Annotated in this window: 56 protein-coding genes and 4 pseudogenes (2 of these 60 cut by a window edge); 38 read left to right on the forward strand and 22 right to left on the reverse strand. The window is 37.3% G+C overall.

Features of this window, described 5'->3' with window-relative positions; all coding sequences use genetic code 11:
• The 7 genes from G6O73_RS10900 to hemH form a co-directional block, all read left to right on the forward strand.
• Positions 1-277: the 3' end of an APC family permease gene (locus G6O73_RS10900; protein WP_057885131.1), read on the forward strand. The gene continues 1,310 nt to the left of window position 1, outside the view; 277 of the gene's 1,587 nt are visible here — the last part of the coding sequence; the start codon falls outside the window, past its left edge; it ends in the stop codon at positions 275-277.
• A 183-nt stretch (positions 278-460) separates the two neighbouring features.
• The gene (locus tag G6O73_RS10905; RefSeq protein WP_057885132.1) at positions 461-2,263 is read left to right on the forward strand and encodes an LPXTG cell wall anchor domain-containing protein; all 1,803 of its coding nucleotides are present in this window, start codon (positions 461-463) and stop codon (positions 2,261-2,263) included.
• Positions 2,247-3,089: an NEAT domain-containing protein gene (locus G6O73_RS10910; RefSeq protein ID WP_057885133.1), complete on the forward strand. Its 843-nt coding sequence runs from the start codon at positions 2,247-2,249 to the stop codon at positions 3,087-3,089. The genes G6O73_RS10905 and G6O73_RS10910 overlap by 17 nt, the downstream gene beginning before the upstream one ends.
• Before the next feature lie 34 nt (positions 3,090-3,123).
• A complete protein-coding gene (locus G6O73_RS10915; RefSeq protein ID WP_268871643.1) occupies positions 3,124-3,948 on the forward strand; it encodes an ABC transporter substrate-binding protein in 825 nt (274 codons plus the stop codon).
• Positions 3,941-4,855 carry an iron chelate uptake ABC transporter family permease subunit gene (locus tag G6O73_RS10920; RefSeq protein WP_057885135.1) on the forward strand — a complete coding sequence of 305 codons (915 nt, stop codon included), beginning with the start codon at positions 3,941-3,943 and terminating at the stop codon, positions 4,853-4,855. Before G6O73_RS10915 ends, G6O73_RS10920 begins: the two co-directional genes overlap by 8 nt.
• On the forward strand, positions 4,845-5,555 hold the full coding sequence (locus tag G6O73_RS10925; RefSeq protein ID WP_057885136.1) for an ABC transporter ATP-binding protein: 711 nt from the start codon (positions 4,845-4,847) through the stop codon (positions 5,553-5,555). Before G6O73_RS10920 ends, G6O73_RS10925 begins: the two co-directional genes overlap by 11 nt.
• Entirely contained in the window at positions 5,530-6,480 is a 951-nt protein-coding gene (hemH, locus tag G6O73_RS10930) for a ferrochelatase (RefSeq protein WP_057885137.1), read from the forward strand. The genes G6O73_RS10925 and hemH overlap by 26 nt, the downstream gene beginning before the upstream one ends.
• 2 nt (positions 6,481-6,482) lie before the next feature.
• Here hemH and G6O73_RS10935 read toward each other — a convergent pair whose 3' ends face one another.
• Positions 6,483-6,956, reverse strand: coding sequence for a GNAT family N-acetyltransferase (locus tag G6O73_RS10935; protein ID WP_057885138.1), 474 nt, complete (start codon positions 6,954-6,956; stop codon positions 6,483-6,485).
• 105 nt (positions 6,957-7,061) lie between these two features.
• On the opposite strand from G6O73_RS10935, the gene G6O73_RS10940 reads away from it, so the two are divergent.
• The 4 genes from G6O73_RS10940 to G6O73_RS10955 all read left to right on the forward strand — a co-directional run bounded on the left by G6O73_RS10940 (position 7,062) and on the right by G6O73_RS10955 (position 10,981).
• A complete protein-coding gene (locus G6O73_RS10940) occupies positions 7,062-7,919 on the forward strand; it encodes a bifunctional hydroxymethylpyrimidine kinase/phosphomethylpyrimidine kinase (RefSeq protein ID WP_057885139.1) in 858 nt (285 codons plus the stop codon).
• Positions 7,920-7,981: 62 nt separating this feature from the next.
• Entirely contained in the window at positions 7,982-8,488 is a 507-nt protein-coding gene (locus G6O73_RS10945; protein WP_057885140.1) for an ECF transporter S component, read from the forward strand.
• 17 nt (positions 8,489-8,505) lie between these two features.
• Positions 8,506-9,420: an NAD(P)-dependent oxidoreductase gene (locus tag G6O73_RS10950; RefSeq protein WP_057885141.1), complete on the forward strand. Its 915-nt coding sequence runs from the start codon at positions 8,506-8,508 to the stop codon at positions 9,418-9,420.
• A gap of 202 nt (positions 9,421-9,622) precedes the next feature.
• Positions 9,623-10,981, forward strand: a complete 1,359-nt coding sequence (locus G6O73_RS10955; RefSeq protein ID WP_057885142.1) for an MFS transporter — start codon at positions 9,623-9,625, stop codon at positions 10,979-10,981.
• Between the two features lie 202 nt (positions 10,982-11,183).
• Here the strand turns inward: G6O73_RS10955 and argF are convergent, their stop codons facing one another.
• From argF to argC, 5 genes are read right to left on the reverse strand one after another with little or no spacing between them, the layout of a single operon-like run.
• The gene (gene argF / locus G6O73_RS10960; RefSeq protein ID WP_057885143.1) at positions 11,184-12,200 is read right to left on the reverse strand and encodes an ornithine carbamoyltransferase; all 1,017 of its coding nucleotides are present in this window, start codon (positions 12,198-12,200) and stop codon (positions 11,184-11,186) included.
• Between the two features lie 15 nt (positions 12,201-12,215).
• Complete coding sequence (locus tag G6O73_RS10965; protein WP_057885144.1) at positions 12,216-13,364, reverse strand: acetylornithine transaminase; 1,149 nt, start codon at positions 13,362-13,364, stop codon at positions 12,216-12,218.
• A gap of 1 nt (position 13,365) precedes the next feature.
• Positions 13,366-14,109: an acetylglutamate kinase gene (argB, locus tag G6O73_RS10970; protein WP_057885145.1), complete on the reverse strand. Its 744-nt coding sequence runs from the start codon at positions 14,107-14,109 to the stop codon at positions 13,366-13,368.
• 26 nt (positions 14,110-14,135) lie between these two features.
• The gene (argJ, locus tag G6O73_RS10975) at positions 14,136-15,341 is read right to left on the reverse strand and encodes a bifunctional glutamate N-acetyltransferase/amino-acid acetyltransferase ArgJ (RefSeq protein WP_057885146.1); all 1,206 of its coding nucleotides are present in this window, start codon (positions 15,339-15,341) and stop codon (positions 14,136-14,138) included.
• 12 nt (positions 15,342-15,353) lie between these two features.
• The gene (gene argC, locus G6O73_RS10980; protein WP_057885147.1) at positions 15,354-16,385 is read right to left on the reverse strand and encodes an N-acetyl-gamma-glutamyl-phosphate reductase; all 1,032 of its coding nucleotides are present in this window, start codon (positions 16,383-16,385) and stop codon (positions 15,354-15,356) included.
• A gap of 522 nt (positions 16,386-16,907) precedes the next feature.
• Here argC and G6O73_RS10985 point away from each other — a divergent pair.
• On the forward strand, positions 16,908-17,705 hold the full coding sequence (locus G6O73_RS10985) for a DUF1003 domain-containing protein (RefSeq protein WP_057885148.1): 798 nt from the start codon (positions 16,908-16,910) through the stop codon (positions 17,703-17,705).
• 73 nt (positions 17,706-17,778) lie between these two features.
• Here G6O73_RS10985 and G6O73_RS10990 read toward each other — a convergent pair whose 3' ends face one another.
• The gene (locus G6O73_RS10990; RefSeq protein WP_083478449.1) at positions 17,779-18,321 is read right to left on the reverse strand and encodes a 5-formyltetrahydrofolate cyclo-ligase; all 543 of its coding nucleotides are present in this window, start codon (positions 18,319-18,321) and stop codon (positions 17,779-17,781) included.
• 437 nt (positions 18,322-18,758) lie between these two features.
• Between G6O73_RS10990 and nhaC the strand changes: the two genes are divergently transcribed.
• From nhaC to G6O73_RS11010, 4 genes are all read left to right on the forward strand, one after another.
• Entirely contained in the window at positions 18,759-20,138 is a 1,380-nt protein-coding gene (nhaC, locus tag G6O73_RS10995; protein WP_057885150.1) for a Na+/H+ antiporter NhaC, read from the forward strand.
• A 195-nt stretch (positions 20,139-20,333) separates the two neighbouring features.
• Positions 20,334-20,927 carry an NADPH-dependent FMN reductase gene (locus G6O73_RS11000; RefSeq protein ID WP_235719168.1) on the forward strand — a complete coding sequence of 198 codons (594 nt, stop codon included), beginning with the start codon at positions 20,334-20,336 and terminating at the stop codon, positions 20,925-20,927.
• A 1-nt stretch (position 20,928) separates the two neighbouring features.
• Complete coding sequence (locus G6O73_RS11005) at positions 20,929-22,032, forward strand: NAD(P)H-dependent oxidoreductase (protein WP_157056646.1); 1,104 nt, start codon at positions 20,929-20,931, stop codon at positions 22,030-22,032.
• 67 nt (positions 22,033-22,099) lie between these two features.
• Positions 22,100-23,035 (forward strand): FAD:protein FMN transferase, encoded by a 936-nt coding sequence (locus tag G6O73_RS11010; RefSeq protein ID WP_057885152.1) that lies wholly within the window; start codon positions 22,100-22,102, stop codon positions 23,033-23,035.
• A gap of 112 nt (positions 23,036-23,147) precedes the next feature.
• Here the strand turns inward: G6O73_RS11010 and G6O73_RS11015 are convergent, their stop codons facing one another.
• The gene (locus tag G6O73_RS11015; protein ID WP_057885153.1) at positions 23,148-23,465 is read right to left on the reverse strand and encodes a hypothetical protein; all 318 of its coding nucleotides are present in this window, start codon (positions 23,463-23,465) and stop codon (positions 23,148-23,150) included.
• Between the two features lie 307 nt (positions 23,466-23,772).
• On the opposite strand from G6O73_RS11015, the gene G6O73_RS11020 reads away from it, so the two are divergent.
• Positions 23,773-24,507 carry an MIP/aquaporin family protein gene (locus tag G6O73_RS11020; protein WP_057885154.1) on the forward strand — a complete coding sequence of 245 codons (735 nt, stop codon included), beginning with the start codon at positions 23,773-23,775 and terminating at the stop codon, positions 24,505-24,507.
• Positions 24,508-24,699: 192 nt separating this feature from the next.
• Here G6O73_RS11020 and G6O73_RS11025 read toward each other — a convergent pair whose 3' ends face one another.
• Positions 24,700-25,374 carry a type 1 glutamine amidotransferase gene (locus G6O73_RS11025; protein WP_057885155.1) on the reverse strand — a complete coding sequence of 225 codons (675 nt, stop codon included), beginning with the start codon at positions 25,372-25,374 and terminating at the stop codon, positions 24,700-24,702.
• Positions 25,375-25,568: 194 nt separating this feature from the next.
• Here G6O73_RS11025 and G6O73_RS11030 point away from each other — a divergent pair, with 194 nt between their 5' ends.
• On the forward strand, positions 25,569-25,898 hold the full coding sequence (locus G6O73_RS11030; RefSeq protein ID WP_057885156.1) for a DUF6176 family protein: 330 nt from the start codon (positions 25,569-25,571) through the stop codon (positions 25,896-25,898).
• Positions 25,899-25,903: 5 nt separating this feature from the next.
• On the opposite strand, the gene G6O73_RS11035 is transcribed toward G6O73_RS11030, so the two are convergent.
• On the reverse strand, positions 25,904-26,899 hold the full coding sequence (locus G6O73_RS11035) for a LacI family DNA-binding transcriptional regulator (RefSeq protein WP_057885157.1): 996 nt from the start codon (positions 26,897-26,899) through the stop codon (positions 25,904-25,906).
• 203 nt (positions 26,900-27,102) lie between these two features.
• Here G6O73_RS11035 and G6O73_RS11040 point away from each other — a divergent pair, with 203 nt between their 5' ends.
• On the forward strand, positions 27,103-28,785 hold the full coding sequence (locus G6O73_RS11040) for a glycoside hydrolase family 13 protein (RefSeq protein ID WP_057885158.1): 1,683 nt from the start codon (positions 27,103-27,105) through the stop codon (positions 28,783-28,785).
• A 299-nt stretch (positions 28,786-29,084) separates the two neighbouring features.
• On the opposite strand, the gene cysK is transcribed toward G6O73_RS11040, so the two are convergent.
• Both cysK and G6O73_RS11050 read right to left on the reverse strand, forming a co-directional pair.
• A complete protein-coding gene (gene cysK / locus G6O73_RS11045) occupies positions 29,085-30,002 on the reverse strand; it encodes a cysteine synthase A (protein ID WP_057885159.1) in 918 nt (305 codons plus the stop codon).
• On the reverse strand, positions 29,995-30,798 hold the full coding sequence (locus G6O73_RS11050; protein WP_057885160.1) for a homoserine O-acetyltransferase/O-succinyltransferase family protein: 804 nt from the start codon (positions 30,796-30,798) through the stop codon (positions 29,995-29,997). The genes cysK and G6O73_RS11050 overlap by 8 nt, the downstream gene beginning before the upstream one ends.
• Positions 30,799-31,454: 656 nt before the next feature.
• Here G6O73_RS11050 and G6O73_RS11055 point away from each other — a divergent pair.
• Positions 31,455-32,276: a TraX family protein gene (locus tag G6O73_RS11055; protein ID WP_057885161.1), complete on the forward strand. Its 822-nt coding sequence runs from the start codon at positions 31,455-31,457 to the stop codon at positions 32,274-32,276.
• Between the two features lie 102 nt (positions 32,277-32,378).
• Here G6O73_RS11055 and G6O73_RS11060 read toward each other — a convergent pair whose 3' ends face one another.
• A complete protein-coding gene (locus G6O73_RS11060; protein ID WP_419504872.1) occupies positions 32,379-33,212 on the reverse strand; it encodes a recombinase family protein in 834 nt (277 codons plus the stop codon).
• A 431-nt stretch (positions 33,213-33,643) separates the two neighbouring features.
• Between G6O73_RS11060 and G6O73_RS11065 the strand changes: the two genes are divergently transcribed.
• From G6O73_RS11065 to G6O73_RS11095, 7 genes are all read left to right on the forward strand, one after another.
• Positions 33,644-34,510 carry an Rgg family transcriptional regulator gene (locus tag G6O73_RS11065; RefSeq protein ID WP_162254588.1) on the forward strand — a complete coding sequence of 289 codons (867 nt, stop codon included), beginning with the start codon at positions 33,644-33,646 and terminating at the stop codon, positions 34,508-34,510.
• Positions 34,511-34,618: 108 nt separating this feature from the next.
• Entirely contained in the window at positions 34,619-35,056 is a 438-nt protein-coding gene (locus tag G6O73_RS11070; RefSeq protein ID WP_057885163.1) for an OsmC family protein, read from the forward strand.
• The gene (locus G6O73_RS11075) at positions 35,053-36,066 is read left to right on the forward strand and encodes a lipoate--protein ligase (protein WP_057885164.1); all 1,014 of its coding nucleotides are present in this window, start codon (positions 35,053-35,055) and stop codon (positions 36,064-36,066) included. Before G6O73_RS11070 ends, G6O73_RS11075 begins: the two co-directional genes overlap by 4 nt.
• 326 nt (positions 36,067-36,392) lie before the next feature.
• Entirely contained in the window at positions 36,393-38,927 is a 2,535-nt protein-coding gene (locus tag G6O73_RS11080; protein ID WP_057885165.1) for a M1 family metallopeptidase, read from the forward strand.
• A 103-nt stretch (positions 38,928-39,030) separates the two neighbouring features.
• Positions 39,031-39,348 (forward strand): PadR family transcriptional regulator, encoded by a 318-nt coding sequence (locus G6O73_RS11085; protein WP_057885166.1) that lies wholly within the window; start codon positions 39,031-39,033, stop codon positions 39,346-39,348.
• Positions 39,341-39,961, forward strand: coding sequence for a DUF1700 domain-containing protein (locus G6O73_RS11090; RefSeq protein WP_057885167.1), 621 nt, complete (start codon positions 39,341-39,343; stop codon positions 39,959-39,961). The genes G6O73_RS11085 and G6O73_RS11090 overlap by 8 nt, the downstream gene beginning before the upstream one ends.
• On the forward strand, positions 39,954-40,115 hold the full coding sequence (locus G6O73_RS11095; protein WP_157056647.1) for a hypothetical protein: 162 nt from the start codon (positions 39,954-39,956) through the stop codon (positions 40,113-40,115). Before G6O73_RS11090 ends, G6O73_RS11095 begins: the two co-directional genes overlap by 8 nt.
• A 223-nt stretch (positions 40,116-40,338) precedes the next feature.
• Here the strand turns inward: G6O73_RS11095 and G6O73_RS12840 are convergent.
• From G6O73_RS12840 to iolG, 3 genes and pseudogenes are all read right to left on the reverse strand, one after another.
• Positions 40,339-40,425, reverse strand: a pseudogene (locus tag G6O73_RS12840) (zeta toxin family protein); the annotation flags it as partial.
• A 25-nt stretch (positions 40,426-40,450) separates the two neighbouring features.
• Positions 40,451-40,724, reverse strand: a pseudogene (locus tag G6O73_RS11100) (type II toxin-antitoxin system RelB/DinJ family antitoxin).
• A gap of 597 nt (positions 40,725-41,321) precedes the next feature.
• Positions 41,322-42,329 (reverse strand): inositol 2-dehydrogenase, encoded by a 1,008-nt coding sequence (gene iolG / locus G6O73_RS11105; protein WP_057885168.1) that lies wholly within the window; start codon positions 42,327-42,329, stop codon positions 41,322-41,324.
• 259 nt (positions 42,330-42,588) lie between these two features.
• Here iolG and pnuC point away from each other — a divergent pair, with 259 nt between their 5' ends.
• Positions 42,589-43,353 carry a nicotinamide riboside transporter PnuC gene (gene pnuC, locus G6O73_RS11110; RefSeq protein ID WP_057885169.1) on the forward strand — a complete coding sequence of 255 codons (765 nt, stop codon included), beginning with the start codon at positions 42,589-42,591 and terminating at the stop codon, positions 43,351-43,353.
• 50 nt (positions 43,354-43,403) lie between these two features.
• Entirely contained in the window at positions 43,404-43,868 is a 465-nt protein-coding gene (locus G6O73_RS11115) for a class Ib ribonucleoside-diphosphate reductase assembly flavoprotein NrdI (RefSeq protein WP_057885364.1), read from the forward strand.
• A gap of 437 nt (positions 43,869-44,305) precedes the next feature.
• Here the strand turns inward: G6O73_RS11115 and G6O73_RS11120 are convergent, their stop codons facing one another.
• Complete coding sequence (locus G6O73_RS11120; RefSeq protein ID WP_057885365.1) at positions 44,306-45,538, reverse strand: NRAMP family divalent metal transporter; 1,233 nt, start codon at positions 45,536-45,538, stop codon at positions 44,306-44,308.
• A gap of 253 nt (positions 45,539-45,791) precedes the next feature.
• Here G6O73_RS11120 and G6O73_RS11125 point away from each other — a divergent pair, with 253 nt between their 5' ends.
• From G6O73_RS11125 to G6O73_RS11150, 6 genes and pseudogenes are all read left to right on the forward strand, one after another.
• Entirely contained in the window at positions 45,792-46,583 is a 792-nt protein-coding gene (locus G6O73_RS11125; protein ID WP_057885170.1) for a DUF4931 domain-containing protein, read from the forward strand.
• 892 nt (positions 46,584-47,475) lie between these two features.
• On the forward strand, positions 47,476-47,739 hold the full coding sequence (locus G6O73_RS11130; protein ID WP_057885171.1) for an AbrB/MazE/SpoVT family DNA-binding domain-containing protein: 264 nt from the start codon (positions 47,476-47,478) through the stop codon (positions 47,737-47,739).
• Positions 47,733-48,077: a type II toxin-antitoxin system PemK/MazF family toxin gene (locus G6O73_RS11135; RefSeq protein ID WP_057885172.1), complete on the forward strand. Its 345-nt coding sequence runs from the start codon at positions 47,733-47,735 to the stop codon at positions 48,075-48,077. The genes G6O73_RS11130 and G6O73_RS11135 overlap by 7 nt, the downstream gene beginning before the upstream one ends.
• Positions 48,078-48,085: 8 nt before the next feature.
• A pseudogene (locus tag G6O73_RS13015) lies at positions 48,086-48,366 on the forward strand (sugar phosphate nucleotidyltransferase).
• 560 nt (positions 48,367-48,926) lie between these two features.
• A complete protein-coding gene (locus tag G6O73_RS13095) occupies positions 48,927-48,989 on the forward strand; it encodes a putative holin-like toxin (RefSeq protein ID WP_419504877.1) in 63 nt (20 codons plus the stop codon).
• Between the two features lie 306 nt (positions 48,990-49,295).
• Positions 49,296-49,838: a hypothetical protein gene (locus tag G6O73_RS11150; RefSeq protein ID WP_057885173.1), complete on the forward strand. Its 543-nt coding sequence runs from the start codon at positions 49,296-49,298 to the stop codon at positions 49,836-49,838.
• Positions 49,839-50,092: 254 nt separating this feature from the next.
• On the opposite strand, the gene G6O73_RS11155 is transcribed toward G6O73_RS11150, so the two are convergent.
• Together G6O73_RS11155 and G6O73_RS11160 are read right to left on the reverse strand one after the other, a co-directional pair.
• Positions 50,093-50,449: a type II toxin-antitoxin system YafQ family toxin gene (locus G6O73_RS11155; RefSeq protein ID WP_057885174.1), complete on the reverse strand. Its 357-nt coding sequence runs from the start codon at positions 50,447-50,449 to the stop codon at positions 50,093-50,095.
• Complete coding sequence (locus G6O73_RS11160) at positions 50,446-50,727, reverse strand: type II toxin-antitoxin system Phd/YefM family antitoxin (RefSeq protein ID WP_057885175.1); 282 nt, start codon at positions 50,725-50,727, stop codon at positions 50,446-50,448. The genes G6O73_RS11155 and G6O73_RS11160 overlap by 4 nt, the downstream gene beginning before the upstream one ends.
• 81 nt (positions 50,728-50,808) lie before the next feature.
• On the opposite strand from G6O73_RS11160, the pseudogene G6O73_RS11165 reads away from it, so the two are divergent.
• Positions 50,809-51,353 (forward strand): annotated as a pseudogene (locus tag G6O73_RS11165) (site-specific integrase).
• A gap of 28 nt (positions 51,354-51,381) precedes the next feature.
• Here the strand turns inward: G6O73_RS11165 and G6O73_RS11170 are convergent.
• The 3 genes from G6O73_RS11170 to treR all read right to left on the reverse strand — a co-directional run bounded on the left by G6O73_RS11170 (position 51,382) and on the right by treR (position 54,119).
• Entirely contained in the window at positions 51,382-51,573 is a 192-nt protein-coding gene (locus G6O73_RS11170; RefSeq protein ID WP_057885176.1) for a DUF2992 family protein, read from the reverse strand.
• A gap of 148 nt (positions 51,574-51,721) precedes the next feature.
• Positions 51,722-53,386: an alpha,alpha-phosphotrehalase gene (gene treC / locus G6O73_RS11175; protein WP_057885177.1), complete on the reverse strand. Its 1,665-nt coding sequence runs from the start codon at positions 53,384-53,386 to the stop codon at positions 51,722-51,724.
• Positions 53,387-53,402: 16 nt separating this feature from the next.
• Complete coding sequence (gene treR, locus G6O73_RS11180) at positions 53,403-54,119, reverse strand: trehalose operon repressor (protein WP_057885178.1); 717 nt, start codon at positions 54,117-54,119, stop codon at positions 53,403-53,405.
• 190 nt (positions 54,120-54,309) lie between these two features.
• On the opposite strand from treR, the gene G6O73_RS11185 reads away from it, so the two are divergent.
• Together G6O73_RS11185 and G6O73_RS11190 are read left to right on the forward strand one after the other, a co-directional pair.
• A complete protein-coding gene (locus tag G6O73_RS11185; protein WP_057885179.1) occupies positions 54,310-56,190 on the forward strand; it encodes a beta-glucoside-specific PTS transporter subunit IIABC in 1,881 nt (626 codons plus the stop codon).
• A gap of 664 nt (positions 56,191-56,854) precedes the next feature.
• A protein-coding gene (locus tag G6O73_RS11190; RefSeq protein WP_083478473.1) for a DUF1002 domain-containing protein crosses the window boundary here: on the forward strand, positions 56,855-57,671 show its 5' portion. Its footprint extends 179 nt past the window's final position; 817 of the gene's 996 nt are visible here — the first part of the coding sequence; its start codon is at positions 56,855-56,857; its stop codon lies off the right edge, out of view.

A 57,671-nucleotide genomic window follows, 5' to 3' on the forward strand; every position in this document is an offset into this window, starting at 1 on the left:
TTATATTATTTATGAAGTTCGACAACCAATGGGACACCAACAAATGCTTGCTAGTTTAAAGGGAGCTCGTTGGTTAGCCTTCGAACTTTTATGGTTGACAGTTATGTCTTTAATTGGCAGTCATCAATTTGGTGGCAGTGGTTGGGTACCTTATCCTAGTGATTTCTTATTCGTGATTTTAGGTAGCTTAGGCTGCTACTTTTTAGGAATTCACGATGGCTACTTTGGTTTAGAAACCCAAACGGCTTGGAAATTAAATCGAAAAAGTAATTATTAGGGTACAGTTTAGTTTTGAATAAGCCTAATTTAATAAAAATCATGCACAAATAAAATTCCTAGTAAATATAAATTCTTTTTAATTTATTATTGACTGTTAACAAATTTGTGATAAAATTTAAATTAAGTTAATTGATAGCAGATCTCAATTAGCTTAATAAAGTTTTGGGGGGATTTATCACAAATGATTAAGAAACGAAAAAGCTTTTGGTTAATCTGGTTAGCAACGGTATTTTTCTTAGCGCTCGGCTGGAGCAAAGCATCAGCCGCCGTAACTCAGGTTTTACCTGATGGCAGCTATGATGTTCAGACGAGCTATTATAGTGATGATGCAGCAAAACAGGCTTCAACAGCAATGAATAGTTTTTGGGGACAAAGCAGTAAATTGATCGTCAAAAATAATCAGGCGACTTTAACTTTTACACAAAAATCAGCTATGAGTATGATGACTGACGCGACCTTTGATGGTCATCAGTTAAGAAAAACAGTAACAGGACAAACGGGAACGTGGAGCGTTAATTTATCACCACAAGAGGCAGTTAAGCTTGCGACACAGTCAGTTCATAGCGGAACGGTCGGATATAATGTTAACGGTTACAAATCAACACAAAATTTTTACGTTAAGTTTGCAGACGGAATTCCAGCAGTAATTGAACAACCAGGAAAATATCAATTAGACGTTAAATATGATGTTGCTGATGGGGAAAATGGTGACATTGATTCTGGTGAACCTTCGATGATTCAAAGCGGCGGTTTATGGGCTAACCAGATTACCTATCATTTGAATAGTGATGGTACAGCTGACTTAACTTTAGCTCAACCAAAAATGATGGATTATATGACGTGGTTATCAATTGATGGCCAAAAAATGACGAAACAAGTTACTGATCCAAAAGCAACTTCGGGAAACTGGACGGTAACACTGCCATTGAGCAGCGTTGAAAAACTTGCAGCAGGCAAGACTTTAATTGGCAACATGAGTTATACGGTACCTAATCTATTTACCCATAATGTAAATGTTATAATTGTTATAAATGATAGCCAACTGATAACGGCTGATCCGCTAGCAACAACAGCGGTTCCTGAACCGACAACGGATGCCAATGAAGGTAATGACTCACAGTCAGTTACAAACAGTTCATCAACAACTCAACCAACAACGAGTAATTCGTCAACTGTGAAGAATCTAACTGGCAGCGCAACAATACCAAGTACGGAGACAAGCAGTTCAGCTACAACGGTTAAACAATCTTCGAGCAAGACAGTAAAAACTTCGAGTTCAGCTGTGAAAAATGAACAGTCAGCGACTTCAACTATGAATGTAATCTACAATAAAATTGGCAGTCATGGAGAAGATTTAAATCAGCCTTCAATGATTCAAAGTGATAATATTTGGTCTGATAATATTCTTTTAGAAAAAAATGATGATGGTACAGTTAAAGTGACTTTACTTCAACCGCGGTTAATGGATTATATGACGAGTGTTAGTTTCGCTGGTGTATCAATGGTTAAACATGTTACTTCAACTAATGATGCAGTGAAAGGCAGCGGAAGCTGGACCGCGATTTTATCTAAGGAACAGGCAACTAAGCTAAAAGTAGGCAATAAAATTGCTGTTCAGGTTTCTTATACTGTTCCAGGAGCTTTCACGCATAATGAGTCTGCATTAGTAGTAATTAAGAGTATTACTGCTGGTCAACCTAAAGATGTTACTTCAATTGTAAAAACTGCTTCGTCGGGGACAACTGATCAATTAGCACCGGTAGTGGCCGTGACGGGTAAACCAAGTATTTCTTCAATGAGTAATACTGCAGCACCAGCAGCTGTAGATACAACATCATTAACAGGTAGTAAAAATCAAAAATTTTTGCCACAAACAGGAAATTCGGGTTCCCTTTTCTTGACAATTCTGGGTATTATGGTATTAGCAATTACTGCAATAATTGGAATGTTCAATTTAAGGAGAAAAAATGAAAAAGAATTTTAAGCTTTTATTAGGGGTTTTCACGGCAGTTATATTTTTTTTATTGAGTGGAATGAGTTCAGCTTCGGCTGCATCATATCAAGTTAACTATACGATTGAAAAGTATGGGACAACGCAAACTTCAGTAGCAGATGCTTACTTTGTCAAGCCAGCAACTGTTATGGTAGAAAATAATCAATATTCAGTTCAAATGACGATTAAAACAAATCATAATTTGGGGTCTTTCCCAGTCCAAATTTTAAACGTTAATGGACAAACACCGCAAATTCAAAAACAAACTAGCGGAGATAGTGATTATTATACTTTTACTTTTAACACGGCAACAGTTCGTAAAACATTGAGTGGAAATATGAAAGTAGATATTGATAGCATTAATTACCATCACTACTATGGTTTTGATATTGCACTTGATGCTGGGCAGGTACCGGATTTAACTCAGAGTCAGCCGGCTCAAACAGCAGCAGCTCAATCGCAGCAAACTTCTGCTGCAAGTCAATCTTCAGCAACAACTTCAACGGCTGCAGTTGCTAGCAATTCAAACTCGGCTGCTAGTTCAAAGAATGTTTCAAGTACAAGCAATGTTTCGAGCGTCAACAGCAATTCAAGTTCAGCAGTTTCTAGTTCAGAAAAAAAAGCATCACATGTGACTAGCAAAAAAGCTACCGCTAAAGCTAAAAGCAGTGGTAAAGAAAATAATAATAAAAGTAGTAAGCAAGAAACTCACAAAAAGAAAAATAATTCGGTGCTAAGTAAGGCTGCTATGACCCTTGCAATTATTGGTGGCCTAGGTATCGGGGCTTGGGGGGTAATTCATAATTATCGCGGATAAACGAACTAAGCTTTGGCTGATAGCAAGTTTATTCATTGTCTTATTAGGTGGCGGTATTCTTTATAGTTTTTGGTACCGTCCTAGTCAACCACATCGACAGACGACTCGTGTTATAGCTACAACGACAGCAATTACTGCGATTATGGCTAAGTTGGATGTTAAGTTGGTGGCAGTTCCAACCACAACTCAGACATTGCCGCAGCAATATCGAAAATTACCCCGAGTTGGGAATCATGTCAGTATAAATTGGCAAAATTTACTGGCTGCTAAACCGGACGTGGTTTATGTAGATTCTGAATTAGCTGATGAATATCAAGCTAAGCTTAAAGAACAGAAAATTACGATGAAGGCTTTGGACTTACAAACTTATCCGCAGATGTTGAAGACAATTAAATATCTTGGTGAAAAATACGGAAAACAAACAGCTGCCAAAAAATTAATTGCGCAGTTGCAAATAAAAACAGTTCATCGAAAAAAGCATCCCCGGGTTTTAATCCTCATGGGGATGCCAGGCGGCAGTTTTTTGGCAATGAACAATAAAAGCTATTTAGGTGAATTAGTTGAAAAAGCAGGCGGGAAAGTAGTGGGCGCTGATCCACACTCGCTTTATACTAGCCCCAATAGTGAAAAAATTGCTCAAGCGAATCCCCAAATTGTAATTCGCTTAGCGCATGCAATGCCAACTGAAGTTGAAGCTGCGTTTAAAATAGCTTTTCAAGCTGATCCGTATAATCAATTAATAGCGGTAAAAAATCACCATGTGTATGATGTTAAAGCACCAGTGTTTTCACCAACCGCGAATTTGCAAGTGAACAAAGCATATTCTCAGATTAAGGAGTGGGTTAATCAAGTTGAATAAGAAAAATTGGTTGTTAGGTTCAATGTTGGCTGGCTGTATTTTATTAATTTTCTTACAGTTGAGCTTACAAATGAATTTTGCCAACAATTGGCAGCTGATTTTTTGGCAATTAAGATTACCTCGTCTATTATTTGTGCTCGGCACTGGACTTTGTCTAGGGCTGAGCACTTTATTATTAGCGGCGACTTTGAGACAGCCGTATATAGACGGGTCGATGCTTGGAATTGCCAATGGAGCAGAATTATTAGTTGCTTTACTAACAATTATAAATGCTAATGTGTTGACATACCGTGTATTAGTTGGGGCGTTGGCTGGAGTTTTGTGTCTTTTTTTATTAAGAGGCAGTGTCTTTAAGTTGAAAACACGGCCTGTATTTATGATTATTGGTGGATTTTGTTTAGCCATGTTTTTTAACGCACTAACGGTTATTTTAACTAGCAATAGTGGTTGGATTGGTAAAAGTATGGGTAATGTGACTTGGATAGATGTAATTTGGTTGTTAATTATTTTAGTTGGCGGTAGTTTTTTTTGGTTGTTATATGGCCGGTATTTGCCATACTTTGCCTTACCTGAAATACAAACTCGGCAGTTAGCTTTTCCTGAGACTCAAGTTGCCATGACTTTTCAAATAATTGCTGCTTTGTCGCTGGGAGCTGCTACAGCTGTTTTAGGAACCGCATTTTTTGCTGGAGTTGTTTTAAATCAATTGATAAAAGAATTAACTAAATTAGGTATAGTGGCGCGCTTGCCTTTAGTAGCGATTTTTAGTATTTTAATGATATTAACTGCTGATACTTTAGGACATTTTGCATTTTATCCAACCGAATTACCCACTAATGCTGTGTTATTATTATTATTAGCTCCAGCATTTGTCTTTTTGATTGTGAGGTGGTCCCGTGCACTTTGAAGATTTACAAGCTGACTACCAAGGACAAATGGTTTTTGAAAAAATTAGTGCCCGGCTGTCAACTGGTAAGATTACCACTTTATTAGGCTTAAATGGCAGTGGAAAATCAACGTTGATGCTGTTACTGGCAAGTCTTAAGTCAGCCAATTTGGGAACAATTGAGGCTATGGGAGAGAAAATCTTCTATTTACCTCAAAAAAATCAAGTTTTCGATTATTTAACGGTTGAAGAGCTCCTGACAATTAATCAGACTAAGGATCTTACTCGATTAAATCGTTTAATTGAATTATTCGGGTTAAAATCATTATTACAGCGGGACATTAGTCTGTTATCTGGTGGACAACAGCAGCGGGCTTGGCTGGTATATGCTTTGTCACAGCCGGCTGAAATTTTATTGCTTGATGAGCCATTAACGTATTTAGATTTAAAGTATCAACAAAAATTTTTTACAGCTTTGAAATGGCAGCAGCGAGCAGGGCGGACAATCTTGTTAAGTCTGCATGATATTATTTTTGCGGCTCGCTGTAGTCAAAACATTTGGTTTTTAACAAATAATAAATTGGTTAGTGGCACAGCAAGAAAAATGTTGACGGGTAAAAACTTGGTTGATTACTTGGAATTGAGTTCTAATTATGCGCAGATGTTATTATCTGCAATTCGAAGGGAAGAAGTTTATGAAAAAAGGAGTACTACTGATTAATTTGGGAACACCTGCGAGTCCAACGCCTACTGCTGTTCGCGAATATTTAAAACGTTTTTTGAGTGATCCACGAGTAATTGACATGCCAGCTTGGAAGTGGAAGCCAATTTTGAATACCATGATTTTACCTCATCGTCCAGCTAAGTCCGCTGAACTATATCGACAAATTTGGTCAAAAGAAAATGGCTCACCATTGCTTTATTATACTCAGCAACAAGCACAACAATTGCAAGAACTGTTGCCTGAGCATGAGGTTCGTTTTGCAATGAGCTATAGTCATCCGTTAATTGCAACCGAATTAGAGCGGTTTGATCAAAATCAAATTACTGATTTAACGATTATTCCAATGTATCCCCAATATTCCACAACGACAGTTGGTTCGGTAGTTGATGATATTAACCGCTTTTATTTGGAACGGATTAAAATTCCAAACTTGCGGGTTATTACGGATTTTTGTGATTTCAAGCCATATATTAAGGCGTTAGCAGCTAAAATTAAAGCTGAAATTGCGAATTTTAACCCTGACCAAATTTTGTTTTCTTATCATGGTATTCCTCAAAGCTATGTAACAAAGGGTGATCCTTATCAAGAGCGCTGTGAAACAACCACCAAATTGTTGCGGGCAGAATTAGCAACTGAAATTCCAATTCAGCAGACTTATCAGTCACGATTTGGACCCGATGAATGGCTAAAGCCGGCAACTGATGAGACACTCAAACAGTTACCGGCAAATGGAACTAAACGTGTACTTGTAGTTGCTCCAAGTTTTGTAGCAGATTGTTTGGAGACTTTACATGAATTAGATGTTGAGAATCGTGATTATTTTTTAACAAATGGAGGAGCAGATTTTCGATTGGTACCAGCTTTGAATGCAGATGAGAGCTTTACTCAAGTTTTACGACAGCTGGTGCTTAATTTACGCTGAACCTACAATTTCTTAATAAACCAGCGATCACAAGCAGAATGACTGCTGCCAGCAAGTGGAGCGGATAATTGTTCAAAGCCGAAATGTTGATACAGGCCAATTGCACTATCAAGATTGGCAAAAGTTTCAATGTACAGTTGCTGGTAGCCCAACTGAGCAGCTAGTTTGATTGAACGAAGCATGATTTCTTTACCGAAACCGTGACCGCGGGCTTCCGGTAAAAAGTAGAGTTTTTGCAGTTCAGCAGTTTGTTTAGAAAAAGGGCCAAAACCACCACATCCTAGGATTTGGTTTTGCTCAACGATTACCCAAAAAGCAGCTTTTTGTGGCTGATGGTTATAGTATCCAGCTAAATCGGCTAATTGTGGATCGTAATAAGCTGTTCCAGGTAAATTGTCATGAAACTCTTGTAAAGTAGTTTGAATAATATTTTTAACGGCTGAATTATCAGCTGTTTTTATTTGGCGTAAATGCATTATAATCAACTCCAAAAGGTATTTAATAAAAATAATGTAGCATTTTGCGTCGGCTTATGCAAAAATTAGTTTACAAAATGTTGTTGTTGGTTTGGAGGGATAAACTTGGAAAACCCAGCACGTATCTTGCTTACAGAAGATTTTTCGGCTGTTGGTCAATTGTCCACTACGGCTGCATTACTGTTATTGAGTGCCTTTAAAGTACCATTAGCAATTCTACCCAGCAGTTTATTATCGACACAGTCAGAAGGGTTTGGAACACCGATTAGCTTGTCAACAACTGAGTGGGCTACTAAGACATTAGAGCATTGGAAATTAGCTGGCATTCAACTAAGCGGGTCATTAATTGGCTACTTTGCTGAACAGCAATTTGGTGAGTTATTGTTAAGCAAGGTTACTGTCAGTCAGCGACTAACTTTACTGGATCCGGTGATGGCGGATAATGGTTGCTTTTATCCAGCAATTACATCGTCTCACGTGAAAATTTTACAAAAACTATTAGCAAGATCGTTATTTTGTACTCCTAATCTGACAGAAGCCTGTTTTTTACTGAATCAACCGTATGTGGCACAACCGACTGAAAAGCAGCTCGCCGATTGGTTGCAACGATTGCAAGAAAAGCAATTAAAAGGTGGCAAAACAGTTATTACGGGGATTACATTAGCTGAACAGACTGGTTGTGTCTGGCTTGAAGGTGGACAATTGCAATTTGCAATGTATCCTAATTTAGCGGGACATTTTTATGGCAGTGGGGATGTTTTTGCCGCTTTACTGTTTGGCTTGCTATGGCAGAAAGTACCATGGTCAACAGCAATTAAGCTAGCGACCTTTTTTTTGCATGATTCGCTAAAAAGGCAAGTACAACTGACAGATATCCAACGCCGATTCGGGATAGAATTGGGCCCATTATTAGTCAAGATTGAAAATTTTTTGGTTGAAAAGGCTGATAATCACAATAATTAGTGTTAAAATTGATGAAAATTAGTTTTTGATTAAAGAATGATTTCAGTATTTTTAATGGAGGTATCAAAGTGAAGAAAAGTATTTCGTTGAAACAATTAGTTCAAATTGCGCTCTTAATTGCCGTCAACGTAGCAGTTGCAAGATTTTTTATTATTCCGGTTCCGATGACACATGGTAATATCAACTTGTGTGATGCTGGAATTTTTATTGCTGCATTGCTTTTTGGTCGTAAAGCAGGATTGATAGTCGGTGGACTGAGTGGCTTTTTGCTGGATTTAATTTCTGGTTATCCGCAATATATGTTTTTTTCACTGATCATCCATGGTCTTGAAGGCTTTTTGGCTGGCTGGTTAAGTGAACATCCAAGTCGCAAAGCATTAGTAGCCGCGATGGGAACTGGAGTTTTGGTTATGGTAGCTGGTTACTTTGCAACTGACACATTACTTTATCAATTACAAGCAGGATTAATTGGAATTCCAACTAATTTGTTTCAAGGTGTGATTGGTGGTTTGGTGGCACTACCAGTCTATTATCGCTTGCGTGGCCGAATTGTTAGTCACAGTAAATAAGGAGTGGATCAGTAAATTTGATAATCTTAACCGAACCAATTGCTGATAACGGGAGGGCACTGCTTGAAAAAAGCCAGTTGACGGTTTATCAAAAACCAGTCAATTTAAGTTGGCAGCAGTGGCTAACAAAACGACCGGAGTTACGGGTAGCAGTTGGTTTGATAATTCGTGCTAGTCAGTTGACGGAGCATGACTTGGAGCAATTGCCAGCCCTAAAGATTATTGCACGTCATGGGGTAGGAGTGGATAATTTACCATTGCCTGCCATTCAGAAACGAGGGATCCGGCTAACTTATACACCAGGAATTAATGCTCAATCAGTAGCTGAATTGACCTTGGCGTTAATGCTAATGAGCTTGCGTTGCTTACCGGAAACCATTGCTGAGCAACAACGATTGACGGGTTCAATGTTATCTGGCAAAACGGTCGGTCTAATTGGATATGGCACAATTGCTCAAACTGTTGAAAAATTATTACAGCCATTTGCTGTTAAGATTTTAGTTTGGAATCACCGACCTAAAAAAATTTTTTACGGCAAACAAGTAACACTGGAGCAGCTATTACAACAGTCATCGATTATTAGTTTGCACATGCCAGCATTGCCAGAAACACGAGGATTTTTAAACCAAGAGCGGCTAAAGTTACTTTCTTCTCAAGCAATTTTAATCAACACAGCCCGGGGAACATTAATTGATAGCGATGCGCTTTATCAGCAGCTAAAAAATCAGCAATTAAAAGGAGCAGCAGTTGATGTTTGGTCCGCGGGAGAGCGGTATGATTTAGCTGATTTTCAAAAATTAGCTAATTTTATTGTTACGCCGCATATCGGTGCACAAACTGCTGAAACATTAGCTGCTTCAGCTCAGCAATGTGCTTCAGAAGTATTGCGTTGTTTGCGTGGTGAGAAGGCAATTAAGTTGTACCGATATTAAGTGACTTAAGCGTGAAATAAGTAGTCAGCGGATATTAATGTTGTAAACTGGATAATTTGGGATAGAGATTATTTTAAGATTAAAATGTTATGCTAACTAATTTGGAAGAGACGGATATTACAGTCTCTTTTTTTTTGCTTTCTTCTTAGAAAAATTCTAAAATAAAAATGAATGAAAAATAGAATTTGAAAATGGGGGAAGAATTTTGAAAGATTTCAGAAAAATGACGATTTTTGCTCGCCGTTTGCTGGCAATTGCTTTTTTAATGTCGATTAGCCAATCAACGATGACGACGACTTATCCGATCTTAATGAAGCAATTTGGCGTACAGACCAATACCGTTCAATGGCTGACAACGGGATTTATGGTGGCAATGACTTTGGTAATGCCACTGAGTCCGTGGCTTTTGGATAATGTTCCGTTAAAAAAATTATTGAACGGGATTGTTGGTGTTTTTATTGCCGGGACGGTTGTGGCAATGCTTGCTCCAAGTTTTAGTTGGATTATTTGTGGCAGATTAATCGAGGGATTAGCGGTTGGTGCACTTTTTCCGGTTTTTCAAAGCTTGATTTTGGAAAGTAGCAGTGAAAAAAATCGTGGATTGGCAATGGGAGTTGTTGGGTTAGTAATGGGTTCAGCTTTAGCAGTAGGGCCAATTATTTCTGGAGTAATTTTACAATTTGTATCTTGGCGAGCATTATTTGGTTTGTTTATTGTTTTACTGGCTTTTCTGATTGTCCGTATTCAAACGGTCATCAAAGTTATTCATCCCTTGGCACCGCATAAATTTGATTGGCTGTCCGCGGTACTTTTGATTGGCTTTGGTGGGCTATTGTATGCGATCAATTTGTTTCCAACTGTTGGCCTGCAACTGGGATGGTGGCTATTATTGTTAACCAGTTTAGGATTATTGATAATTTTTGCTTGGCGGCAAAAGAGGCTTAGCCAGCCTTTTTTGAATTTACAAGTACTTCACTTTCCAGGTTATGCGGCTGCGTTGTTGTTAACTGGAATTTCTTATAGCGGTTTGATTATTGCAACCGTAATATTACCGTTGTATTATCAGCAGGTCTTTCAGGTTAGTCCTTTTTGGTCGGGATTATTGTTAGTACCAGCAGCGTATATTTTGAGTCGATTGAATCCCCTAGCAGGAAAATTGTTGAATCGTTTGGGATTAAAACGCTTAGTTTGGATTGGAATGGCGTTGATTGCTGGTGGCTTCTTATTATTAGGGACACTTGGAGCGCACTGGCTATGGTGGAGTGTCCTTGGTGGAATTTTATTGGAAAGTGGAAATGCTTTTACAATGATGCCTGCTTTGACTGCAGCCAATAATGCTTTGCCCAAGGATTTAATGAGTCATGGAACAGCTTTGATTACGACAATGCGGCAAGTAATTGGAGCTGCCAGTGTAGTGATTGCCTCTGGATTAATCGCTTATTTTGCTGACAGGTTACCCTATGACCAAGCCTTGTTATTAACTAGTCGTTGGTTATTGTTATTTCCGTTACTAGGTCTTTTACTGAGTTTTGTTTTGAAAACCAAAAAAGCTGATAAATAATATTTTACGGCTTAAGTAAATCAGACCAACTATTAGTATCAGTTAAAAGACTAATAGTTGGTCTGATTTATTTATTCTCATTAGCTTCTGGCTGTTCAAATGAGTAATTCCTCTGAAACAAAGATAATATCGCCGTGCCTGGATATAATCGATGACAGGAATTATTAGCTCATAGAAAACCTGACCAGAGGCTGTTTCTTGATTAATCAAAGATTTCGGGGATAAATAAATTGCCTAGAGTAGCAGCCATGATGGCTTTAATGGCTGGCATTCGATTAGCTCCTTCTTGAAAAACTAAAGCTGCTGGACTTTGGAAAACGTCATCAGTAATTTCCAACGCGGTTAAATTATAATCAGCCATGAACTTTTGCCCAACTGTTGTACTAGTATCATGAAAAGCTGGTAAACAATGGAGAATTACCGTGTCAGTTTTACCGGTAGCAGCCACTAATTGCGCGTTAATCTGATAAGGAAGCAACTGATCGATTCGCTGATGATAGTCAACTTGTTCGCCCATTGAGATCCAAACATCCGTGTAAAGTGCATCAGCTCCGGCAACTGCTTGTTTCGGGTCGGCCGTGATTAGAATTTTTGCTCCACTTTTTGCAGCAGCTTTTTTGGCTGCTGCAATAACTTGACTGTTGGGTTGCAAGTCAGCTGGCGCACCAATATGAATGTTTACTCCCAAAATTGCACCGGTTATCAGCAAGCTGTTAGCAACATTATTTCGACCATCGCCGACATAGGTCAAAGTTAAGCCGGTTAGTTTTCCAAAATGTTCTTTTAGCGTCATAAAATCAGCAATCATTTGCGTTGGATGCCATTCATCGGTTAACCCATTCCAGACAGGAACGCCACTAGCCTTAGCTAACGTTTCAACTGTTTGCTGTTTGAAACCGCGAAATTCAATGCCATCAAACATTCCGCCTAAAATTTTTGCTGTATCCGTAACAGATTCTTTGGTGCCAAATTGAATATCGTTTTTACCAAGGAATTCCGGATGAGCACCAAGATCGACTGCAGCGACGGTAAAAGCTGAGCGAGTCCGGGTAGAAGACTTTTCAAATAACAAAGCAATGTTTTTTCCCTGCAAATAGGGATGAGGAATGTTTTCCTGCTTTAATTTTTTTAGATGAATAGCAAAATCAATTAAATAGTTTAATTCAGCTGCATTGAAATCAAGCTCTTTTAAGAATGACTTTTGATAAAAATGATTCATTGAATACCTCCTAAATTAGTGAACAGTCATAGTTTCTAGAACATTTTTGATAATATTAATTCCTTGCATTAATTCAGATCCGGTGATTATTAATGGCGGCAGCAATCGTAAAGTATTACCACGTGACGAAAGGGTTAAAACACCAGCTTGTTGTAACTGTTGGATAACCTTACCAACGGGAATTTTCGGATCTAGATGAATTCCAATCATTAATCCGCGACCGGAAATTCCGGTTACCATTGGTAAAACAGCAATTTCTTTTTGGAGATAGTACCAGCAAAAGTCGGCTTTTTGACTAACATCATCAAGAAAAGCTTGATCAATTGTTTCTAAAACAGCTTTCGCTGCGGCCATCGCTAAGGGATTGCCGCCAAAAGTTGATCCATGGCTGCCAGGACCAAAAGCAGCGGCTAATTTTTCTTTGCCAATCATAGCGCCAACAGGAAGACCGTTAGCCAATCCTTTAGCTGATGTCACAATGTCAGGGTCGAGGTTAAAATGCTGATAGGCAAATAATTTACCTGTCCGACCGATTCCAGTTTGAACTTCATCAATAATTAACAAGACACCTTTTTCGTGGCACTTAGCTTGAACGGCTTGCAGCCAATCTCCATCAGCGGCTTTGAGTCCACCTTCACCTTGAATGATTTCTAAAATTACCGCCGCTAAATCAGTAGTAATTTGCTTTAGTGCTGCTGGACTATTATATTCAGCAAAACTAATTTCGGGAACAAGGGGCCCAAAGCCTTTTTTAATTCCCGGATTGTCAGTCAAAGATAAGGCACCATAAGTCCGTCCATGAAAAGAGTGATCGAAAGCTAGAATTTTACTTTTTCCAGTGGCTTTGCGTGCTAATTTCATAGCAGCTTCGTTAGCTTCAGTACCAGAATTACAAAAGAAAATTTTGCTGCCATTGTCGTTAGTTAGTAATGAAGCAACTTCTTCTTGTAATGAACTTTGATAGAGGTTAGAAGTATGCCAAATCAAGTTTAGCTGTTTTTGGACAGCTGTTTTAACGATTGGATGGTTATAGCCTAAATTGCAAACGCCAATTCCACTGGTTAAGTCGAGATATTGCTTTTGCTTATTATCAGTTAGAGTGATTGATTGTCCACTGACAATTTCAAAATTAAACCGTTGATAATTAGGGAAAAGTGCTGTCATTTTAAAAATCCTCCTTTTGAATGATCTGTGTTCCGGTAGCAGATAATTGGTTAGTGATATTTACATGATTAACACCACAGCGAGCAGCTTGAAAAGCAGCGGCAATTTTAGGTTGCATACCAGTGGTGATGATTTTAGCAGCTTTTAAACGTTTGGCGGCAGCTACGGTTAAAGTTGGTAAGACCTGACCAGCTTTTAAAACTCCTGGAACATCGGTTAACAGAAATAATTCATCAGCTTGCAGCAAACTGGCAATAGCAGCAGCAGCACTGTCAGCGTTAATATTTAACCATTGGTTGCCTAATAAGGCGAGTGGAGCAGTGATAACTAATTGTTTTTGCAACAATGGTTTTAAAAAGGCTTGGTTGATAGCAGTTATTCGACCAACATAACCGTATTTAGCAAAATCAAGTAGTTCGCCTTGCAACAGTTGGTGATCGGCTGCATTTAAACCAATAGCAGGCAAATTGTGTTGTAATAATTGCACTAAAAGTTTTGGCTGAGTTTGCCCTAATAAGACCATGCGGGTCAGTTGCAATGTAGCTTGATCAGTAATTCGAATTCCATTTTCTCGTTTGACTGGTAACTGTAATTTTTGGGTTAAAGCTGAGATTTCTCGGCCACCCCCATGGATCAAGAGGATTTTTCGCCCAGCTTGGTGCCACAAACGCAATTGTTCAAAGAATTCCGGCCTTAGCTGCTCAATCGAGGTTCCACCGATTTTAATAACAATCAAATCTTTCATAACTTTTCCTTCCCGCTTGGAATTTCTCAGCTGCTGTAAGTGGCATTTATTTTAACGTAATCATAGGTTAAATCGCATCCCCAAGCCTGCCCACTAGCATTTCCAGCATGTAAATCCAGACTAATTTTGATTTTGTTTTGTTTCAGGCTTGCAATGACGGCTTTTCGCTCAAATTCTTGAGGCTGACTAGCAATTAAAATTTGAAATTCATTGAAAGCTAAATCAATTTGTTGTGGATTGAACTGGGCATTAGTCATCCCTAAAGTGCTGATGATACGACCCCAGTTTGGATCTGCACCGAAGAAAGCCGCCTTGACCAAATTGGAGCCAACAAGTGCTTTAGCAACCTGTTGGCTTTCGCTTTCAGTTGCTGCATGGTTAACATTAACTTCTAATAACTTAGTTGCTCCTTCACCATCTCCAGCTATTTGCTGGGCTAAGAAGGCTAAGACTTGGTGTAAGGCAGCGGTAAATATTGACCAATCAGGTGCTGCTTCGGTTAATGGAGAGTTTCCTGCTTGACCGTTAGCCAAAACGACTACCATATCATTGGTTGAAGTATCACCATCGACGGTAATTTGATTAAATGTCTTGTCGGTTAGTTTACTTAATAATGGTTGTAATACGTTTGGCGCCACTGCAACATCGGTGGTTACAAATCCAAGCATTGTTGCCATATTAGGGGCAATCATTCCCGAGCCTTTAGCGAATCCACTAATAGTACAAAGCTGATTTGCCAGTTTAAATTGCAAACTGATTTTTTTGGCATGAGTATCAGTGGTTAAGATGGCTTGAGTAACTTTAGTATTGGTAGTTAGCTGCAACTTATTGATGCCAGCTGTAATTTTGCTCATTGGGAGTTGAGCTCCGATTAAACCGGTTGAGGCAACACCAACTAAATTAGAGTTAATTTTTAGTTTTTGGGCGACCAACTTTTGTTCTTGATGAACGTTAGCTTCGCCGGTTGTACCAGTACATGAATTAGCAATAGCACTGTTCATGATAATTGCTTGTAACTGCTGTTGCTTGTTGATTAACTGCTTAGTAATAGCGGTTGGTGCAGCACAGAAACGATTAGTTGTATACATGCCAGCGGCTTGAGCTGGAACAGCTGAATAAAGCCAACCGAGATCAAGTTGATCGGTTGCTTTTTTTAAACCGGTGTGGATGCCATCACTTTTAAATCCCTGTGGCCAACAAAATGGAACTTCTTGAATTTTAGTAGTTTGCATATAAAAATCTCCTTAAGGAAAAGTTGGTAATTGCGGTAAACCAGTTGTTTCAGGGAAATGCCACATTAAATTGAAATTTTGGACGGCCTGTCCTGCAGCTCCTTTGAGCAAGTTATCAATTACAGAAACAACGGTTACCATCTTGGTTGTCGGGTTGTAACCGTAGCCGAGATCACAATAATTTGAACCAGTAACATTTTTGATCATGGGTAATTCAGTTCCACGCCAGCGGACAAAAGGTGCTGTTTGATAATATTTTTGATAAGCAGTTTCAATGTCATTAGGAGTAATACCTGATTTCACTTGAGCATAAATTGTTGCCATAATTCCACGAGTAATTGGAATCAAGGTTGTCGAAAATTGAATTGCTTGAGCTTGAGAATCCCAAAGTTGCATTTGCTGCAAGATTTCAGGGATATGTTTGTGCTGGTTTAATTTATAAAGCCAAGCATTCTCATTAATGAAAGAAAAATGACTGCTAGAACTTAATTTTTTGCCAGCACCGGAAACACCGGATTTAGCATCGACAATTAATGATTTTAAATCGACTAAATGTTCTATGATTAAGGGAGCTAAGCCTAATAAAGTCGCAGTCGCATAACAACCTGGATTTGCAATATAAGATTTAGTGACTTGTTGATTAAATTCGCAAAGACCATAGGCTGCTTGAGCTAATTGAGATTTTGCAGCAGCAGGTTGTTGATACCATTTTAAATAATCGGCTGGATCCTTTAAACGAAAGTCACCTGAGAGATCAATTACAGGAAAATTAGCATCGATCAGTGGCAAAGCTAAGTTTTTTGAAACACCAGCAGGCGTTGCGAAGAATAAACAATCATTTTCTTGCATGATTTTTGTTGGATTAAACGGCCGAATTGGCAATCGTTCTCCTTGAAATGCGGGTACTTCTTCGTCTAGATAACGCAATGCAGAATCTTGTTGATGTCCGTATAAATTGATGGCAGTTACTTGTGGATGCTGTTTCATTAAATTGTAAAGTACATTACCGCTATATCCGGTAGCACCAATTATTCCAATTTCCATCTAATCATCCTTTAAATTCATTTTATTGAATAAAAAATCATTTTTAATTGATATTAACTATAATGCATTTATGAGATAATTTCAATCTTTTTTTAATAAAAACTCATTTTTATGTCTTTTTTTGTATTTTTCGTATTTTTTATTGGTTATTTTGAATATAATTCGAGGTCCAAATGATAAAGTGACTTTTAAACTTTATTCATTTTTTATGTATACGAAATGAATGACATTTTTTGGATTTAAATGAAAGATTAAAATTAAAACACTAAATGCAAATCAAAATATAATTTGTTTAAGATTGACATTTCTTATTTTAAAGTATATATTAGATAGATGCGGAGAATAGCTCCAAACAACTAAGGATTCTAGGAAAGGTGGTGGGTTTTATGTCAGAACATCATATATCGTCTTCAACAAGCGATGATGGTCCCTCGTGTAGTCAAGATGGTAATGGGCATTTAACCTGCCTTTTAACTTTTTAACTGCACGGGATAATTAATTTCAACTGAGGTGTTTATCTCAATGAAGAATAAATTTGATCGTACAGTCAGCTGTCTAGTAGATCATAAAAAATATGGTTTAGTAGATGGCGTATTCCTAGGAGACTTGGATGGCCCTCTAAAGGCGTTGATTCGTCAGGACTTTCCCAAGGCGACAAATAATGACTTTATTTGTAGTGAGCATCTGGTTCATTATCGATTATTGAAGATGGATCAGATGATTGCGAAAGACTATCGCCAAAATAATAAGCTGAATCGAAAATTGACGCGAGTCATGGAAAAGGATGCTTATCAAATGGTCGATGTTCGCGAGCAATTGGAACATTCACTAACTTTTGGTCAGAAAGTAGCTGATGCTGTTGCACACTTCGGGGGTAGCTGGCCGTTTATTATTTCTTTTATTTCCGTAATGATTTTATGGATTTTGCTCAATGTATTTCATTGGTTTGGATCTAGATTTGATCCTTATCCATTTATTTTGCTGAATTTATTTTTAAGTATGGTTGCTGCGGTTCAAGCTCCACTAATTATGATGAGTCAGAATCGTTCGGCTGAATATGATCGGATGGAGTCGCGTAATGATTATCATGTGAATTTAAAATCCGAAGAAGAAATTCGAGTTTTACATTCCAAAATTGATCATATGATTCAACAAGATCAGCCCAATATGTTACAAATTCAGAAAATCCAGACCGAGATGCTTGGATCAATTGAAACGCAGGTTAGCGAATTGCGTCGCTTGCAAAGTATGTTAGAACAAGAAGTCGTTAACCATAAAGCGGCTGATAAAAGCGGAAATGATGAAACCAAAAACGAATGACATTAACTGACTGTAAATATTATTATAAAAGCCCTTTGCTTGTTACAAAGGGCTTTTTTGTTGCAATAGATTGCTAATTTAGCATTAATAGCTGTTCAACAGCTATATCCCACGGATCTGGAGTTAGACCAGTAACTTGCTGTTCTGGAAGAACTAGTGAAATGGTTTTTCCGGGATAATTAGTTAAAGCTCGATCGTAAAATCCAGCCCCATAACCAACTCGATATCCAGTAGTTGTGAAAGCAACTCCCGGAACTAATACAAGTTGAATGTTATTAAGCTGAACTGCTTGATCAGGGCTGCCAGTTGGTTCTAAAATACCAAATCGTGTTTTTTCTAGTTGCTGGGGATTATACGGCAGCCAGTTTAACTTACGATGAACTGTTTTGGGAATATAAACTTGTTTGTTTTGGCTCAAAGCTGTTTGGATAATAGGTAGAGTATTGATTTCTTGTGGCATACTCATCGTAATGCCAATTGAATTGGTTTGCTGCCAAGTTGCCAAGTCAAATAATTGTTGATATAATTGCTGCTCTTCAACGAGCTTTTCTTGTGGGTCTTTTTTCTTTAGTAGTTGTAAGATATGTTGACGCAGCTCTTTTTTAGTCGGAATAATTAAAACCTCTTTTCTAAATCAATTGTTAGTGTTATTAAAACACGAAATATGTTTACTGTGAATACCAGCTAGCTGAATTTGACAGAAATAACATTAAATTGGTACAATTTAGTTAATTTTTGGAGGGACTAATTGCACATGAACGTAGAAAGATTTATCAGTTTAAGTAGAACTTATTATTACTACGCGGATTAGTCATGAATGCCGAGCATGTCATTCATGACATGCTCGGCGTAGTTTGCAATGCTTTTAGCCGAGCAAGTATGAAACTTGGTTGGTTAAAAGCAAATAACGCTTAAAAACCAAAAACCAACCGAGTAAATGCGGTTGGTTTTTTTTATGCAGAATTGTGGGAGGCTTAGAATATGAAATGCGGTGGTTTGTTACGTTATCGGGTAAATTTGGTGGAAAATTGAATTAAGAAAGGAAAATTAAAAATGAAAAATAAGAAAATTCAACCAAGTTTAACTGAAGCAATTATTGTTTTAGCGATCATTATTTGTAGCATTTCACTCGGAGTGATTGGCTGGAAAGTTTCACCAAGCACAGCAATTTTATTTTCAATTGGAATCACTATGCTTTATGGGGTAAGCAAACACGCAGATTTTTCAGCTATCCATCATGGAATTGTGAAAGGAATTGAACCAGGAATTATTCCAATTTTTATTTTTATTTTGGTGGGTGCGTTGATAGCAGTTTGGATTAAAGCGGGAATTATTCCCGCGCTGATGGTAATTGGATTTAAGGTTTTGAGTGTTAAGTGGTTTATCCCATCTATTTTTGTAGCTTGTGCAATTGTCGGCAGCGCTGTTGGCAGTGCCTTTACGGTTATGTCGACGTTAGGAATTGCTTTTTTTGGAATTGGTAAAGCATTGGGATTTGATCAAGCGCTAATAGTTGGCGCAATTGTTTCTGGGGCAGTTTTTGGCGATAAAATGTCACCTTTATCGGAGTCAACCAACTTAGCAGCCGCTGTAGTTGAGGCTGACTTGTTTAAACATATCAAGAATTTAATGTGGTCGACGATTCCAGCTTTTATTTTTTCCTTAATCGTTTTTAGCTTTTTAGGTGTTAGCAGCAAGACAGCTAGTTTGCAAGCAATTCAACGAATTACTAGCGTTCTTGAGCATAATTTCCCAATTAGTCCACTGGCACTGATCCCAATTTTACTAATGCTGATTTGTGCTTGGAAAAAAATACCGGCAATTATGACAATTTTACTGAATATTGCAGTTTCGGTGGGAATGATTTTATGGCAGCAGCCAGTATCTCTGACAACTATCGGCGCGTTGATTGAGAGTGGCTTTAAGTCACAAACCGGTGATCGGCAAATTGATTTGTTGCTGACTCGTGGAGGAATTGAGAGCATGATGCCGACTGTTGCTTTGATCATTGTTGCATTATCATTAGGTGGCTTGCTACTGGAATTTAATTTAATTTCAACTGTAATGAATCGGCTAGCGAATCGTCTAAAGACAGCTCGGAGTTTGATTATCGCAACCTTGCTAACAGCAATTGGAGTCAACATTTTTGTTGGTGAACAATTTTTGTCGGTTATTTTGCCAGGCAGTTCTTTTAAAGAAATTTTTAAACAACAACAACTTGATCCGGTTGTCTTAGGAAGAACTTTAGAAGATGGTGGAACGGTAATTAACTACTTAATTCCCTGGGGGGTAGCTGGAAGCTTTGTCGCCGGAACTTTCGGAGTTCCAGTGTTAGATTATTTGCCATTTGCACTTTTTAGTTTACTATCACCACTATTTTCCTTGATTAGTGCTCTAACAGGAATAGGTGTTAAACATCAACTAAACGACTAACCATTTTGGCTTAAGAGCAACTAATTGATTTTTGAAATCAAATAATCAGAGATATAAAATAAATCCTTGACTAATTGTAGAAAGAGTCAGGGATTTTTTGTTCGAGCCATTTTTGGATTTTGTTCAACATTAGACAAGTACATTTAGGGAAAAACTGGGAAAAATAAGGTGCGATTGAGTTATAATTAATGATAGATGTTAAATAAAATTTTGTTAGGGAGTGATTTTGTGAAGTTAGTAGCAATTATTGGCTCAAATAATCAAGTTTCTTATAATCGATTACTGATTGAATTTATTGCGAAGCATTATCCCAAATTCCATTTGGAAAAACTTGAAGTTCGTGAATTACCACTTTTTAATGAAGATATCGCAGGAGTTACGCCAGCTGTGATTGAAGAATGGTCCAAAAAAATTAGCAAAAGTGATGGCGTGATTATTGCTTGTCCTGAGTATAATCATTCAGTAACAGCATCATTGAAAAGTGCGATTGAGTGGATGTCTTACCAAGTTCATCCGTTGAAACAAAAACCGGTAATGATTTTAGGAGCTTCCACCTATCCTCAAGGATCCTCACGAGCCCAACTCCATTTGCGGCAAATTTTGAATTCACCAGGTGTTGATGCTGATGTTTTTCAAGGACAAGAATTTCTCTTGGGTCAGGCTAAGACGGCTTTTAATGCTGCAGCCGAAATCAGCGATCCAAAAACGGTCAGCTTTTTAGCTGGATGTCTGCAAGATTTTGCGATTTTTGTCAAGAAAGCTAAAAAGAACGATAAGGGAGGAAAATAAAGTGAAACTAGCTGCGATTGTCGGAACAAATGCAACGCATTCATATAATCGTCGTTTGCTGAAATATATGCAGCGGCATTTTGCCGAATTAGCCAAAATTGAGATTTTAGAAATCAATCAATTGCCGCTCTTCCAAAAGGATTTGCCGCAAGAACAACAATCTAAAGTTTGGGATTTTAAACAAGCAATTAAACAAGCTGACGGAGTAATTTTTTCTTCGCCTGAATATGATCATAGTATTCCAGCTGCACTTAAAAGTGCGATTGAATGGTTATCTTATCACTGTGAATTATTAGATAATAAGCCAGTGATGATTGTTGGCGCTTCTTATGGACCACAAGGATCAGCTCGTGCCCAGGAACATTTACGCCAGATTTTGGCTTCGCCAGATTTGAATGCAGCCGTTTTATCTGGAAATGAATTTTTGCTTGGCAATGTAGCGACTGTCTTCAATGAAGCTGGTGAATTAATTGACAAACCAGCTGCCACTGAATTGGAGAAATATTTTACTAATTTTGTGAGCTTTGCTAAATTACTAAACCAACGATCACCGCAAGCAGCTTTAGCTGCGGTTAAGCAACCATTAATTAGTGAAGCGTTCGTTCAATTTCCAACCGGAAAACTTAGTTTGCAGCAGATTCAGCAAATTTTCAGTACGATGCCATTTGAAGTTGATTTTATTGATGAAACGGATCATTTCAGCTGGTTTTCTGATAAAGCTGATCGGGTACATGTTCGTTCGGTCAGTTCTTTAGGTGAAACGGTGCAAGAATGCCATCCACCGTTGGCTGTTCCAACAGTTGAAAAGATTATTACTTCATTTAAATCTGGTGAAAAAGATTTGGTTGAGCGCTGTATGACACTTCAAGGACATAAAGTATTGATTCGTTACTATGCAGTCCGAGATGTTAATGGCCATTATTTAGGAACAATGGAATTTACGGGAAATGTTGACCATTTATATGATCTTTTTAAAAATGGCAGTTTTGAACAAACAGATACGACTACTGGAGCTTCACAAAAAATAGAGCAATCGGTTGAAGCTGAAAGTGCTGATACAACTACTAGTGCTACTCCAACAGTCGAAACAGAAGTGGTCAGATGAATCAACACCAGCTACTGATGCGACCAGTGGTGCTTCACAGCATCAAGAAGAATAAGGACTATTTGAAATGATTGAAAACATTGCTGCACAAAGACTAACCCAGACAAAGTACGGTTTGGGAACTTTAAATACTTTGACGCTTTTTGGAACCGTTGATCAGCTGATTCTTGGTCATTCATTTGAATTGATAGCAAAGTATGAGGAATTATTAACAATTAATCGAGCAACATCACAAGTTTTGGCAATCAGTCAAGCAGCTGGAAAACACCCAGTTCAAGTTAGTGCAGCAGTTTATCAGCTGATTAAATTGGCAGTGGCAGCTAGTTGTGAAAACTTCGGATTCAATACGGCGATTGGTCCCTTGGTTAAGTTGTGGGATATCGGATTTTCTGATGCCCACGTTCCAACAGCTGCTGAAATTCAGCGCTGTCACAACTTAATTGATCCAACTCAGATTCAGCTAGAAGATCGTAATTTCAGTGTTTATTTACCGCGAACGGGCATGAAACTAGATTTGGGTGGCATTGCTAAAGGGTACATTGCGGATCGAATTAGAGATTTATGGTTAGCATATGGTGTTAGTGCTGGAATCATTAATTTAGGTGGGAATGTCTTATTAGTAGGAGCAGCACCAACTCATTCAGATGGTCGTTGGGTAATTGGGGTACAAGATCCACGACAACCGCGCGGAGCAAGCATTGGCAAGGTTAATCTTCCGGCTTGTTCAGCCGTTACTTCAGGAATTTATGAACGGACCTTAAAACAAAATGGTCAAAACTATCATCATCTATTAGATCCCCGTACGGGCTATCCTTTAAAGACCGAGCTTGCAGGAGTTACTATTTTTGCAGAGCAATCTGTTGTAGCTGAAATTGAAGCTAAACGTTTATTTTTTGCTGGCCAACCATTGGCGGGATGGCTGAAGAGTCGTTCTGGATTACTGGGGGCAGTGTTTGTTTATCAAAATGGTCAGACAATTCCGGTTGGTGTTGATTTATTGTAATCAACTTGTTATAAGGTTAAAAGATTGCAGCATTTTAGCTGCTATGAGTTAGGCAATTCTAGATAGATAAAAGCAGGCTATTTTCAATTTAGCCTGCTTTTTTGGTGTTATTTTATTTTTTATTTAGATGGATGATATGAAGGTTAATTGCCAAAATAATTGCAAAAACAACCACAATAAATCCAATCGTTATTAACCAACTAACCGTATTGGATAAGTTTCCAAAGTTGGTGATGGCAATAAAACCAGCTGTAAGGACTAGCAACAAAGCAAGATATTTACCAGCTAGATGTGAATTTTGATCATAAGGTTTTCGCGCTAAAAGATTACCTGCGATTAAAAATAAGACTCGACCTCTCCAAAACAAAAATGCCAAAAGCAAGCAACTAGCAATCAAGCAAAAATTAAAAATGGCTGCAACAATTGTCATGAGAGATTCTCCTCCTTAAAAATTTAGTATGACACAATTAATCATTGATTATAGTTATACGAGCGATTCATAGAGCTACTTTCACTGATATTATAGCATGCTTAACCTAATCAAGATGATTGCATTGATAAACAAATTAATATATTGCAAAATTTAATTCAGAAAATATAATAGAAAAAAAGCTTGACAAAAATAGTTTAGAGGCTTAATATATCTCGGTATTGTAACTGTAACAAATGTTACGGTTAAGTGTTACATACGTTAGTTACAATGTCGTTTTTTAGCAGAGAAAGAGGAGAGGTTTTTAATGGATTATGCTTTATCGACCCGTTTAGCAGCAGAATTTTTTGGGACTGCAATTATGGTAGCATTAGGTAACGGGTCAGTTGCTACCGTTGATTTGGAAAAGACTAAAGGAAGCCGCAGTGGGTGGATTGTCATTTCAGTTGGGTATGGTTTTGCAGTAATGATTCCAGCTTTGATGTTTGGCAGTATTTCAGGGAATCATATTAATCCGGCATTTACCATTGGATTGGCTGCTGCTGGATTATTCCCTTGGACAGAAGTTTTACCATACATAGGAGTACAATTTTTGGGGGCAATTGTCGGGCAATTGATTGTTATTGCAGCTTTTAAACCGCATTATGATTTAACAACCGATACAGGGAAGGTTTTGGGAACTTTTTCGACATCAGACGCAACTAATCATTGGCTGAATGGTTTCATCAATGAGTTTTTAGGTACTTTTGTTTTGGTCTTTGGCGCTTTGGGAATCACAAATTCGCCAGCTTTTGCCAAAGGGAATCAACTTTCAGGTTTCATTGGGATTGGTTTGTTGGTAATGGTAATCGTAGCTTCATTTGGCGGCCCAACTGGACCAGCGTTGAATCCGGCTCGTGATTTGGGACCGCGCTTATTACACCAAGTATTTCCGTTAAAATATAAGGGAAATTCAAATTGGGGCTATGCTTGGGTTCCAGTAGTTGCACCAATTTTAGCTGGTGTTGCTGCAACTATTTTATTTAAATCAGTTTTTATGTAATTTGAATTAATTAGTTAAAACGGTAATTGGAATACAAACTTAAAAGTACCTTGGTGTCACTGCTAATAGCGGTTGATCACCAAGGTACTTTTTGCATTATTAAATATTATTCAATTCAAATTATTGTAGATAAGTAAAAAGTAGTGTCTTTGCTAGTTGAGTTGGGTAAATCATGCAGCTTGAAATTCCAGCTCAATTATTAGCGCAGATAAAATCTAAAAGCTGAAAAAGAACTCGCTGGTTAGTAGCTGGAACCGGCTGTGATAAAATTTTTTGGCAAGAAGTCTTAAACGCTGAACCATTGAGATAACTGCCATCGTTGATTAACATTTCACGGACATTCAGCGAGGCAACTTCAAGATGAAATTGTAAGCCAAGAACATTGTGTCGGTAAAGAAAACCTTGATGAGGAACCAATTCACTGGAAAATAATTGAATCGCTCCAGTCGGAATTGAAAAGGTATCTTGATGCCAGTGAAGAACAGAAATTTTGGCTGGTAAATTTGGAATAATCTGATTTTCCAGCTTAACTGGCGCCCAACCGACCTCTTTAACTGGCGCAGCTTTAATTGTTCCACCAAGTGTTTTGACGATTTGCTGTGCGCCTAAACAGACACCGAAAATTGGTCGTCGCAGATATAACAGTTTTTGAATTAATTGTCGTTCATTTTTTAACCATGAAAAATGGTCATTTGGGTTCATTGGACCACCTAAAATTATCAGCAAATCGGTTTCAGCAGCAGCTGGCAGAACACCCTGAAATTGATAGGGATGATAGATTCCAACTTGATGTTGATGTTTTTGTGTCCAATCAAGGATCAAACCAGGTCGCTCATTGGGTGTATGTTGAATAATGTTAACCCGCACTTTTAATAGCTCCTTTATCAGGATATAATTAAGCATAAAGAATTAGGAAATTATAAGTTTTGTTGTTAGTGGCTAAACTATTGAAGAGGATAACTGCTGTTAGTCTATCAAAACTAATGATAATTTAAAAGTTAAAGTACCAGAATTTTATCAAAACTGTCAGGATCAATTCAATAATATGAGGAGATGTGAGCTTGTTAATCGAATTAGAAGGTTTCCCAGTAAAAAAAGGTCAAGAGGCTAAGGCTCAAGAATGGATGACTTTTTTACGTCAAAATCAAACTCAAGTTTCAGCCACCTTAGTAGCAGAAAAGCTGTTGTTAGAACAAATTTTTTCGTTGCAACTGGATGATCGCTTGTATCTTTGCTGGTATTCGCATCAAGACGGTATCGGGCTGCCAGTTAGCGAAAGTTCGAATCCAATTGATCAGCAGCATGTAAAGTATTGGCAGGAATGTATTGATGAACAAATGCCCGCTTTAAAATTCAAATTAGAAAACACTTTTCAAGTACCAGAAAAGTAGGTAGTTTATGGCAATTGGCTGGTACTACCACGCTCAATGATCTTGAAGGGCAGATAGTGTGCTTTGTCTTTATGATTGGCTTGTTGGATTAAAGTTTGAAGTCCTTGATAGCCCATCTGATAAAAATCTTGGGTAATGCTGCTTAGTTGCGGCCGGACGATTTTAGTTAGTTGAGTACCATCAATGCTTAAAATTGATAACCGCTGCGGAACAGCTAAATTAAAGTCGCTTGCGGCATTTAAAAGTCCAATTGAAACAAGGTCACTGGTCCCGATGACTGCCGTCAATTCTGGATTTGGGCCGTATTCACGCATTGCTTTAATACCAGCTTCATATGTGAAATCACCAAATTGAATCCAGTCATCTTGAATCGACAGCTTACTTTCTCGTAAAGCCTGCTTAAATCCGGCAACTCGCTGCTGTCCAATATAAGAATCATCTGTCATTCCAGCAATACCAATTTTTGTATGTCCTTTAGCAATTAAGAAAGATGTTGCTTGGTAGCCGATTTGAAAATCATTTGAACTAATAAAAGAAGCTTTATCAGAAATTCCGATCGAAATAAATAAATATGGCAGCTCAGTTGCTTGCAATAACTGGAAATTTTTAGCAGTTAAGGTTAACGACAACAATAAAACACCATAGATTGGTCGACCTAGGATAGTTTGTAGTGCTCGAGTTTGTGACTGAGGGTTATTTGGTTCAACGGTCAGCAATACAATATGATAACCATATTTAATGGCGCTTTTCTCAATACCTTCAACAATTTTTTCGGCAAAGTTAGTTTTAGTAGCGCCGATGATTACCGCTACGACATGGCTTTTGCGCGTGACCAGTTCAGCAGCGGCAATATTTTTGTGATAACCCATTGTTTGAGCAATCTTCCGGACTTTTTCAGCCGTTGCTGCAGAATAATGCCCCTGTTTATTACCGAGAATTCTTGAGACGGTAACTGCTGAAATCTGGGCGGACCGAGCAATGTCTTTGATTGTAACTGCCATTTTTCTCCTCCTCACTAGCTAATACTAATACTTTAGCATAAATTTTGATTTTATGTTTAGCAAAACACATTTGCACAAACGTTTAATAAAAAAGAACTTTGCTATTGTAAACGTTTGCTCTAAGTGCTATCATCTTCTATGTAATCGATTACTTCAAGTTAAAATGATGAACTTTAGAAAAACTTCAGCGAAGGAGGAGCAAAATGAAAAGTGATTGGTTTAAAGATTCAGTTGTTTATCAAATTTATCCAAGAAGTTTTCAAGATAGCAATGGTGATGGAATTGGTGATTTGAATGGAATTCGTCAACGGTTACCATATTTAAAAAAATTGGGAGCTGATGTTGTCTGGCTCAATCCCATCTATCTTTCACCAGACAAGGATAATGGTTATGATATTGCGGATTATCGCCGGATTCAGCCAGCCTATGGAACATTGACAGAATTTGATCAGCTATTAGCCGGGTTACATCAACAGCAGATGAAACTATTAATGGATTTAGTAGTAAATCATACTTCCGATCAGCATCATTGGTTCAAGGAAAGTCGCCAATCAAAAGAAAATCCTTATGCAGATTACTATATCTGGCGTGACCCAGTTGATGGTCATGAACCCAATAATTGGGGATCATATTTTAGTGGTTCGGCTTGGACTTATGTTCCTGAGCGACAACAGTATTATCTGCATTTATTTGCTCCGGGGCAACCGGATTTAAATTGGGAAAATCCTAAGGTACGGCAAGAAGTTTATGATTTAATGCGCTTTTGGCTTGATCGTGGCGTTGATGGTTTCCGAATGGACGTAATTAACCTGATCTCAAAACCAGCTGGTTTGCCAAATGCCCCGCAAGCACTAGGAGCCGCATATGGAGATGTTCAACAGGTAGTTGCTGATGGCCCGCGCTTAAATGAATTCTTGCAAGAAATGAATCGTGAAGTTTTGGCTAAATATGATGTAATGACAGTTGGAGAAATGCCGGGATCAACACCACAGGATGCAATTAAGTATACTGGGTTGCATAGCCATGAGTTGAATATGGTATTTCAATTTGATCATGTCAGTTTAGCGGCTAATCCAGATGAAAAATTCGGTAAATGGAATGATCAACCAATCAAGTTAGCTGACTTGAAAAAAGCTCTTTTTCGCTGGCAAACAGAGCTTGATGGTAAAGGGTGGAATAGTTTGTATTGGAACAATCACGATCAACCTCGGGCGGTATCACGCTTTGCAACTGATAATCCCAAGTATCGTGTAGTGGCTGCTAAAATGTTAGCCACGACGCTGCATTTTATGCAAGGAACGCCTTATGTTTATGAAGGTGAAGAAATAGGAATGACCAATGTTCATTTTAAACGGTTAGATCAGTACGAGGATTTAGAATCGCTGAATGCCTATCAGCAATTTGTTGAACAAGAACATGCTTTATCAGCAAAACAAATGTTAAATTACTTGGCTAAGATGTCGCGTGATAATGCACGGACACCAATGCAATGGAATACTAGCGAACATGCAGGATTTACTCAAGGTCAACCATGGTTCGACTTGAATCCAAATTATAGTGAGATTAATGTTGCACAGGCTTTAGCTGACAAAAATTCGGTTTTCTATTATTACCAACAGATGATTAAGTTGCGGCACCAATTAACAGTAATTCGTTATGGTAGTTTTAAACCGTTAGAGCTGGCCGACCCAGCTGTCTTGGCCTATCAACGAGATTATCAAGGAAGCACGTTAAAAGTCTTCAGTAACTTTTCTGCTAAAACGATTAATAGGGATTTTGCTGAAGTTGTGAATGGAGAACGGTTGGCTGGAAATTATCCGACTGATCAAGGCGCGATTTTAAGACCATATGAAACTAAAGCTTATCTGATTAAAAACAAAAAATGAGTGCAAAAGGTATAATTTACGTAGAGTTTTTTATAGAGGGGATAAATATTAGGTCAACCTTACATGAAAAACAGACGGGAAAATGGGCTTCTATCAAGAACGGGGACACTTTTTCTAGGATGTTTCCAATCTTGACAAAGATGTTCCACGTTGGCAGCAGTTTTGACTAAAGTAATTTCTAATTTTCCGCGTAAACAATTGGCGAATGTGAAAAAAATCGATCCAAAATTTTATTGATTCTAAAATTTTGGGTCGATTTTCTATTGCTTTTTAGCCTTTTTTCAGGCTTATTTTTTAAATTAAAAGTTAAACAGATCAGTAGATAGATAACGTTCACCATTATCTGGAACAACAGTAACGACACTTTTACCTCGACCGAGCTTTTTAGCAATTTCAATTGCACCATAAATGTTAGCGCCGGCTGAGATTCCTGGTAAAAATCCTTCTTGGTAACTGACCTTTTGAGCAGTAGTAATGGCCTGCTCATCAGTAACTTCAATAATATCGGTGTAAAGGTCGGTATCTAAGACTGCTGGGACAAAGCCAGCACTGATTCCTTGAATTTTATGTTTACCAGCTTTCCCGTTCTTTAAAAATGGTGAACCAGCTGCTTCAAGAGCGTAAATCTCAACTTGCGGATTGACCTTTTTTAGCGCATGGCCGACTCCAGTTAAAGTTCCACCGGTTCCAACACCAGCTACAAAGGCATCTGGTGTTCTGCCTGCAAAGTCAGCGATAATTTCTTGTCCGGTGGTTTTTTCGTGGATTGCGGGGTTGGCAGGATTATCAAACTGCAATGGCAAAAAGTAACCATTTTTTTCGGCTAAATCTTTGGCAGTTTTGATGGCATCCGGCATGCCGCCATCAACTAAAATCAATTCAGCACCATAACCTTGAATTAATTTGCGACGTTCAATACTCATGCTTTTAGGCATGGTAATAATTAAATGATAACCCTTAGCGGCAGCTGTTAAAGCTAAGCCAATACCGGTATTACCAGAGGTTGGTTCAATAATTGTTCCGCCAGCTGTTAATTTGCCGGACTTTTCAGCGGCATCAATCATCGCTAAGGCGATACGGTCTTTGATTGAACTGCCAGGGTTGAAAAACTCTAGTTTAACATAAACATCAGCAGCACCTTCGGGAACAATCTGATTCAATTTCAAAAGCGGAGTTTTACCAATCAATTCAGTAATATTTTGTTTTGCGTTAACCATAAATTAAACCTCCATTATTTTTGACAGTTGTGGCGATTAAATTTAACCAATTGTGAAAGAAAATTTGCTGGGTTCTCTGCCAGCCAAATACTGGGGCAAGTGACGTTTCAGGCTGCTGATAATGCCGCTCAGGATGCGCTGCAATTTCGCGTTGGTATTCAGCTTCCAAGCTGTCAGCCTGATATTCGAGATGAGAAAAAAGTAGCGTTTCGTTGCCGAGACGGTTACGTACAAGAAATAGGCTTCCAGCTTGATTAACAGCTGTAATTTCTAATTGCGGGTGAGCTGCAATTTGAGCTCGATTGGCTTCTGCATAGCGAGCATGAGGCGCCCAAAAGCCATTTTTCAAACCTGCCAGCAGTGGATCAGCAGTTAAAACTTGTTGCGGATAGACGCCGAATAATTTACGAGGAAGCAATTGTTTGTCAATTCGATAGAGTTCGTGCAATGCAACCATTGCTCCCCAGCAGAGATACAGTCGTTGCGGGACTTTCTTAAGCACTTTGAATAATTCTTGTAATTCAGGTAAATAAGTAATTTGACCGAATTCAAGTTGATCCAGCGGAGCACCAGTAATGATAAAAGCATCCAGTTGGGCGACAGCCGCTAAATCAAGCGGTTTTGCTTGAGTTTTAACTACTGTGGGAACTGCACGGTTTTGATAATGCAGTCGAGGATAAAAAAACTGCAGGTTAACCGGTTGGATAGTAGATTCTAAAACTTGCTGTAACTCATTTTTAGTTCGGAGTTTATCATGCATTAGATTCAAAATGCCAATCTGCAAAGGCTGATTCATAAAAAAATTCACTTCCTAACCTGAATTAATTTGAGTATTGTTAGAAACTAGCTGAATTAACAGCAGGCACGAACTCCACCCAAATATAGCAACTGTAAACGCCAGTGATAACTGACAGCAGCTGAATTATTCTGGATTGAAAAGTGAATCTTAATGTTATTCATTGTCATAAAAAAGACCTCCATACTCAGATAACTGGCCAATGTGGCTGTTAGACGATGACTAAAAAAGCCATTTCACTTAAAGTATAGAAATCAGCAACAACAAGTATTATGTAATTGGATAGAGGGACGCAGCTGAATTTTGATTATTGAATTAGATAACACAGTAGCGACACCCCTTTTGATTAATTTGTTGGTATAACAGTAACAAGTTTTGCTGGACTTGTCAAATATAACTAGCAAAAAAAGTAATTTGAATCAATTAATCAAAATTTTACATTAGCTTAATTTTAGTGATTTTTTATGTGAAATCATTCGGTAAAACCGAAATTTTTAGATTAAGTTGTTGTAATTAGGAGCCAGTGATGTTATAGGACTCAACCTGACTGCTAATCCATTTTTAATAATCGATAATTAATAACTATAATGAGATGGATTTAAAAATAATGTATAGTATAATACGCCTTAACTTAAGAAATACAGGGGAATATTATAATGACAACTTTTTTAAATAAACATAAATCTTTGACGACTTTTGACTTGAAGGTCATTGGTTTAGTACTAATGGTTTTTGATCATATCCACCAAATGTTTGCTGGAGCTGGCGTACCGGGATGGTTTAATTGGTTAGGTCGGCCAGTGGCAACGATTTTTTTCTTTGTCAGTGTTGAGGGCTTCACGCATACACATGATAAGAAAAAATATTTGTGGCGCTTGTTGATAGGCTACTGGATTATGGGGGTCGGAGATGCACTTATTCAGGCTTTCTTTAGTGTTGGTAATGTAGCATTGATGAATAATATTTTTGGTGATTTGTTCGTTGGTGTTTCAGCGATGTATGGTTATGAAAAATTTAAAGCAGCTTTGAAAAAGCATGATTTAAAATCTGGTTTGTCAGGTTCAGTACTGATTGGCTTGCCGCTTTTATTGTCGCTATATTTGCATTTTTCAGTACAGGGGAGGGGATTTTTCCAATTATCCAGCATATTAGTTAATTTTATTTACCCTTCATCAGCTGGGGCAGAAAACGCTTATTTTTGTTATTTAGCATTTTTCTTATATTTGGTTAAGGATAATCGAAAACTACAGTATCTTTTCATCGTTATTGCAGCGATTTGGTATACAGGCTATCTGTCTTATTGGCAATTTAATGACTTATTTACAGTCAACATTCAATGGATGATGATTTTTGCTATTATCCCAATTGCTTTATATAATTCGAAACGCGGTAAGAGTATGAAGTACTTCTTTTATATTTTCTATCCAGCACATATTTGGGGACTTTTCATTTTAGCGAGTTTACTGGGAGTTAAGTAGTATTTCAATCAAAAAAGCCTTATCAGCTTTAGTATTTTTGCAATCGAAAATTGCAGGAATGCTTTCAGCATAGGGCTTTTTATTTTGTGCTTTTAATTATAATTACTTAATTAATTTGAATCGTCGTTGTAATGTTTTACTGCCAATACCTGTTTGTTGTTCAAGTTGTTTATAAGTTAAGCCTTTTTGACGTAATTTGTAGGCAAATAATATTTGCTTGTCGGTATATTTTTGCGGCCGACCTTCAGTGAAGTTTGGATTATTTCTCTTCGCAAATTCCTTGCCTTCTTGGGTTCGCGTGACGATCATATCGCGTTCAAACTGAGCAAAGGCACTAAAAATTGTAAAAATCAGTTGACCAGTTGGGGTGTTATCAATTATTCCCATATTTAAAATGTTGACTTTGATACCTAGGGAAAATAAAGTTTGAATAATTTCCAAGGCTTCTTTAGTATTACGGGCAAAACGATCTAGTTTGGTAATAATCAAAGTGTCCCCCGGGGTAAGTTTAGCTAATAATTTTTTGAACTCTGGTCGTTCGGTAGTTGTCCCAGTGAATTTTTCTTGATAAATTTTTTCTGCACCGGCAGCTTTAAGAACTTCAATTTGATTTTCCAATTTTTGGTCAGCGGTACTGACTCGTGCGTAACCATACTTTGTAATTGTAGTTTGTTGCTTAGTGTGGGAAATTTTGGAAATAGTAACTATTTGAAAATTTTCGCTGTTAATTGTAATTTCCAGTTTATCATCAATATTATAGAAGGTTAAATACTTTCCTTTTTTCTTCCAATGATGTGAATTAATTAGTACTTTTTTTAGCAAGACTTGAATTTCTTGTGGAGAGTAAGCTGTTGCCAACTCTTGATTAAGTAGCTCATATATTTTTGAAGTATAGCAAATATGATTAATAATATTTTTAATTTGCTTTTTCATCATAAGCTTCTCCTAAAATTTTATAGTAATTAGCGGATTTAAACAATTTGGTGATTAAAGATAATGAATTTCACTAAGATGCGCTATATGTAACTTTAAATGGACGTTAATCATATTTTAAAGTTAATTTTTAAAAAATGTTTTAATTCAGCGACAATTACAAATGCATCTTTTTAATCATTTTTTAGACTAACTGAAATTATAAATGCTAGATAAAGCTTATGTTATTATAAAACACTAAAAAAAGGGACACAACTATTGAGTTATGTCCCTGCTTAATTTTTACATAAGTATAGCATAAATATGTTCTCAATTTTAATAGTTTTAAAGCCCGCACATAAGAAAACTTCAAAATATACCTTATTTTAAATTCTTACGGAACGTAGACAGAACTCAATAGTTGTGTCTTTAGTAAAGGAGATATAATCTGTATGATGTCGTCAGGAGAAATCGTAAGGCAGATTAGACTGACAAAGGGGTTGAAAACCAAGAATCTTTACCGGGGTTTAATGGCTCAACCAACAAGCTCACAATATGAAAGAGGGAAAAAAGAAATAAAAATTTCTAAGTTGTTGATAATTATTGCCCGCTTAAATCTAGATTTAGAAGAATTTGTTTATTTATTCGAGCGCGAAAATGATGAATTTGCATTATACGAGAAATATCATCAGCGACTGTTAAAGGCTTTTAAAAATAAAGCGTTGATGGAAGTTTGCTTGATTCACCAAAATATTTCCAATTTGACTGAGTCCAATAGATTGTCTCGCTTTAATAATTTAGGATTGCTTGCTAGTTGTATGCTTAAAAAGCTAGAAGCGAAGTCGGAAAGTTTTGCCGCGGAAAAAGAATTAATTATCGCATACTTAATGGGGGTGAAGGTCTGGAGTAAGTATGAATATCAGTTCTTTGATGAAGCCCTTTTTATATTTAATGAAGATGATATTTGCCAACTGATTAATGCTAGTCGGTCTGAAGAAATTTGTGATAGCCAAAATTTTACTTTACTAGGTCAAGTAAAAGTGAAGTTATTAGCAGACATTATAATTAAGCTGATAAGATTAGATAGTTATAGCAAAAATAAACGTTTTTTTTCAATACTAAATAATGTTAAAAGCCAACAAGAAGATCTGTATTCAAAATGCTATAAATCTTTTATTACCGGATTAGACTTAATTGCGGCCAAACAATTTGTTGAAGGCACAAAATTAATTTCAACTACTTTAAGTTTTTGCCAGGACTTAGGACTTTTCGCCCTAGAGCAAGAACTAACATTAAGTTTAAAGTACTGTTTGGTTAATTAAGTCAACCAATCAGCAGTTTAAACGGACATCAATATTTTTGAGCTGATTTGTCCTTGTTTGGTATAATGATGACGAATGTAATCTAATATATCAAAATGAGGTGTAGTTATGGAGAAAAAATCACTCTATCATACTGAAATTGAAAATCGAGCCGGACTTAATGGATACGTTCGATCGTTAAATGGTGGAAAATTTGAACAATTAACGAGCAGCCCGCTGAAAACGGTTCCAGGTTCGAATCCGGAGCAGTTGATTGGAGCAGCTTTAGCAACTTGTTTAAATGCGACGCTTGAAGCAGAAGAAAAGCGGCGGGGCTTATCACATCAAGCGGTTGTTCGGGTAGCAATTGATTTAGGACGCGATTATCAGGGATTTCAATTCTGGTTGCGGGCGCAAGTTAAGCTGCCGCAAGTTGAACGACAAACTGCTCAAGAAATGCTAGCGATTTGTGAGCGGCGTTGCCCAGTTGCCAAATTATTAGCTAGCAGTCCGAATGTTACAGTTGAATTAGTAGATGATTTTAGTTTGGGGGAAGCAATCAAATGAAATACTTGGTAACCGACCAACGAGATATTCGTTATAATTTAGCACTGGAAACCTATTTAATGGAACATGCTGATCTGACGGAACCAATTTTGTATTTTTACATTAACTCACCCTGTATTATTTTAGGCGCTAATCAAAATGCCTATGAAGAAGTTAACTTAGACTACGTTCAACGAAATAAAATTATTTTAACCCGACGGACTTCGGGAGGCGGGGCAGTTTTTGATGACTTGGGAAATGTTAGTTTTAGCTTCATAACTAAGGATGATGGGCATTCTAATGGTAACTTTTTGAAGTTCACTGAGCCAGTATTGGCTGCCCTGCATGCAATGGGGGCTACTGGAGCAGAATTAGTTGGTCGAAATGACTTGCAAATTGCTGGCAAAAAGTTTTCCGGTAACGCTATGCGATTAGAACATGGACGGATGTTTTCTCACGGTACGTTGATGTATGACGTTGATTTGAGCGTCATCGAAAAAGCCTTGAATGTTCCTAAAGACAAGATTGCGGCTAAGGGCATTAAATCAGTTCATAGTCGAGTTACTAACCTGAAACCATTCTTCACTCCTGATTATCAGCGATTAACGATTGAAGAGTTTCGTGATACGTTAGCTAGAAAGATTTTGCAGGTGACGGATTTAAGTTCAGCTAAAGAATATTTCCTAGACGACACGGCTAAACGAGCAGTTACCGCCATTAATCAAAAAATTTTCAGTAATTGGGATTGGGTTTATGGCAACTCACCAGCCGCAACCATTCAACATCGACAGCATTTTATGCAGGGTACAATTGATTTTCGTTTGCAAATAAAGCAGGGATTAATCAGTTATCTAAAAATTTATGGTGATTTTTTAGGACAAGCGGATGTTGGGCAATTTGCGACAAAATTGATTGGTATTCGTTATGACCGTCAGGCAATCGTTCAAGCATTGGCTGATGTTGACTTAGTGCCATATTTTGGAAAAATTGATCGTCAAGCAATTATTGATTTGTTGGTACGGCAGGAATAAATATCTGCATTTTTTGCTAATACTATAATTTTATCAACGAGAGTGTTGGGGGTATTTCTATTGAAAACAAATGGAAGCGGCTCAGTTAAGTGAGAGTTATTCAACCAAACGAGCCGACTTTAAGTGAAACATACTTGAAGAAATAATTTGTAGCAGGCTAAGATTATACATGAGATGACTGAAACAGCTGAGGAATCAAAAGTAAAATAGCCAAGTTGCTTTGCTTTACATTGATTTTTAAACTTATTTATAATTAAATTCAGTAGACAGCAATTTTTTGTATAAAGGATGTATAATATTATTATTCTGTTTAAGAAGGAGATACTATGACTGAAATAACTCGTTTTTATGATACATTTCAACCAGAACACTACGATGTTTTCTTGGATATTAATCGTCAAGAAAAGACAATCACCGGGAAAACGACGATAACGGGGACTGCTGAGCAATCTGAAATTGCGGTCCACCAAAAGAACTTAAAGGTAATGGCGGTAACGGTCGCAGCTGAGCAATTAGAATTTACGCTTGATGCTGCTGCAGATGCTTTAAAAATAAAATTACCACATGCTGGCAAAGTTGAATTTTCGATTGCCTACACGGCCCCGTTAACCGACACGATGATGGGCATCTATCCTTCTTATTATGAAGTGAACGGAGAAAAAAAGCAGCTGATTGGGACACAATTTGAAACTAATTTTGCTCGTCAGGCTTTTCCTTGCATCGATGAACCGGAAGCCAAAGCAACCTTCTCACTGGCAATTAAATTTGACGAACAGCCTGGTGAACTGGTTTTAAGTAATATGCCAGAAACCAAAGTAGAAGCTGGAGTTCATTATTTTGCACCAACTGTCAAAATGTCGACTTACCTAGTTGCTTTTGCTTTTGGTGATTTGCAAAGTAAAATTACAACAACGAACAGCGGTGTTAAGGTTGGGGTTTTTGCTACAAAAGCGCATCAACCACATGAATTAGATTTTGCCTTAGATATTGCTAAACGTGCAATTGAATTTTATGAGGATTTTTATCAAACACCTTATCCGCTACCACATTCATGGCAGTTGGCTTTACCAGATTTTTCAGCAGGAGCTATGGAAAACTGGGGCTTGGTAACTTACCGCGAGGCCTATTTACTGCTTGACCCAGCAAATACGGCTTTAGACACGCAGAAACTTGTTGCAACTGTAATTACCCATGAACTAGCTCATCAATGGTTTGGTGATTTGGTAACTATGAAGTGGTGGGATGATCTTTGGTTAAATGAAAGTTTTGCCAATATGATGGAATATGTTGCGGTTGACGCGATTAAACCTGAATGGCATGTTTGGGAAATGTTCCAAGAATCTGATGTACCCGCAGCGCTGCAACGAGATGCTACAGATGGTGTCCAGTCAGTCCACGTTCAAGTTAATAATCCTGCTGAAATTGATGCCTTGTTTGACGGTGCGATTGTTTACGCTAAAGGTGCACGGATGTTAGTTATGGTCCGGGCTTTGATTGGCGATCAAGCATTGCGCGCCGGGTTGAAACAGTATTTTGCTGCCCACCAATACAGTAATGCAACTGGTGCAGATTTGTGGTCGGCCCTTGGTTCAGCTGCTGGAATTGATGTTGGTGCAGTTATGCAATCGTGGTTGGAACAACCAGGATATCCGGTTGTAACGGCTGCAATTAAGGCTGGCGAGTTGACCTTAGAACAAGAACAGTTTTTCATTGGTGAAGGTAAACAGCAGGGGCGTTCATGGCAAATTCCACTGCATGGCAATTATTCAGTTGTGCCGACTTTGATGACTGATCGTGAATTGGTGTTGGGTGATTATCGACAATTACGCCAGACAGCAGGTAAGCCATTCCGTTTGAATGTTGGCAATAACTCGCACTTTATTGTTAAATATGATGCTGCTTTGTTGCAGGATATTTTGGCAAACTTTGAGTCACTGGATGCGATTGATCAACTACAATTGTTACAGGATTTACGTTTGCTGGCTGATAGCCGCCAAGTATCTTATGCTGAGCTGGTACCATTGCTGCCAAAATTTGCTGCTAGCAAGTCAGCGGTTGTTAATGCAATTTTGTATCAAACAGCTGCTAATTTGAAAAAATTTGTTGAACCGGATACTGCTGAAGAAAAACAACTAAAGCACTTCTTTGATCAATTAAGTGTTAAAGCCGTTGAACGCTTGGGCTGGGAGGCAGTCGAAAAAGAATCTGATGATGACAAATTAACGCGGCCGTACGTTTTGAATGCTGCTTTATATGCTGAAAATGCGCAGGCAATTGCTGAAGCTCATCGATTGTTTGCAGCTCATCAAGCTGATTTGATCAGTTTGCCAGCCGCTATTCGACCGTTAGTTTTAGCTAATGAGGTTAAGCATTTTGGCAGTCAAGAACTCTTTGATAAGCTGTTGTCTGCCTATCGACAAACACCAGATGCCAGCTACAAGTCTGATCTTTGTGTTGCTTTGACCGGGACACCGGATGCTGCCTTGATCAAACAACTGATTGAGAAATTTGAAGATGCAGAAACAATCAAACCGCAAGATTTACGGGCTTGGTATTACCGGACATTGGCTAATGATGATGGTCAGCAAGCAGCTTGGGATTGGATTCGCCAAGAGTGGTCATGGCTGGAAGAAAAAGTCGGCGGCGATATGGAATTTGCCACCTATATCACTGTTACTTCGCAAGTCTTTCGCAGCGCGGATCGCTTAGCTGAATTTCGTACTTTCTTTGAACCCAAAATTAACACTCCCGGATTGACACGGGAAATCAAAATGGATATTAAAGTGATTACTAGTCGAGTTAATTTAGTTGAAGCAGAAAGTTCAGCAGTTAATGCTGCAATTGCTGAAGCAACTAAATAAGTTGAATTTAATAATATTAATGGAACAGTGGCCTAAAAGCTACTGTTTTTATTTTTTTGACATACTATGCAATGTATAGTACTATACGTTGGGAGGTGTTAGGATGGATCCGCAATTAAAGAAAGGCTTTCTTGAATATTGTGTATTAGCGATTTTAAAAAAAGCTGATTCTTATGGTTATCAAATTATTCAAAAAGTTCAAGATGTTATTGAAATTTCTGAATCGACACTCTACCCGATGCTGAAACGACTTGAAAAAAAAGAGCTGATTCATAGTTATACTCAAGAATACAATGGACGCTTAAGAAAGTATTATCGTTTAACGGATCAAGGAAATGCAGCGATTTCGCAATTTTTAATGGAGTGGCATTTAATTGAGAAAATTCATGATTTTATCAGTGAGGGGCAAGAAGATGACTAAAAAAGAATTTTTAGTAGAATTGAGCAACAGTTTGAACAAAAATCAAATTGCCGATGTGCAGAGTTATGTCGCAGATTATTCTGAGTTAATTGATGATAAGGTTGATAACGGACAACCCGTAGCTGAAGCTATTGCCAGCTTAGGGCCGATTGAGGAGATCGTCAGCCAGATTAGAAAAGCTGAAGGGATTGCTGCTAGGCCAAAAGTTATTATTGAAAGAAAGCAAATGAGACTATCAACTAAAATTTTACTTAGTATTTTGCTAGTTTTGGGAGCACCGCTTTGGGGTCCGTTGCTGGGTGTAGCTTTAGTTTTGCTGGTGCTAGTTTATAGTTTGCTATGGATTGCTCCGTTTATTGCGGCAGTGATTGGTACATCGTTTATTGGAGCTGGCGGTTTTGGTTTGATAGCGTCACTGGTGGCAATGATTAAAGCGACTTTTGCTTTTGGCCTGTTTCAATTGGGAATGAGCTTAGTGCTATTAGGTGGCGGAATTTTTGCAATCATGTTGGCATGGTATTTAAGTAAGTATTTCATTATTGCTACTGTGTCGTTGACAAAATGGTTAATAAAACATTTTAAACAACAAAAGGGAGTTGATTATCTTGCTTAGCTTTATTACAAAAAAATGGTGGTTGATGGCAATCGGGCTAATAATTATTGGCAGTTTATTAATTTTACTTGCTGGAGCAATGGTCAATTTCAATTGGGGGCATTTACTTAATAATTCAGGGAATGACTGGTATATTTTGTTTATGAAAAATTAAAATTCTTTGCGACAAATATTTTTAAAATTCACGTGTTTATGAGTAAAAAAATGACTATAATAAAGTAACTTTGTACCAGAACAATAGACCGCGGTAGAATCACTTTATCAATAATTAAGAAAATATGCAGTATATTAGTGGTTTCTCAAATTTTTTGGAGATATTCATTTGAAATTGGAGTACCTTCACCCTCACTGTGGTCTAAAGACAAAAAACGATTGACCTAATAATTAGGCCGATCGTTTTTATTTTCCAGATTATTTTTTGACTTAACTTCTGGATTCTGATTAGCAAAGTTTTGTAACTGCTGGGGGGTTCTTTGGCTGATTAAATCGTTAGTCCTCATCTGGATCATTGAGCCAATCAGTAACTTCTTGAACGTTTTTAAACTTAGTTACCGGTGGTAGCCTTTAAAAGGCGTAAATTAGCCTTTTCTTCTTGACTTAAAGCAAGCTCAAAGGGTAATGCTCCATTAGCCACAATTCGCTTATAAAACATGTTAATTGCCGTTGTTGGATTTAAACCTAGTTCATTTAAAATAGCTTCGGTATTGTCGGCTAAGTCTTTATCAATCTGAACCTGTACTCGTTTTTTCCCCTTAACTGCCATGATTGTCTCGCTCCTTTCACTTACTACCCATATTGTACTACCATTTGAGTAGCTAATGAATTAATATAATTCCTCAATTGTTATATGTATGCTGCACTTTTTAATCCTTCGCTATGCTCATCAAATTTTTTTAAGGAAATTGAATACTCAACATAAAGAGGCCGTTATCTTGTGCTGTAACTCCATTGCTTTACCATCTTATTTCATTTAGATTTTATACTATATGATGCATTTTTGTTCTGTCAAATTTTAAAAATTTACATAATGTGTCTTAAAACAAGTAACAGCTATACTAGTCTTGATTTAGGCTATGAATTGGGAAATAACAAATTGATTACATTAACCTGAAATGTTTCATAATAGCTGGGTAAACTATGCCAATTATCAAAAAACACTCAGAACAATCTGAGTATTTTAAGCCTATTTTTTTTGTTAGTTCTAAACATTAAATAATCAAAGAGGCGGAATAGTAATCGTCAAGGGATTCACTTTTTGTGTACTTAATCAACCAGTAACTCAGAGGCCTCAACTCATTTATTTTATGGCGGTTTAATAGCTTCTTCTCAGCCACATTTTCAAGTTAACAAGCAAATTAACTTAGTATTCTAATTGGACTGGTGACTTAGCAATTAACGATTGGTGGCAGGCCAGAGCTAATTGAACAGCACGTAAACCATCTAATCCGGTTACCAAGGGCTGGTGATCAGTGACAATGCAATTATAAAATTCTTTGAATTCAGCAACATAAGCTTGTTGATAACGTTCAATGAAAAAATAAGGAATTTTATCCAAATGTCCGCCATCTTCAAGGTCAATTTCAACATTACTTAGTTTGTCATTTTCTGAGAAAGCTTGGCCTTTTGAACCAAAAACTTCAGCTCGCTGATCATAGCCATAGACTGCTTTACGGCTATTGTCGATTACTCCTAGAGCACCATTAGCAAATTTTAAAGTAACAATTGCGGTATCAATATCACCGAGCTTACCAATTTCTGGATCAACTAGGACGGCCCCTTTAGCGTAAACTTCGGTGACTTCACTCTGACTAAGAAAACGAATTAAGTCTAGATCGTGAATCATCATGTCATTGAATAAACCGCCAGAAACTTTGATGTAATCATAAGAAGGTGGTTCAGGGTCACGCGAAGAGATTTTGATGATTTGCGGTTCACCAAGCTTGCCACTTGCAACGGCTTTTTGAATTGTGTGAAAATTATGATCAAAACGACGATTAAAGCCAACCTGCAATTTTACGTGGCTATCAGCTACAACTTTCAAAACCTCTTTTATGCGAGCGACATCAGTATCAATTGGTTTTTCACACATGATATTTTTCTTTGCGCGAGCTGCGGCCATAATAATTTCTGCATGAGTGTTGGTAGCTGAAGCAATTGCGACAGCTTCAACATCGGAATGTTTTAGCAAGTCTCGGTAATCTTTGGTAGTGTAAGAAATGTTAAACTGTTTGGCTAACTCAACTAATTCAGCTGAATATGGGTCACAAATTGCAGTAACTTCGAATAAGTCACGTAAGTTTGCTAAGTTTTGTAAGTGCATTTTTCCAATTCGACCTAAGCCAATTAAACCAATTTTGATTTTTTTCATTAAAAAAACTCCTTTCTAAAAAACAAGTTAATTACTATTTTGAGCATAACTGACTTGAAGAAGAACGTTTGCGGATTTGTGCATACTCTTTTTTAAATCTCAATCTATATATAGTGTCTATAGAGAACTAATTTGCAAAAAAACACTATATACAGAAATGGTTTTTAAAAGTCAAGACTGTTAATTTATTTCAATAACTCGTATAATGATTCCTTGAACGCAGTTTTACACGACTGCAAAATAGGAAGGGGTTTTTCGTGTGTTTTCTCGCTATGTTGATGTTTTAAGTAATTTGCCGCAATATTCAAAAAATATTTTCCGACGTAATTATTTTGGCTGGTTAATTTCGCAATGCCGTGGCTGGGGCCGTTTCAGTTATGGACTATTATTATTTAACCTAGTTTTACAGATTATTTCGTTAGTGCAATCATTTAATACAGCACCAATTCAGTCAATTGTTGCTTTTATTGGTGGTAACTTATCGGTTGCTTGTGTGATTGGAATTTCGAACCGCTCGGGGATCCAAGGCTGGGCCGGAGCGTTAAGTGCGGTTTGTATTGCTTCAGTTGGTTTTGTAGCTGGAAACTACGCAACAGCCTGTGAACAGTTAGGATATTTGCTGTTTTTGGATTTGTTTTGCATTTTGGATCCAAAATGGAATGACAATATTCAAGCTGAAAAATTTGAAAAAAACAGTGAGTGGTTATACTATGCTTTATTCTTTGCTGGAGCATGGGTAGTGTTTTATTATTTATTTAGTATGACAAATGATCCCCGAGTCTTTTTAGATAGTTTGAATTTGGCGATGGCCGTTACGGGTTCTTTATTGGAACTTAACCGGAAACGAGAACAATATTTTGTTTGGACAATTGCTTCGTTATTTACTATCGCACTGTGGACTCAGACGATGTTGCAAGGTGATGGTAACTTTTCTTTAATTTTTAGTTATAGTGTATTTTTCTTAAACGATATGTATGCTTTCTTTAGTACTCGTGGCTGGTTTCGGACCGCAAAAACTAAATAAAGCTAAGAATTGATCTAGGAGGAAAAGACATGAATGAGCAGTCAGCTCCAATTAGAATTTTATTTATTAGTATTTCTGGCAACACGCGGGCGTTTGTCAAAAAAATGACAGAATATGCGCAAAAGAACCGGCAGAGTGATTCCAAAGCCAGATTAGTTGAAGCAACTGAAGTAACAAACGGAAACCAGTTGATTGAAATGCGTCAACCATTTGCTGTTTTTGTGCCAACATATCTTGATGGTGGTGATGGCATTAATAGTAGCAATCATGAAATTATGACCAATGAGTTACATGATACTTTGGAAGATAATAACAATTATCGCAAGTGTTATGGGGTTGTTGGGAGTGGCAATCGTAACTTTAATGCTCAATTTGGGCTAACTGCTAAACAATATGCCAATCAATTCGGTTTTCCGGTAATTGATTTTTATGAATTGCGGGGAACTTCTGCTGATGTAGTTCGCGTTTATCAGCATTTAAGTGAATTTCAGCAACGTTTCGAAGAAAAAAACTAAACAACAATTAATGAGTTTGAGAATTTCTACTATATTATTTGGTAAAAAGCTCTCAAACTCATTTTATTTTGTTTAATTGATTTGATATTAAAGTTCAAATTTTAATCTCCCCTTAATCAAAGTATCAAGGTTAATTGCGAATAATGCACTAATTTGAATTAGTCGATCAAGATCTGGGTAGGTGATTACTGAATTTCATTTTGAAACTGCTTGGTGATTGCTATTCAAGCGCTTTGCCAAATCATCTTGGGTTAGATGGTATTTTTCACGATTGGTCTTAATTTGTTGTTCGAGATGCATTTGAATCAACTCACTTTCAATAGTTAATGCCTATATTGTTGAGCATAAATGCAAAAAAGCCCGCTAATTATCAGCTCATTTACGCACTAAAAGTTGCAAAGCTGATATAGCGGGCGTTTATAATTTTAAGTGTAACATTACCAAAGTTTTAGTGTCGGGCCAACCATATATAAACCGAATAACATTACAATTAAGCAGCAACTCGTAACGATCCATTTATACCAACCATGCATCCGATATTGGGCTGGTAAAACTTTTGCTTCCAATAAGAGCAAAAAACCTAATACAATGGGTAACAATAAAGCATTCATTACTTCAACAGTGATTGACAATGATACCAAGTTAAAATTAATTAATACTAGAAAAGCACCAATGATGTGGGCTAAAGCATACATTAGATAAAAGCCAAAATTATTGCGATTTAACTTTTCATTCAGACTATGCGGCCAGTTGAGTACCTCGGTAATGCCCCAAGTACCAGCTAGGGCAACGACCAAAGCAGCTACTAAAGCACCTCCTAACAAACTAACACCGATTAACATTTTGGCCATTGTGGTTCCCAGAAAAGGAGCTAAAGAAGTTGCCAAATCGCCGACGGTGTTGAGTGCTGTTTGTCCGTGATGCTGACCGACAGTTGCGGCGAAAGTAATTACAAAGACGATCATAATTCCTTGAGTGATTACGGTTCCAACAGCTGTATCATGTTGTTCTTTACGTAAAACAGCTGGAGACAATTTTTTGTCAACAACGGCTCCTTGTTGATAAAAAATCATCCAAGGCATAATTACAGCACCCACATTGGCTGCTACAAGATAAATATAAGAGGAACTGTGGTAGGGAACAGTCAATAATCCTTGACCAATTGCTGAAATACTAGGATGAACCATGAACATTGCAGCAATAAAAGCTAGTTCAGCTAAGCCGATAACAATTCCAGTTTTTTCTACTCGACGATAACTACCACTAAAGGCAATGCCAACTAACAAGATCGTGGCGATGGGAACAGTGATCCATTTGGAAATACCAAATAGTTCACCAACTCCGGCAATTCCGGCAAACTCGGTTAAAAGAGCACCAATTGCTGAAGCGGCCAGAGTTCCGGCAGACAAAATTGCCCAACCGAGTCCAAAGTTATCACGAATTAATTCACCATGGCCTTTGCCAGTAACGATTCCTAAACGGACTGTCATTTCTTGGGCCATAAATAGAATTGGAATCAATAATAACTGTGGCAAAATCATTGTATATTGCCATTGAGCTCCAGATTGAGCCGCTGTAATTAGACAGCCAGCATCAGTATCGGCCAGCATGACAACTAGGCCAGGACCCCAGACTTTGAGAAGTTTTTTAAAACTAAATGAATGAGTAATTGAATGGCTAGCTGGCTTGGGACTTAAAGATAGCAAATGATCACTTCCAATAATCTAATTTAGAAACATTCTAGTAAATGAGAATCATTATCAATTAAAACAACTGAATTTTAACACATTTCTAACTAAAAAAACTACCTTGAGCAAATTTTTTTAGTTGAATTTGTATTAAAAGAACAATAAGCCTAAACTAGCCTTACCAGATAATAATTTCAGTTATCGTTTTTTAGACTGAAGTGAAAGGAATTAATTAATGAATCCCAATGTCATAGTATTTCAACCTCAGATTGCTCGTCAGAAACCGGAAACAATAGTTCATCGTGATCATAGCTGTCCGTTTTGTGATGTAGCCAATCTGGAAAAAATTATTCAACAAGAAGCTGATCGAATTTGGTTAGTTAATAAGTACCGGACGTTAGCCAAGACCTGGCAAACGGTAATTATTGAAACGGCTGTTCATGAAGGTGATATTTCGACATATTCTCATGAACAGAATCGGGCAATTTTAAAGTTTGCGCTGAATGCTCGGCAGCAGACACAAGCCAGCGGAAAGTACCGTAGCACTGCGCTTTATAAAAACTACGGTCCATTGTCTGGTGGCAGTTTATCACACCCACATTTACAAATTGTTGGTTTTGAAGAAGCAGACATTTATCAGCAGATAAAGCCAGAAAATTTTCAGGGGATGAAGGTAGTGGCTGATGATAGAGTTGAACTAAATCTTGCGACTGAGCCAATTATGGGCTTTGTCGAATTTAACTTGATTTTACGAGATATCAATCAGATCGATGAGTTCGCAGATTACTTACAGTTGGTAATCCAATATTTATTGGGTGATTATTTCAATGGCCGGTGCAATTCGTATAATTTGTTTTTTTATCCTGCACCCCAACAGCAGATAATTGCCAAAGTGGTGCCACGCTTTATTGCTTCACCATATTTTGTTGGCTATAAGGCATCTCAGGTAAATGATTACCAACGTTTAGCTGAGATTAGCCAAGAATTGGCGGCCAAAGCACAGCAAAAACTTCCACAATATAAATAATAGGTGGAATGACGATTTTTTGAACTTTTAGGCACAAAAAAACAGCCCAGCGAGATAATGTTTGTTTTCAGTTACACTTTACTACCAACATTTATCTCTTTTGATACTAATTGATACAGTTCCAGACTTCAAGGATCGTGATACATCCAAAAGCAATTACTGTTCAATTATCTCACTGGACTGCTGAGAAATAAGGGAATTATCAAGCTTTAACCTCTTTTCTAACCGCAATCACGGTTTATTTGCTAGACTACCATGTTTTAAATGATGCCCAGCAAGATTATAGGCTTTGCTATAACCCCTTACACTTCGTATTATAGCACAAAAGAAATCGGTTACAATTAAAACGCTCACCTTTGCTGGAAATTAAAAATAGGCTCACAAATGAAGTTGCTTTACTAGTGTTGAAAAATTGCGGTGAAGTATAACTTAGACTATAAATTTTACTTTTCAGGATTTGGTGGCAGTCTGCGGTTAACAAATCAACCACTTGGCGAGAGGAGAGTATAAAATAGTTTGTGCAAATGAATAAAAATCCTATTGAAAAGGGAATCTCTTCCCCTTATGATTAAATCATCCAAATCAAACCAAAACGGAAGGATTCCCCATGGATCAACAGTAAAATGGATAGTAGCTGTCCTATTCATATTTTTAGGGATTCTAACTGATACAAAACTTCCTTTGTATAAAGTAACTTTGGGTAAAATGAATTTTTTTAAGTTAAAATAATATTAAAAAAACTCCCAAAAATATTGATTTAGAAACTTTTTTTGTATTATGCTCTTATCAATATAAGAAAAGAGAAATTTGAATGACCTCCAGTAAGAATAATTACGTTTTGTATCTACATGGGATATACTTGACTCGGGATGACAATTTAGGAGGGGAAAATATGGAACGTATTAAAGAACAAACACGCCTGGCAAAGTGGGGAAACTCGAAAGCTGCTAGAATTCCTAGCCAAATTATTAAACAACTGAAATTAGATGATAATCAAGATATGACAATAACAATTGAAAATGGATCGATTGTTTTAACACCAATAAAAAAGAACCCAACCAATATTCACGAACTATTTAAGGATTGGCAAGATGACGGGAAACGGGATCACGAGCTTGATTGGGGAAAGTCAGAAGGTAATGAGCTTCAATGGTAAGCCAAGGTGATATATTTTATGTTAACTTTAATCTGAGTCGTGGTCATAAACAGATGAATAGGCGGCCGGCAATTGCTCTAAGCAATGATCTAGTCTGTCAGACAAGTAACATGACGATTGTGGCGCCGATTAGTAGTACCGAGCGTAATTTTCCGCTATATCATCAACTAACTAGTAGTCAAACAGTCTATGGAAAAGTATTATTAGATCAAACAATAGCCTTAGATTTGCGGGCAAGACATGTCATTGACGAAGCTATTGTTGATCATGTATCGCGTGAAGAATTAGAAGAAATAATCTCATTGTACAAATTATTGTTCAGTATTGATGATGAATAAAAAAAGCTATTTTTGTTTCGAATCAATTAACATCTATACTAAAAAAATGTGTGGATTTAAAAAGGGGTGGCATACTATTTGCATATCAGGTTTCAGATTCTGAACGTTACGGGGTAATTGAGTTCGATAAAGAGCATCATGTAACAAATATTGTCGAAAGCCTAAGCACCCTAAAACGAACTTTGCTGTTTCTGGCATCTACTTTTATGACAATCGGGTCTGTAAGATTGCTACAAAGATGATTCCTTCGGATAGAGGGGAGCTTGAGATTACGGATATCAACGACTGAGGGAGTTCAGCCGTGAAAGTGTTTGGTTTGCAGGGACTACTGCAAGTCTTTACAATGCAGCTGAATATATTGAAACAATTGAAAGTCGGCAGGGCTTGAAGATTGGTTGCTTGGAAGAAATTGCTCTCCGAAAAGGATATATTTCTAAAGAAAAGCTGATTAATATAATATCACGATATTCTGAAGGTGAGTATAAAAGCTACTTAGAGAGTATTATTTCTGAAGGAAAGTAGAATGAGTTGGATAAACATACTAGCTGATTTTATTAATAAAATACAATATTTTTTGTAGCGTAGTATCTATAAAAAACGATATTAATTAGATTTCATTTAAAAATTCAATGATGATTATACAACCTTCATTTGTAAGTATGGCAATAGTAAACACCATTTCATCATCACTTACCTTGTTATTGTGCTTGGTTGATTTACGGAATAGATCAAGCAAGAAGTTTTAAGGCGGTGGCTGTCTTTTCTCTTGCGAGGTGAGGCCCATGGGAACATGGAATAATCTTCAGGAAGGTTTCACAGTCAATGAGCGTCTTCCAGACACTCTCGTTGATGTTGCTGTTTACAATGTTTATTTTAGCGTTGCTAACCTACATCGACAAAAGGAAAAAATAAAAAAGCCGCCCTGCTCAACTTTGGTAGGTTACAGGGCGAACTAGTGTCGTTTTAATATCTGCCACCGCCTTTGAAGCGGCTTGCATGGGAAGTCCTGTTATCAGCGGGGCTTCCTTTTTCATACTCTTATTATAGCATGACTTAACAAAACTGGCTAACATTTCAGACTTTGATTAGATTCGGGATCGGGTTGTTTGATTTTTGGATTTTCTTCAGCAAATGCTTTCAGCTGTTTTAGCGTTCGCTCACTGATTTCTTGGTGAACCTCATGTAACTGGTTTTTTAGTTCTGATTTTTGTTGAGGATATGTTAACAGGATATTCTGGCAACTTAGGATTCTCAATTCCAACAAAGTGGGCTTTCGATCAGTTTGCAGAAATTTCAATTAGTGATTTTGCAATTGATAAGGTTGCGACTAGTTCTACCCGAGAAACAGCGACTAAAGATTTTAACATTACTAATTCTGAGGGTAATAATGATGATCTTCAAAGAATAAATAATATCATTCAAGAACTTGCAGATAATAATGGACTTTTTCAGTTTGTAAAATCAGTTGGTGTTAAAGCTTTTGGTGAAACTTATACGGTAGAGACTCTATTAGTTACGTTAATGTTAAAGGTTGATGTAGGCAGTTCAATTTCAACGAATAATAGCAATTTAGGAGTTACTTATAATGTGACTAATGGAGATGTTAGTTTTACGCTTGATGACCCAATTAAAGAATTATTAACAGAGAACAACGCGGCATTGGGAGCAGACCAAGTAGTTAAGAAAGTTCAGCAAGCAGCCGGAACGATTAAAAATGGCTTGACCCCAGTAGAATACCGGGAGCAAGCCATGGTTGCTTAATTCAAAATCTAAATTGTCTAACTTTTCTATTGCACTTCAAATCATTGTTTGCTCTTTTAGCATGAATAATACTATTTTGAGAAACTAAAAACATTAGGAAAAGTAATTAAGGGCTCCGGACATTACATTCCAGAAGAAAAACTGCAAGAATTGGCTGTACAACTCTTGGAGTTTATTAAAGGGTTAATTTAAATATAAATTTAGGGTCAATAATCTTAAATCGCCCCTCAAAAACATTGATAAAATAGCTTCTTTTATTTGTCATTTTTTCGATAACTTTTAGACTGATTTTGCCCAGGAAATAAACGATCGTGCGATCCTACTCGAATTCCGATTAAGACTAGTTCATCTTTATCAATCGTATAAACAACCAGGACATCGTTAGTTTCATTTGGTATTTTGTTTTTCGGTGTATCTCGTAAATGAAATTCATTATATCCGCTCATTCGCCGATTAAGCTCATGATCTTCAAATTCTGGTGGCAATTGTTGTTGTTCAAGTAACAGGTCGATAGCTGCTCGAGCTTCATCAATAATAGTTTTGTTTAAACTGGCTAACCGCTTCAGGTCGGCGTTAAAAGTGGCACGTGGTTTAAACTTTAGTTTTTTCATGCTTTAAACTTACCCCAATAATCATCATTTGATTCTACAATTTCATCATCAGGCAAAACATGTCGTTTAATTAATTGATCACGCGCAATTGCATATTCTAATGAGCCTTCTTTCGCTTTTAATGCTCTTTCTAGCCAGTCCATTTTTTCTTGCGAAACGATGGCCACTGCTCGATTATTTGAACGTGCAATATAAACGGTTTCGTCTTCGTCATTAACTTGGTCCAAATATTTTTTTAGATTAGCGCGGAAATCGCTTTGTGTTAGTGCCAATGTCATATTACCACCCTCTCTTTGTACTTAATGTTGTACTTCAATTTGTACTAAAAATCAAAAAATTCATTTAAAAGGGCTAAAATTATGCAACAAGTTGTCTCACCTATCAAAGATTCAAACGTCCTCAAAGAAGTGCAAAATACTTTACTCAATAATTTCAAAGCTGGCCGACGTAACTATACAGCTTTTCAAGTTGGTAATAAGAGTCAGTGACGTCATGTGCTTAAAACAGGCCGATATCTTTAATCCAGACGATTCTATTAAACAAAACGCGTTCATTCACGACAAAAAAACTGGTAAACCTAACATCTTGTATCTTAAGCCAGTTCAAACAGACCTCTTATTGTATCGTCAAGGGGCTGCTTGTCTGAATGGCTTTTTCCTTCTATCAAACACCCAGAACGACATATCACAGAAAAATAGTTTTACAAAGTTATGGGCAGAGTCGGTGATTTATCAGATATTAATTACCTAGGTACGCACACAATGCGCAAAAATGGTGCTTATCGAGTTTACATGCAATCTAATTACAATATTGGCCTAGGCATGTACTTTTTAAATTTTTCCAGTGAAGCCCTTTAGCTTATTTAGGCTTGGACCAAGCAAGTACCGAAACCATGTTGGATTAAATTGATTTTGGTTAGAATTGATTATTTTTTAGTTGTTGGCGAAAAAATGAATTTTTGTCCAAAAAGTATTCACTAAACGATAAATGTCGCACGTTTTAGGTTCAGCCGGACCTAGAATAAGTTGTCCGACTTCATAGACGGAATCCCAAGAACGCTCAAAAATAGCTTTGTAAAAGGGTGGCTCAAATATAATAGTCAATGAACTTTTAATGGTATCCATTAGACTACCTCCTTAAAGTTAATTAAGAAAGAAGGACAACCAAGGAGGCAGGTTACTGATAGCTATTTGCTATGTCCGGACTACCAACCGAACAGTGTTTTTACTTTCCACTCACATTCTAGTACAGATACTTAGCCATGACAATCGGCTATAAAGTACACCAAACTAAACTTTCATAGGGCCGAAGGTGTAACTCCTGTGGCAATTTATCTAAGTTATTAGGATAATTACTCAACAAAATCTTGCCTTTTTGTTTGGTACACATAGTTGGAAGCTTAACAATCGTGTCAGTGCCATAGAAATTGTTAAAGACAAAGATTTTTTCACTTGAATCGGCGAGACATCTAGCGTATGCAAAAACAGCATGATTGTCTTCCAACAAGGGGATAAAGTGCCCCTGGGAAATGAGTCGGTAATTTTTTCTAAGCGCAATTAGTTTTTGGTAATAGTTAAAGATTTCGCCGTGATCTAGTTCGGCGTTAACATTAATTTCTGCTTGATTAGTTGGTTGCAGCCAGGGTGTGCCATTAGTGAATCCGGCAGTTGCCGAAGCATCCCAGTGCATAGGAATACGCGAGTTATCACGGGATTTACCTTTGATTAAGTTAAAAGCTGCTTGCGGTGTTTTCCCTTGCCGCAACAGTTCTTTATAAGCATTCAGGGACTCAACATCAACAAAATCAGAAATAGACTTGTAATCGGGGTTAATCATGCCGAGTTCTTCGCCTTGATAGATAAAAGGTGTACCTCGTAGACAATGAAGAGCAGTAGCCAACATTTGAGCTGATTTTATTCGATATTTGTCGGTATCGCCAAAGCGACTTAAAGCCCAAGGTTGATCGTGGTTATTCCAAAAAAGGGCATTCCAACCGTTACCGCGATCCATGTTTAATTGCCAGGAGGTCAGTAGTGATTTTAATTTCATGAAATCAAAGGGCATGTTAGACCACTTTTGACCGTTTTTATAGTCTACTTTTAGATGATGAAAGGTAAAGACCATAGATAGTTCATGTTCTTGTGGTCGCGTGTATTCAATTGAATTTGCAATACTAGTGGATGACATTTCACCAACTGTAATAATCTCTTTATCTTGGCCAAAACTATTTTGGTTTAGTTCTTTAAGATATTGATGAACAACAGGAGTATCAGTGTACAAAGTTTTTTCTTGAATTGGATTGAGTGAATCAACTAGTTCATGATCCTTGCCAATAACGTTGATAACGTCAAACCGAAAGCCTTGAACGCCTTTTTTACGCCAAAAGTTTACAATTTTACTAGCTTCAGCGCGAACATCAGGATTGTGCCAATCTAGGTCAGCTTGAGTTGGATCGTATAGATGCAGATAATATAGCTCACTTTGACCAAAACGACTCCAAGCAGGGCCACCAAACTTAGATTGCCAGTTGTTCGGCAGACTGCCAGCAACTTTAGCAGGTCGTAGATAAAAATAGCGTTGATATTTTTTATTACCAGCAAGCGCTTTTTGAAACCATTCATGTTGGGTGGAACAGTGATTAAATACCATATCCAACATCACACCAACATTAATTTTTTTAAGTTCGGCAACTAATTGTTCAAAATCAGCCATTGTACCAAAACGTTCATCAATCTGATAGTAATCAGCAATATCATAGCCATTATCATTTTGTGGTGAAACAAAGAAAGGGTTAAACCAAATCATATCGACATTCAATTTAGCAATATAAGGTATTTTGGCAATGATGCCTTGCAAGTCGCCTAAACCATCGCCATCACTATCATAAAATGATTTTGGATAAATTTGATAGATAACTTTTTCGCCTAAATTAATCATAATATCCTCCTAATAGCTATATTTTACGTCGACGAGCAAAGTCGTTAAAACTAAACTCGTCAGGATTATGGTATGAAGCGGTAATTTGAAAAAGGGAGGTATCTTCTAAATATGTTTTGCTAAAAACCAAAACAGCTCGTTTGTCATGGTCAAGGTGCAAAGCTTGTGCAATATAATCATCGACCTTGCGAACGGTTATTTCTTTAGTAGCATAGGAGATCTTTATTCCTAACTCATCTTCTAGATAAGCATAAATCGAATTTTTAGCAGCAGCTAGTGGTAATGATTTTACCGTTGGATTTAGGAGATAGTCTCGGTCTAAAACAGCAGGCTCACCATCAATTAAACGTAATCTTTCTAAATAGAAAACTTTTTTTGCAGGAACTGCTTCGATAGAAAGATTAGCAGGCAATTTATCTAATTCTTCTAGACGTAAAACTTTGGTTTCAGCATTCATTCCCAAGGCTTGGTTAAGTTCTTTGAAACTAGTAATGCCAGAAACAGGAAAGGAATATCTTTGGATATCCAAAACAAGTGATCCTTTGCCTTTAATTTTTTGAATTAAACCGAGATCCATCAGATCCTCTAGGGCTTTGCGGACAGTATTTCGAGCAGCACCATATAATTCTGAAAGTTGATTTTCACTAGGTAGATATTCCCCTGGACTATATACTTTATGCTTAATCTTGAGTGCGATATCACGAGTGATGATCTCTTGTTTGCTATTTTCCATATTAAAACACATTCTCCTAATGACTTTTTATATTATTATATTATTTGATGTGCGCACAAGCAATGCAAACTACAATAAAATTACTAATATTTAAACAAATAAAATGCTTACAATATAATTGACACTTGTGCGCACAAGTTGTAATATAATTTTGAAAGGAAAACGCTTTAACAAAATGGAGGTAAAACTAATGGCAAAAAAAGATTATACCCAGTTAGCGGACAACGTTATTAAAGATGTTGGTGGAAAAGACAATATAAAAAACGTTATCCATTGTATTACCCGGCTGCGCTTCTATCTAAAAGATGAGAGCAAAGCTAATGATGATGCTCTGCGAGAAAATAGTGATGTATTAGACGTTATCCATGCTTCAGGTCAATATCAGGTTGTTATTGGTAACGAAGTAAGCAATGTTTTTGATGCAGTTAGCAAACAACTTGGCGCGGATTTTAGCGATGGTGAACAAGATATAACAACAAACAATGATAATGATAAACGCAATCCGATAACGCGTGGATTTGAAAATTTAATTGGTTTTATTACAGGGGCAATGAGCCCGGTTATAGGCGTAATTGCAGCAGCTGGTATTATTAAAGGTATTTTGGCATTATTAACATTACCACAACTTGGTTCATTATTAAGTTCAACCAGTGTTCTTTATATTACAATAAGTGCAATTGCAGATTCTGCTTTTTATTTTCTGCCTATACTAGTTGGTTATGCAGCTGCTAAAAGATTAAACAGTGATCCAATAGTTGCAGCCGTTATTGGTGGTGTATTAGCATATCCATCCCTGGTTAATTATGGGAAAGCCTTTAAGTTAATGTTTGAGATCGGTGGCTTCAAATTTCAATTTTTGAATTATACGTACTCGATTTTTCCAATGATTTTGGCTGCTTATATGGCTAAAAAACTAAGTGAATGGTTAAAAGAGCATCTTCCAAGTTATTTGCAGATGATTTTTAATCCCTTAATTACAGTAATGATTGTTTCGACAATTACACTTGTGATTACAGGCCCTATTATTCAAGGCTTTGCCAATGGAATTGCTGATGTAATCAACTGGTTGGTTAACGCTTCTGGCTGGCTTGGCGGTTTTGTTATTGGAGGATTCTACCAAGTTCTAGTTATTTTCGGTTTGCATTGGGGCGTTGTTCCGCTGGTTGCTCAACAAATTACGGGAAGTGGACAAAGTGCGTTAAATGCGATTATCTGTTCAACAATGGTTTCACAAGGGGCTGCTGTTTTAGCAGTTGCCATCAAGTCGCATAAAGATAAGATCAAAGAAGTTGGTTTTGCAGCTGCAATTTCAGCTTTTTGCGGAGTAACAGAGCCGGCAATTTACGGGGTTAACTTACGCTATCGTAAAGTCTTTATCTCTGGTTTAATGGGTTCGGCTGTCGGTGGTTTGATAACTGGTTTAATGCACGGAACAATGTATGGTTTTACAGGATCATTAATTGGCTTTTCTTCTTTCTTCAATCCTCAACATCCAACTGATTTAAATAGTTTCTATGCCTTCTTATTGGCTAGTGCAGCAGCACTTGTAGTATCGTTTATTGCAACCTGGTTCTGGGGTTATAACGATAACATGGAGATAGGCAAGAAAGTTGATAAGAAACAACGCCCAGGTTCAAAAATTACGACCCAAACAGGTACTAAAGAAACTTTGAGTGTTCCAGTTGAAGGCAAAGTTATTCCATTATCAAAAGTAAACGATCAGGTGTTTTCTGCAGGTACTATGGGAGAAGGCTTTGCAGTTGAGCCAACTAAAGGAATATTACGGGCACCAGTTGATGCAGAAGTAACGGTTGCATATGAAACAGGTCATGCAATTGGGTTAACTACTATGGCTGGAGCAGAAATTCTTTTGCATATTGGTTTGGATACAGTAATGATGAAAGGCAAAGGCTTCGATGTCAAAGTCAAACAAGAACAGTTTGTTAAACGAGGAGATGTACTTGTTGAATTTGATATTGATGCGATTAAACAAGCGGGCTATGATCCAACGGTAATTGTGGTGATCACAGATCCACATGGTGTAGATGTAGCGACACCAGCATTAGCGTAAGAAAAGTAGTTGAATAGTTGAAAAGTGTCTGTGAAGTGTATCACCGAGATTGGACAACAATTCGGGGAGGCTTCATGTTATAATTTTCTGCAAAGAAGTTTAGTAACACTATTGACACCAAAACCCCTAACGATTCGCGGTCGTTAGGGTTTTTTTTGGTGGGCTAGATGTTGCCTATTTAGTTTTCTTGCGATGCAATAGCCGTAAAACAAGCGAATATTAAGCCGACCACAAGAGAAGCAAAGAAAATTAGTAAACAATCTGTGCATCTCCCAACTGTTGCAGTTTGGTGTGCATTCTCCCAAAGTTCTTTATTTTGTGTGAGATAAATATTTTCGTTGGGATGTTTAAGATCCTTGCCAGCTTGATAAACTTTTAATATCTTTTATATGTGAAGGCTAATTCACGTGTGGTAAGATGTCTATAGGCCATTGTGGTTATCTTTTTTGATTAGGAATATTCAAAAGTCTACCCTAAATGGCTTTTTGTTTCTAATTTAATTTTACAAATGACGTATACAAGTGAAAAAGGTTTCCTGATAAATAAATATTTGGACTTTTTATCGAGGAACAACAAGAAAGGTGTAATTCAAATGAACTTCAAAAAAATGATTTTTGCGATCTCGATTGGATTAATGGTTGGTGGTGCTGTTTCGATTAAAGAAATGCATGCGTTAGCTGATAACAATACAAATGCAAGTACCAATAATAGTAGCAGTTCTTCGGCTGTTAACTCAAGCAGTACATCAAATTCAAACGATGATAATGTTGACTCATCAAGCTCGAGCCAAGTAACTTTAAGTCAACCTGTTTTGACCTTAGGAACATCGTTGACCAATTCCGAGGAAAGCGAGGTTGCTAAGACGCTAGAAGATGCCGCTAATGTCGATAGCAGTAATGTTCAAACAATTACAATTGATGGGGCTGATTTAGTTCAGTATCTAAACCCAAGCGGGGACAGTTTTACTGATAATTCAGGTGTTTGGTCATCAGCTTTAATTCAAAAAACTAATAATGGTGGGATCAATGTAAAGATTGTTGACTACAATGGTTCGAATAATATTACGACGATTACCCAGAATCAGTATCGTAATGCGGCTTTAACTGCTGGAATTACAAATGCTAATATCTATGTAACTAGTCCACGGTCGATAGATGGTTCTGGGGCTTTGGCTGGTGTTTATGTTGCTTACAGTGCTGCGGGAAATTCCTTGAATCAAAAGAATATTAATAATGCACAAGAGGAACAAAATTTACTAAGCAACATTACGCAATCTAATAAAGGTAAAGATGGTTACACCGATAGCCAATTGAATAATGCTGTTGCCGGAGCCAAACAGGAAATAGCAGCTTCAAAGAATCCGGCTAGCTTAAGTCGACAAGATATTGCTGATATTGTTGATAAAGAACTTAAGAAAAACGGTTTGAACAACATTGTAACTCAAAATCAGGCAAATCAGATCATCAGTTTGTTGCAAAAAA

Source organism: Liquorilactobacillus nagelii DSM 13675 (genome assembly GCF_019444005.1).
Classification (GTDB): Bacteria; Bacillota; Bacilli; order Lactobacillales; family Lactobacillaceae; genus Liquorilactobacillus; species Liquorilactobacillus nagelii.

Excerpts from the sequence above, each read along its gene's own strand:
- G6O73_RS10905 (WP_057885132.1), top strand. The coding sequence starts at position 461 with ATGATTAAGAAACGAAAAAGCTTTTGGTTAATCTGGTTAGCAACGGTA.
- G6O73_RS10910 (WP_057885133.1), top strand. The coding sequence starts at position 2,247 with ATGAAAAAGAATTTTAAGCTTTTATTAGGGGTTTTCACGGCAGTTATA.
- hemH (WP_057885137.1), top strand. The coding sequence starts at position 5,530 with ATGAAAAAAGGAGTACTACTGATTAATTTGGGAACACCTGCGAGTCCA.
- G6O73_RS10935 (WP_057885138.1), bottom strand. The coding sequence starts at position 6,956 with ATGCATTTACGCCAAATAAAAACAGCTGATAATTCAGCCGTTAAAAAT.
- argF (WP_057885143.1), bottom strand. The coding sequence starts at position 12,200 with ATGAATCATTTTTATCAAAAGTCATTCTTAAAAGAGCTTGATTTCAAT.
- G6O73_RS10965 (WP_057885144.1), bottom strand. The coding sequence starts at position 13,364 with ATGACAGCACTTTTCCCTAATTATCAACGGTTTAATTTTGAAATTGTC.
- argB (WP_057885145.1), bottom strand. The coding sequence starts at position 14,109 with ATGAAAGATTTGATTGTTATTAAAATCGGTGGAACCTCGATTGAGCAG.
- argJ (WP_057885146.1), bottom strand. The coding sequence starts at position 15,341 with ATGCAAACTACTAAAATTCAAGAAGTTCCATTTTGTTGGCCACAGGGA.
- argC (WP_057885147.1), bottom strand. The coding sequence starts at position 16,385 with ATGGAAATTGGAATAATTGGTGCTACCGGATATAGCGGTAATGTACTT.
- G6O73_RS10985 (WP_057885148.1), top strand. The coding sequence starts at position 16,908 with ATGAAGAATAAATTTGATCGTACAGTCAGCTGTCTAGTAGATCATAAA.
- nhaC (WP_057885150.1), top strand. The coding sequence starts at position 18,759 with ATGAAAAATAAGAAAATTCAACCAAGTTTAACTGAAGCAATTATTGTT.
- G6O73_RS11000 (WP_235719168.1), top strand. The coding sequence starts at position 20,334 with ATGTTAAATAAAATTTTGTTAGGGAGTGATTTTGTGAAGTTAGTAGCA.
- G6O73_RS11010 (WP_057885152.1), top strand. The coding sequence starts at position 22,100 with ATGATTGAAAACATTGCTGCACAAAGACTAACCCAGACAAAGTACGGT.
- G6O73_RS11015 (WP_057885153.1), bottom strand. The coding sequence starts at position 23,465 with ATGACAATTGTTGCAGCCATTTTTAATTTTTGCTTGATTGCTAGTTGC.
- G6O73_RS11020 (WP_057885154.1), top strand. The coding sequence starts at position 23,773 with ATGGATTATGCTTTATCGACCCGTTTAGCAGCAGAATTTTTTGGGACT.
- G6O73_RS11035 (WP_057885157.1), bottom strand. The coding sequence starts at position 26,899 with ATGGCAGTTACAATCAAAGACATTGCTCGGTCCGCCCAGATTTCAGCA.
- G6O73_RS11040 (WP_057885158.1), top strand. The coding sequence starts at position 27,103 with ATGAAAAGTGATTGGTTTAAAGATTCAGTTGTTTATCAAATTTATCCA.
- cysK (WP_057885159.1), bottom strand. The coding sequence starts at position 30,002 with ATGGTTAACGCAAAACAAAATATTACTGAATTGATTGGTAAAACTCCG.
- G6O73_RS11050 (WP_057885160.1), bottom strand. The coding sequence starts at position 30,798 with ATGAATCAGCCTTTGCAGATTGGCATTTTGAATCTAATGCATGATAAA.
- G6O73_RS11055 (WP_057885161.1), top strand. The coding sequence starts at position 31,455 with ATGACAACTTTTTTAAATAAACATAAATCTTTGACGACTTTTGACTTG.
- G6O73_RS11060 (WP_419504872.1), bottom strand. The coding sequence starts at position 33,212 with ATGATGAAAAAGCAAATTAAAAATATTATTAATCATATTTGCTATACT.
- G6O73_RS11065 (WP_162254588.1), top strand. The coding sequence starts at position 33,644 with ATGTCGTCAGGAGAAATCGTAAGGCAGATTAGACTGACAAAGGGGTTG.
- G6O73_RS11070 (WP_057885163.1), top strand. The coding sequence starts at position 34,619 with ATGGAGAAAAAATCACTCTATCATACTGAAATTGAAAATCGAGCCGGA.
- G6O73_RS11075 (WP_057885164.1), top strand. The coding sequence starts at position 35,053 with ATGAAATACTTGGTAACCGACCAACGAGATATTCGTTATAATTTAGCA.
- G6O73_RS11080 (WP_057885165.1), top strand. The coding sequence starts at position 36,393 with ATGACTGAAATAACTCGTTTTTATGATACATTTCAACCAGAACACTAC.
- G6O73_RS11085 (WP_057885166.1), top strand. The coding sequence starts at position 39,031 with ATGGATCCGCAATTAAAGAAAGGCTTTCTTGAATATTGTGTATTAGCG.
- G6O73_RS11090 (WP_057885167.1), top strand. The coding sequence starts at position 39,341 with ATGACTAAAAAAGAATTTTTAGTAGAATTGAGCAACAGTTTGAACAAA.
- iolG (WP_057885168.1), bottom strand. The coding sequence starts at position 42,329 with ATGAAAAAAATCAAAATTGGTTTAATTGGCTTAGGTCGAATTGGAAAA.
- G6O73_RS11125 (WP_057885170.1), top strand. The coding sequence starts at position 45,792 with ATGAATCCCAATGTCATAGTATTTCAACCTCAGATTGCTCGTCAGAAA.
- G6O73_RS11130 (WP_057885171.1), top strand. The coding sequence starts at position 47,476 with ATGGAACGTATTAAAGAACAAACACGCCTGGCAAAGTGGGGAAACTCG.
- G6O73_RS11135 (WP_057885172.1), top strand. The coding sequence starts at position 47,733 with ATGGTAAGCCAAGGTGATATATTTTATGTTAACTTTAATCTGAGTCGT.
- G6O73_RS11150 (WP_057885173.1), top strand. The coding sequence starts at position 49,296 with ATGTTAACAGGATATTCTGGCAACTTAGGATTCTCAATTCCAACAAAG.
- G6O73_RS11155 (WP_057885174.1), bottom strand. The coding sequence starts at position 50,449 with ATGAAAAAACTAAAGTTTAAACCACGTGCCACTTTTAACGCCGACCTG.
- G6O73_RS11160 (WP_057885175.1), bottom strand. The coding sequence starts at position 50,727 with ATGACATTGGCACTAACACAAAGCGATTTCCGCGCTAATCTAAAAAAA.
- G6O73_RS11170 (WP_057885176.1), bottom strand. The coding sequence starts at position 51,573 with ATGGATACCATTAAAAGTTCATTGACTATTATATTTGAGCCACCCTTT.
- treC (WP_057885177.1), bottom strand. The coding sequence starts at position 53,386 with ATGATTAATTTAGGCGAAAAAGTTATCTATCAAATTTATCCAAAATCA.
- treR (WP_057885178.1), bottom strand. The coding sequence starts at position 54,119 with ATGGAAAATAGCAAACAAGAGATCATCACTCGTGATATCGCACTCAAG.
- G6O73_RS11185 (WP_057885179.1), top strand. The coding sequence starts at position 54,310 with ATGGCAAAAAAAGATTATACCCAGTTAGCGGACAACGTTATTAAAGAT.